Annotated in this window: 57 protein-coding genes, 1 tRNA gene and 5 pseudogenes (2 of these 63 only partly in view); 33 read left to right on the top strand and 30 right to left on the bottom strand. The window is 52.1% G+C overall.

The window, feature by feature from the left end; translation table 11 throughout:
* The 3 genes and pseudogenes from WH279_RS19030 to WH279_RS19020 form a co-directional block, all read left to right on the top strand.
* Nucleotides 1–450: the 3' end of an ABC transporter permease gene (locus tag WH279_RS19030; RefSeq protein WP_133841602.1), read on the top strand. It extends 522 nt beyond the left edge of the window; 450 of the gene's 972 nt are visible here — the last part of the coding sequence; its start codon lies beyond the left edge, outside the window; the stop codon is at nt 448–450.
* A pseudogene (locus tag WH279_RS19025) lies at nt 450–1,309 on the top strand (MurR/RpiR family transcriptional regulator). Before WH279_RS19030 ends, WH279_RS19025 begins: the two are co-directional and overlap by 1 nt.
* Nucleotide 1,310: 1 nt before the next feature.
* Nucleotides 1,311–2,177, top strand: a complete 867-nt coding sequence (locus tag WH279_RS19020; RefSeq protein ID WP_339458039.1) for a ribokinase — start codon at nt 1,311–1,313, stop codon at nt 2,175–2,177.
* A 60-nt stretch (nt 2,178–2,237) separates the two neighbouring features.
* Here the strand turns inward: WH279_RS19020 and WH279_RS19015 are convergent, their stop codons facing one another.
* Both WH279_RS19015 and WH279_RS19010 read right to left on the bottom strand, forming a co-directional pair.
* Nucleotides 2,238–2,846 (bottom strand): glutathione S-transferase, encoded by a 609-nt coding sequence (locus WH279_RS19015; RefSeq protein ID WP_200644121.1) that lies wholly within the window; start codon nt 2,844–2,846, stop codon nt 2,238–2,240.
* A 20-nt stretch (nt 2,847–2,866) separates the two neighbouring features.
* Nucleotides 2,867–4,372 (bottom strand): hypothetical protein, encoded by a 1,506-nt coding sequence (locus tag WH279_RS19010; protein ID WP_339458038.1) that lies wholly within the window; start codon nt 4,370–4,372, stop codon nt 2,867–2,869.
* Nucleotides 4,373–4,534: 162 nt separating this feature from the next.
* On the opposite strand from WH279_RS19010, the gene WH279_RS19005 reads away from it, so the two are divergent.
* Nucleotides 4,535–4,969, top strand: coding sequence for a putative T6SS immunity periplasmic lipoprotein (locus tag WH279_RS19005; protein WP_227534748.1), 435 nt, complete (start codon nt 4,535–4,537; stop codon nt 4,967–4,969).
* 258 nt (nt 4,970–5,227) lie between these two features.
* On the top strand, nt 5,228–5,743 hold the full coding sequence (locus WH279_RS19000; RefSeq protein ID WP_339458037.1) for a GNAT family N-acetyltransferase: 516 nt from the start codon (nt 5,228–5,230) through the stop codon (nt 5,741–5,743).
* 282 nt (nt 5,744–6,025) lie between these two features.
* Here the strand turns inward: WH279_RS19000 and WH279_RS18995 are convergent, their stop codons facing one another.
* Nucleotides 6,026–7,066 (bottom strand): NAD(P)/FAD-dependent oxidoreductase, encoded by a 1,041-nt coding sequence (locus WH279_RS18995; protein ID WP_339458787.1) that lies wholly within the window; start codon nt 7,064–7,066, stop codon nt 6,026–6,028.
* Between the two features lie 329 nt (nt 7,067–7,395).
* Nucleotides 7,396–7,860, bottom strand: coding sequence for a hypothetical protein (locus WH279_RS18990; RefSeq protein WP_339458036.1), 465 nt, complete (start codon nt 7,858–7,860; stop codon nt 7,396–7,398).
* A 150-nt stretch (nt 7,861–8,010) separates the two neighbouring features.
* Between WH279_RS18990 and WH279_RS18985 the strand changes: the two genes are divergently transcribed.
* Nucleotides 8,011–8,301 (top strand): hypothetical protein, encoded by a 291-nt coding sequence (locus WH279_RS18985; RefSeq protein ID WP_339458035.1) that lies wholly within the window; start codon nt 8,011–8,013, stop codon nt 8,299–8,301.
* A 200-nt stretch (nt 8,302–8,501) separates the two neighbouring features.
* Here the strand turns inward: WH279_RS18985 and WH279_RS18980 are convergent, their stop codons facing one another.
* The 3 genes from WH279_RS18980 to WH279_RS18970 all read right to left on the bottom strand — a co-directional run bounded on the left by WH279_RS18980 (nt 8,502) and on the right by WH279_RS18970 (nt 10,104).
* Nucleotides 8,502–8,849: a low molecular weight protein tyrosine phosphatase family protein gene (locus WH279_RS18980; RefSeq protein ID WP_339458034.1), complete on the bottom strand. Its 348-nt coding sequence runs from the start codon at nt 8,847–8,849 to the stop codon at nt 8,502–8,504.
* Nucleotides 8,821–9,072: a hypothetical protein gene (locus WH279_RS18975; RefSeq protein ID WP_339458033.1), complete on the bottom strand. Its 252-nt coding sequence runs from the start codon at nt 9,070–9,072 to the stop codon at nt 8,821–8,823. Before WH279_RS18975 ends, WH279_RS18980 begins: the two co-directional genes overlap by 29 nt.
* A gap of 435 nt (nt 9,073–9,507) precedes the next feature.
* Nucleotides 9,508–10,104, bottom strand: coding sequence for a helix-turn-helix domain-containing protein (locus tag WH279_RS18970; protein ID WP_339458032.1), 597 nt, complete (start codon nt 10,102–10,104; stop codon nt 9,508–9,510).
* A gap of 43 nt (nt 10,105–10,147) precedes the next feature.
* Between WH279_RS18970 and WH279_RS18965 the strand changes: the two genes are divergently transcribed.
* Nucleotides 10,148–10,840, top strand: coding sequence for a B3/B4 domain-containing protein (locus WH279_RS18965; protein ID WP_339458031.1), 693 nt, complete (start codon nt 10,148–10,150; stop codon nt 10,838–10,840).
* Nucleotides 10,841–10,970: 130 nt separating this feature from the next.
* Nucleotides 10,971–11,288 carry a hypothetical protein gene (locus tag WH279_RS18960; protein ID WP_339458030.1) on the top strand — a complete coding sequence of 106 codons (318 nt, stop codon included), beginning with the start codon at nt 10,971–10,973 and terminating at the stop codon, nt 11,286–11,288.
* A 444-nt stretch (nt 11,289–11,732) separates the two neighbouring features.
* Here the strand turns inward: WH279_RS18960 and WH279_RS18955 are convergent.
* The 4 genes and pseudogenes from WH279_RS18955 to WH279_RS18940 all read right to left on the bottom strand — a co-directional run bounded on the left by WH279_RS18955 (nt 11,733) and on the right by WH279_RS18940 (nt 14,177).
* Nucleotides 11,733–12,171: pseudogene (locus WH279_RS18955) on the bottom strand (VOC family protein).
* Between the two features lie 197 nt (nt 12,172–12,368).
* Nucleotides 12,369–12,842: an NUDIX hydrolase gene (locus WH279_RS18950; protein WP_339458029.1), complete on the bottom strand. Its 474-nt coding sequence runs from the start codon at nt 12,840–12,842 to the stop codon at nt 12,369–12,371.
* Nucleotides 12,843–13,114: 272 nt separating this feature from the next.
* Nucleotides 13,115–13,558 (bottom strand): MarR family winged helix-turn-helix transcriptional regulator, encoded by a 444-nt coding sequence (locus WH279_RS18945; RefSeq protein ID WP_339458028.1) that lies wholly within the window; start codon nt 13,556–13,558, stop codon nt 13,115–13,117.
* Nucleotides 13,551–14,177, bottom strand: coding sequence for a type 1 glutamine amidotransferase family protein (locus tag WH279_RS18940; protein WP_339458027.1), 627 nt, complete (start codon nt 14,175–14,177; stop codon nt 13,551–13,553). Before WH279_RS18940 ends, WH279_RS18945 begins: the two co-directional genes overlap by 8 nt.
* 225 nt (nt 14,178–14,402) lie before the next feature.
* On the opposite strand from WH279_RS18940, the gene WH279_RS18935 reads away from it, so the two are divergent.
* Entirely contained in the window at nt 14,403–14,888 is a 486-nt protein-coding gene (locus WH279_RS18935; RefSeq protein ID WP_339458026.1) for a GNAT family N-acetyltransferase, read from the top strand.
* Between the two features lie 361 nt (nt 14,889–15,249).
* Here WH279_RS18935 and WH279_RS18930 read toward each other — a convergent pair whose 3' ends face one another.
* From WH279_RS18930 to WH279_RS18915, 4 genes are all read right to left on the bottom strand, one after another.
* Entirely contained in the window at nt 15,250–15,579 is a 330-nt protein-coding gene (locus tag WH279_RS18930; protein ID WP_133841610.1) for an NIPSNAP family protein, read from the bottom strand.
* Nucleotides 15,580–15,776: 197 nt separating this feature from the next.
* The gene (locus WH279_RS18925; RefSeq protein ID WP_339458025.1) at nt 15,777–16,637 is read right to left on the bottom strand and encodes an SMP-30/gluconolactonase/LRE family protein; all 861 of its coding nucleotides are present in this window, start codon (nt 16,635–16,637) and stop codon (nt 15,777–15,779) included.
* A gap of 57 nt (nt 16,638–16,694) precedes the next feature.
* On the bottom strand, nt 16,695–17,168 hold the full coding sequence (locus tag WH279_RS18920; protein WP_339458024.1) for a DMT family transporter: 474 nt from the start codon (nt 17,166–17,168) through the stop codon (nt 16,695–16,697).
* 14 nt (nt 17,169–17,182) lie between these two features.
* A complete protein-coding gene (locus WH279_RS18915; protein ID WP_339458023.1) occupies nt 17,183–18,580 on the bottom strand; it encodes an amidohydrolase family protein in 1,398 nt (465 codons plus the stop codon).
* Nucleotides 18,581–18,710: 130 nt separating this feature from the next.
* On the opposite strand from WH279_RS18915, the gene WH279_RS18910 reads away from it, so the two are divergent.
* Nucleotides 18,711–19,628, top strand: a complete 918-nt coding sequence (locus tag WH279_RS18910; RefSeq protein ID WP_339458785.1) for a LysR family transcriptional regulator — start codon at nt 18,711–18,713, stop codon at nt 19,626–19,628.
* A gap of 94 nt (nt 19,629–19,722) precedes the next feature.
* Here the strand turns inward: WH279_RS18910 and WH279_RS18905 are convergent, their stop codons facing one another.
* Nucleotides 19,723–20,913 (bottom strand): MFS transporter, encoded by a 1,191-nt coding sequence (locus tag WH279_RS18905; RefSeq protein ID WP_339458022.1) that lies wholly within the window; start codon nt 20,911–20,913, stop codon nt 19,723–19,725.
* An 87-nt stretch (nt 20,914–21,000) separates the two neighbouring features.
* On the opposite strand from WH279_RS18905, the gene WH279_RS18900 reads away from it, so the two are divergent.
* The 3 genes from WH279_RS18900 to WH279_RS18890 all read left to right on the top strand — a co-directional run bounded on the left by WH279_RS18900 (nt 21,001) and on the right by WH279_RS18890 (nt 23,849).
* The gene (locus WH279_RS18900; protein ID WP_339458021.1) at nt 21,001–21,798 is read left to right on the top strand and encodes an AraC family transcriptional regulator; all 798 of its coding nucleotides are present in this window, start codon (nt 21,001–21,003) and stop codon (nt 21,796–21,798) included.
* Between the two features lie 337 nt (nt 21,799–22,135).
* Entirely contained in the window at nt 22,136–23,356 is a 1,221-nt protein-coding gene (locus tag WH279_RS18895; RefSeq protein WP_200643357.1) for an MFS transporter, read from the top strand.
* A 10-nt stretch (nt 23,357–23,366) separates the two neighbouring features.
* The gene (locus tag WH279_RS18890) at nt 23,367–23,849 is read left to right on the top strand and encodes a glutathione peroxidase (RefSeq protein WP_339458020.1); all 483 of its coding nucleotides are present in this window, start codon (nt 23,367–23,369) and stop codon (nt 23,847–23,849) included.
* Between the two features lie 82 nt (nt 23,850–23,931).
* Here WH279_RS18890 and WH279_RS18885 read toward each other — a convergent pair whose 3' ends face one another.
* Nucleotides 23,932–24,765, bottom strand: a complete 834-nt coding sequence (locus WH279_RS18885) for a hypothetical protein (RefSeq protein ID WP_133841614.1) — start codon at nt 24,763–24,765, stop codon at nt 23,932–23,934.
* Nucleotides 24,766–24,989: 224 nt separating this feature from the next.
* Between WH279_RS18885 and WH279_RS18880 the strand changes: the two genes are divergently transcribed.
* Nucleotides 24,990–25,460: a DUF1203 domain-containing protein gene (locus tag WH279_RS18880; protein WP_339458019.1), complete on the top strand. Its 471-nt coding sequence runs from the start codon at nt 24,990–24,992 to the stop codon at nt 25,458–25,460.
* A 57-nt stretch (nt 25,461–25,517) separates the two neighbouring features.
* On the opposite strand, the gene WH279_RS18875 is transcribed toward WH279_RS18880, so the two are convergent.
* Entirely contained in the window at nt 25,518–26,276 is a 759-nt protein-coding gene (locus tag WH279_RS18875) for an SDR family NAD(P)-dependent oxidoreductase (protein ID WP_339458018.1), read from the bottom strand.
* Between the two features lie 160 nt (nt 26,277–26,436).
* Between WH279_RS18875 and WH279_RS18870 the strand changes: the two genes are divergently transcribed.
* A complete protein-coding gene (locus WH279_RS18870; RefSeq protein ID WP_339458017.1) occupies nt 26,437–27,336 on the top strand; it encodes an AraC family transcriptional regulator in 900 nt (299 codons plus the stop codon).
* 215 nt (nt 27,337–27,551) lie between these two features.
* A pseudogene (locus tag WH279_RS18865) lies at nt 27,552–27,677 on the top strand (MmcQ/YjbR family DNA-binding protein); the annotation flags it as partial.
* A gap of 99 nt (nt 27,678–27,776) precedes the next feature.
* Here the strand turns inward: WH279_RS18865 and WH279_RS18860 are convergent.
* Nucleotides 27,777–28,643, bottom strand: a complete 867-nt coding sequence (locus tag WH279_RS18860; protein WP_339458016.1) for a LysR family transcriptional regulator — start codon at nt 28,641–28,643, stop codon at nt 27,777–27,779.
* Between the two features lie 108 nt (nt 28,644–28,751).
* Here WH279_RS18860 and WH279_RS18855 point away from each other — a divergent pair, with 108 nt between their 5' ends.
* Nucleotides 28,752–29,726 (top strand): quinone oxidoreductase family protein, encoded by a 975-nt coding sequence (locus WH279_RS18855; protein WP_339458015.1) that lies wholly within the window; start codon nt 28,752–28,754, stop codon nt 29,724–29,726.
* 149 nt (nt 29,727–29,875) lie between these two features.
* Here the strand turns inward: WH279_RS18855 and WH279_RS18850 are convergent, their stop codons facing one another.
* A complete protein-coding gene (locus WH279_RS18850; protein ID WP_339458014.1) occupies nt 29,876–31,111 on the bottom strand; it encodes an MFS transporter in 1,236 nt (411 codons plus the stop codon).
* A 107-nt stretch (nt 31,112–31,218) separates the two neighbouring features.
* Between WH279_RS18850 and WH279_RS18845 the strand changes: the two genes are divergently transcribed.
* On the top strand, nt 31,219–32,169 hold the full coding sequence (locus WH279_RS18845; protein ID WP_339458013.1) for an AraC family transcriptional regulator: 951 nt from the start codon (nt 31,219–31,221) through the stop codon (nt 32,167–32,169).
* A gap of 7 nt (nt 32,170–32,176) precedes the next feature.
* Here WH279_RS18845 and WH279_RS18840 read toward each other — a convergent pair whose 3' ends face one another.
* From WH279_RS18840 to WH279_RS18825, 4 genes and pseudogenes are all read right to left on the bottom strand, one after another.
* Nucleotides 32,177–32,614: a GNAT family N-acetyltransferase gene (locus WH279_RS18840; RefSeq protein ID WP_167863690.1), complete on the bottom strand. Its 438-nt coding sequence runs from the start codon at nt 32,612–32,614 to the stop codon at nt 32,177–32,179.
* Between the two features lie 92 nt (nt 32,615–32,706).
* Nucleotides 32,707–33,054, bottom strand: a complete 348-nt coding sequence (yajD, locus tag WH279_RS18835; RefSeq protein ID WP_339458012.1) for an HNH nuclease YajD — start codon at nt 33,052–33,054, stop codon at nt 32,707–32,709.
* Between the two features lie 185 nt (nt 33,055–33,239).
* A pseudogene (locus tag WH279_RS18830) lies at nt 33,240–34,271 on the bottom strand (methionine synthase).
* Nucleotides 34,272–34,295: 24 nt separating this feature from the next.
* Nucleotides 34,296–35,279: pseudogene (locus WH279_RS18825) on the bottom strand (DUF1852 domain-containing protein).
* Between the two features lie 421 nt (nt 35,280–35,700).
* Between WH279_RS18825 and WH279_RS18820 the strand changes: the two are divergent.
* Nucleotides 35,701–36,183, top strand: coding sequence for a cold-shock protein (locus tag WH279_RS18820; protein ID WP_339458011.1), 483 nt, complete (start codon nt 35,701–35,703; stop codon nt 36,181–36,183).
* Nucleotides 36,184–36,363: 180 nt separating this feature from the next.
* Here the strand turns inward: WH279_RS18820 and WH279_RS18815 are convergent.
* Nucleotides 36,364–36,439: transfer RNA gene (locus WH279_RS18815), tRNA-Asn, on the bottom strand.
* A gap of 306 nt (nt 36,440–36,745) precedes the next feature.
* Between WH279_RS18815 and WH279_RS18810 the strand changes: the two genes are divergently transcribed.
* Complete coding sequence (locus tag WH279_RS18810) at nt 36,746–37,867, top strand: Gfo/Idh/MocA family protein (protein WP_133841626.1); 1,122 nt, start codon at nt 36,746–36,748, stop codon at nt 37,865–37,867.
* Nucleotides 37,868–38,006: 139 nt separating this feature from the next.
* Nucleotides 38,007–39,056: a Fe2+-enterobactin ABC transporter substrate-binding protein gene (gene fepB, locus WH279_RS18805; protein ID WP_339484940.1), complete on the top strand. Its 1,050-nt coding sequence runs from the start codon at nt 38,007–38,009 to the stop codon at nt 39,054–39,056.
* A 247-nt stretch (nt 39,057–39,303) separates the two neighbouring features.
* On the opposite strand, the gene WH279_RS18800 is transcribed toward fepB, so the two are convergent.
* Entirely contained in the window at nt 39,304–39,759 is a 456-nt protein-coding gene (locus WH279_RS18800) for a putative T6SS immunity periplasmic lipoprotein (protein ID WP_339458009.1), read from the bottom strand.
* A gap of 35 nt (nt 39,760–39,794) precedes the next feature.
* Entirely contained in the window at nt 39,795–40,373 is a 579-nt protein-coding gene (locus WH279_RS18795; RefSeq protein WP_339458008.1) for a putative T6SS immunity periplasmic lipoprotein, read from the bottom strand.
* A 209-nt stretch (nt 40,374–40,582) separates the two neighbouring features.
* On the opposite strand from WH279_RS18795, the gene WH279_RS18790 reads away from it, so the two are divergent.
* The 3 genes from WH279_RS18790 to WH279_RS18780 all read left to right on the top strand — a co-directional run bounded on the left by WH279_RS18790 (nt 40,583) and on the right by WH279_RS18780 (nt 44,364).
* On the top strand, nt 40,583–41,794 hold the full coding sequence (locus tag WH279_RS18790; RefSeq protein WP_339458007.1) for a multidrug effflux MFS transporter: 1,212 nt from the start codon (nt 40,583–40,585) through the stop codon (nt 41,792–41,794).
* 118 nt (nt 41,795–41,912) lie between these two features.
* Complete coding sequence (locus WH279_RS18785; protein ID WP_339458006.1) at nt 41,913–43,523, top strand: FAD-NAD(P)-binding protein; 1,611 nt, start codon at nt 41,913–41,915, stop codon at nt 43,521–43,523.
* An 82-nt stretch (nt 43,524–43,605) separates the two neighbouring features.
* Nucleotides 43,606–44,364, top strand: coding sequence for a hypothetical protein (locus tag WH279_RS18780; protein WP_200643343.1), 759 nt, complete (start codon nt 43,606–43,608; stop codon nt 44,362–44,364).
* 90 nt (nt 44,365–44,454) lie between these two features.
* Here the strand turns inward: WH279_RS18780 and WH279_RS18775 are convergent, their stop codons facing one another.
* Complete coding sequence (locus tag WH279_RS18775) at nt 44,455–44,967, bottom strand: TIR domain-containing protein (RefSeq protein ID WP_200643342.1); 513 nt, start codon at nt 44,965–44,967, stop codon at nt 44,455–44,457.
* Nucleotides 44,968–44,999: 32 nt separating this feature from the next.
* On the bottom strand, nt 45,000–45,836 hold the full coding sequence (locus tag WH279_RS18770) for a macro domain-containing protein (RefSeq protein WP_339458005.1): 837 nt from the start codon (nt 45,834–45,836) through the stop codon (nt 45,000–45,002).
* A 400-nt stretch (nt 45,837–46,236) separates the two neighbouring features.
* Here WH279_RS18770 and WH279_RS18765 point away from each other — a divergent pair, with 400 nt between their 5' ends.
* A complete protein-coding gene (locus WH279_RS18765; protein ID WP_339458004.1) occupies nt 46,237–46,773 on the top strand; it encodes a DUF2058 domain-containing protein in 537 nt (178 codons plus the stop codon).
* A 1-nt stretch (nt 46,774) separates the two neighbouring features.
* Here the strand turns inward: WH279_RS18765 and WH279_RS18760 are convergent, their stop codons facing one another.
* Nucleotides 46,775–47,473, bottom strand: a complete 699-nt coding sequence (locus WH279_RS18760; RefSeq protein ID WP_339458003.1) for an RluA family pseudouridine synthase — start codon at nt 47,471–47,473, stop codon at nt 46,775–46,777.
* A 239-nt stretch (nt 47,474–47,712) separates the two neighbouring features.
* Here WH279_RS18760 and WH279_RS18755 point away from each other — a divergent pair, with 239 nt between their 5' ends.
* The 8 genes from WH279_RS18755 to WH279_RS18720 form a co-directional block, all read left to right on the top strand.
* Nucleotides 47,713–49,332, top strand: a complete 1,620-nt coding sequence (locus tag WH279_RS18755) for an ABC transporter substrate-binding protein (RefSeq protein WP_339458002.1) — start codon at nt 47,713–47,715, stop codon at nt 49,330–49,332.
* 72 nt (nt 49,333–49,404) lie between these two features.
* Nucleotides 49,405–50,370, top strand: coding sequence for an ABC transporter permease (locus tag WH279_RS18750; RefSeq protein ID WP_339458001.1), 966 nt, complete (start codon nt 49,405–49,407; stop codon nt 50,368–50,370).
* Nucleotides 50,367–51,293 carry an oligopeptide ABC transporter permease gene (gene opp4C, locus WH279_RS18745; RefSeq protein ID WP_339458000.1) on the top strand — a complete coding sequence of 309 codons (927 nt, stop codon included), beginning with the start codon at nt 50,367–50,369 and terminating at the stop codon, nt 51,291–51,293. The genes WH279_RS18750 and opp4C overlap by 4 nt, the downstream gene beginning before the upstream one ends.
* Nucleotides 51,290–52,831 carry a Sapep family Mn(2+)-dependent dipeptidase gene (locus WH279_RS18740; protein ID WP_339457999.1) on the top strand — a complete coding sequence of 514 codons (1,542 nt, stop codon included), beginning with the start codon at nt 51,290–51,292 and terminating at the stop codon, nt 52,829–52,831. Before opp4C ends, WH279_RS18740 begins: the two co-directional genes overlap by 4 nt.
* Nucleotides 52,821–54,485 (top strand): ABC transporter ATP-binding protein, encoded by a 1,665-nt coding sequence (locus WH279_RS18735; RefSeq protein ID WP_339457998.1) that lies wholly within the window; start codon nt 52,821–52,823, stop codon nt 54,483–54,485. Before WH279_RS18740 ends, WH279_RS18735 begins: the two co-directional genes overlap by 11 nt.
* Before the next feature lie 113 nt (nt 54,486–54,598).
* A complete protein-coding gene (locus WH279_RS18730) occupies nt 54,599–55,420 on the top strand; it encodes an RNase A-like domain-containing protein (protein ID WP_339457997.1) in 822 nt (273 codons plus the stop codon).
* Nucleotides 55,421–55,422: 2 nt separating this feature from the next.
* Nucleotides 55,423–55,749 (top strand): hypothetical protein, encoded by a 327-nt coding sequence (locus tag WH279_RS18725; RefSeq protein ID WP_200643335.1) that lies wholly within the window; start codon nt 55,423–55,425, stop codon nt 55,747–55,749.
* A gap of 201 nt (nt 55,750–55,950) precedes the next feature.
* Nucleotides 55,951–56,155 carry the 5' portion of an Hsp70 family protein gene (locus tag WH279_RS18720; protein WP_445235258.1) on the top strand. It continues 1,478 nt past the right edge of the window, so 205 of the gene's 1,683 nt are visible here — the first part of the coding sequence; its start codon is at nt 55,951–55,953; the stop codon falls past the right edge of the window.

Here is a 56,155-nt window from a genome sequence, read left to right as displayed (position 1 = left end):
CCGATTGTGGTGGTGGTGGTGATCGCCGTTTTCCTGTGGGTGGTGATGAACAAAACCCCGCTGGGTGAGTATATTCTGGCGGTGGGCGGCAATGAAGAAGCGGCGCGTGTGGCCGGGGTGCCCGTTAAACGCACCAAAGTGACTGTGTTTGTGATTTCTGGCGTGCTGGCCTCGCTGGCTGCACTGATCCTGATTGCCCGCCTGGGGGCCGCAGAACCGACTATCGGAAACCTGTGGGAACTGGATGCGATTGCCGCTGCGGCCATTGGCGGAGCGTCGCTGATGGGCGGAAAGGGCAGTATTATCGGTACGTTGATCGGGGCGGTCATCCTCGGTGCATTACGTAACGGTCTGACGCTTCTCAATATTCAGGCGTTTTATCAATTGCTTGCTACAGGCCTTATTATTATCATAGCCATGTTGATTGACAGAGCGACACGAGGCAAGTAATGAAGCAAGACCCGCGAGCCATAGGCGCTCAAATACGCATGCGTTTACCCAGCCTGACGCCACTGGAAAGGAAAGTCGTGGATTCTGTTACGTCGAAAACAGATTTAACTGAGCAAACATCAATTAAAGAAATTGCCCAGATAAATAATGTTTCCGAAGCCATGGTGGTGAAAATAGCCAAGAAATTAAACTTCTCGGGGTTCAGAGATTTCAGAAGTAGTCTGATTTATTATAACTATTCTGAAGTCGCCGGGATGCATGCGGAAATTGAAGCGGATGACTCGTCGGAGCAATTACTGGCAAAAGTTTTCAGAACCTCCATTCAGGCAATAGAAGAAACACGCTCTATTCTTGATGTTTCTGAATTCAACCGGGCGGCTGATATTATTTTTAAGGCGCGACATATCGATTTATATGCCGTGGGGGGGGCGGGCCGCCGGGGGCACGGGATTTATCCCATAAGATGTTGAAGATTGGGATTAAAACCACGGTGTACGATGATGCGCATATTATGCTGATGTCAGCGGCAGTGTTATCGGATGACGACGTAGTGATCGCCATCAGTCATTCCGGCGCCACGCGTGCGGTGAATGACCCGATAAAACTGGCAGCACGTAACGGAGCCAAAGTGATTGCGATTACGAACTATGCCGAGTCGCCCATTGCGCGCAGCGCGCATGTGGTGCTCAATTCAACCTCTCAGGGCTCGCATTTGTTGGGGGAAAACGCCGCGTCACGCATTGCCCAGTTAAATATTCTGGATGCACTGTTTGTGGCGATAGCGCAGAAGGATCTGAAGACGGCGGAGAAGAACCTGAAGAAAACCCAGCAGGCAGTCCAGGATCTCAGAGAATACTAATATGAGTCACATCTTAGTCATCGGCAGTCTCCATTACGACATTATGCTGGCGGCACACCATCGCCCGGAAAAAGGTGAAACGGTGATTGGCAGCAGTTGTGCCTATAAATTTGGCGGCAAAGGGGGTAATCAGGCCGTGTCGGCGGCGCTGGCAGGCGCGAAGGTGCGTTTTGCCGGGGCCGTGGGGGATGATGCGCAGGGGCAGTTTTTGCTGACGTATCTCCAGCAACATGGCGTGAACACGGCGGATGTGGCGGTGAAAGCGGGTGTGCCGTCCGGGATGAGCGTGGCGATTCAGGATGCAGAGGGCGACTACGGTGCGGTGGTGGTGTCCAACGCCAATAACCTGATTGCTCCCGATGCCCTCAGCGATGACCGTTTGTGGCAACAGGTGAGTATGTTGCTGCTGCAAAATGAAGTGCCGGAAGCTGTTAACCATCAGGCCGCTGCCGAAGCGAAGAAGCGCGGCATTCTGGTGTGCTATAACGCCGCCCCGGCGCGCGAGGTCAGCACACTGATGCTTGCAAGCGTTGATTTGCTGGTGGTGAACGCGGTTGAAGCGCGCGACCTGAGCCAGATTGCGGTGCCGGATCTGTCTGCGGCGTGCCTTGCTGCCGAAAGCCTGGGGCAGAGCTTCCCGGCCGTGGTGGTAACCGCTGGCGAACATGGCGTGGCGTTCTGTGAGAAAGGCAGTGCCAGCCAGTCCTTGCCGGCAGAGAAAGTGACGCTGGTCAGCACCCACGGTGCAGGAGACTGCTTTATGGGCATGCTGTGCACCACGTTATTACAGGGCAAGCCGCTGGCGACTGCCGTCAGCAACGCTAACCGTGCGGCGGCCGAGCACGTCTCACGCCCTGCGTTGTTGTAAAGGCAGTGCCCCGCAGAATGAGTGCTCGCTGTCGGTTTTAACACCACCACGACGGTGACATTATTTCTGCGGATATTCCCTAAACGCATCCAGCGCTTCCCACTTCTCTGCATGGGCGGCAATCGCCGTGAACGCATCTGCTTTCACCACATCAGGTATCATCAGCTGAATAAAGCTCCATACGACGGCGCTGGTGATCGCCACCTGGTCGGGTTTTTCCTGCGCTGTGGTGCGGATGCTCAGCGCGGCTTCCCACTTGCGACAGGCCGCCAGCAACTGCCCGGTAACACGATCGGTCCAGGGCTGATGTTGCTTCTCCGCCGGGCGCAGGTTGTGCTCATAGACGTGCTGCACGGCTTTCTCACTGGCAGCCAGAATCACACCCAGTAGCGCTAAATCGGTTGCCAGCGCGGCAGGTGCTGAGGGGAGTAGCTGATGTTGTGCGTCAGCCTGTGCCTCGAAATAGCTGAGGATCAGTGACGAATCCATCAACTGCGTGCCATCGTCGAGAATCAACGTGGGGGCTTTCACCACCGGATTAAGCTGGGCAAACGCGTCAAACGTGCTGAAAACCGACAGCTGCTGGTTTTCAAACACCACGCCGTAATACGCCAGTGAAACCGCTACACGCCGCACATACGGCGAATCCAGCATACCGATCAGCTTCATTTCAACTCCTCATCGTCAGGTTAAAAATCACGTAACTCATCGAACAGATCCATCATCCGGTCTTTATCGAATGGTTCTGATGCCCCTGCGGTTTGTTGCTCAATCAGGGATAACAGACCATAGAGCACCTCACCAATTTCTTCACGCTCTATCGTTTCAATGATGTTGCTGCGGCGATCCATGGCATTAAACGCCTCGGTGTAACCACGCACCATGGCTTCAGCGAGGGTGTTAACACTGGCCGCCTCGCTGGAGGCATCAATAGTGCGCAGCGAAGCCAGCATTTTTTTATACAGCGTGGCGGCTTTCCTGGCGTTGGCCGCACTGATATGTTCACGGCCATCCCAGTCCCGGAACGGGTTATTCAGGTTTTCTGCCAGCCATTCCGGTTTACGCGCCTGTTTGATCGCCAGATCCACACCCGTTAACGCAGCTTTCTTCCAGGCTTTTTTAATGGCACTCGCCGCGTCAGCAGGCAGACTATTCATCCACAGCAGCGATAAATGGGGCAACTGCGGCGGCGAGGGAAACGCCTCCGGGCCGAAGCCAAACAGATCAACGGTGGTGAACATTTGCAAATCCGCGAGGCGTGACAGGCTGGCCATATTGCTCACCATGCCCGGCTTACCCCACAGGCGCAGGGTGTTTAACGTCGGGTAACGATCGGCAATTATCGCGATATCGACGTCTGCCACCTCGGTTAAATGCAACCCGCCCAGCGCATCCAGCCCCTGGAGTTCAGCCAGCGTTTGCCTGTGTTGAATGGTCAGGTCCCGGCCAAGATAGCGGCTGTTGATCTGCAATTCCGCCGCGGGGGGACGGGTGAAAGATAGCAGCTTCAGGCCATCGCTGAGCGAAAGGGATACCAGCCCCGTAGGATCAAGGATCAGGCGTTGCAGCTGGCTGTCGCTGAGATCGAGCGTTGTCACGCTGGAGGATGCCCAGTGGAGTTCATAGATAAAGGCGTGTTGATTAACGTACTCCGCCAGCCTTGCGTTGCCCTCCGTTGTGTCGAGTGAGGTGAGGCAAGGAAGCCGGTCCAGTTCGGCATAATCCGTGATGCCCTGCAGAAAGGTATCGCCAATTTTATTGGTGTTTTCAGGCAGTACGCCTGCGGGCAGGGTCACCTGACGGTCGCGGGACGTGGCTTTAAAACGTGCGCGCTTTTCCGCGTCAATCCGATCCCAGCTGCGCTGCTGATACAGGCTGCTGCCAACATTCCAGCCGCCGCCGTAGCTGTTCACCTCTTCATTCACCAGAGGCGGAATATTCCCGACCCGAGTGTAATGGGATGGGACACTGTCGGAGAGAAAGGTGTGATCGTGGCGACCCCGCCAGAAAAAGAAATCACAGACCAGCGGCTGCATCGCGGCCAGCGCGCCCTCATCAGGTAAGGCATCGCCTGACCAGTCGAGATCCAGCACCGCGACCAGGTTGCCCTCTTTTAGCGCAGTGATCTGGCAGGCTACGTACTGCTGAAGCTTGGGATAAAAAACACAATAGATATCGCCTGGCGTGGGTTTCATTCCCAGTCTTTCCCTGAGGTTAGATGGCTGTTGCAGTGAAAGGGTGTGATTTCAGTATGCCGGGGAGGGGCGTGACAGACAATACGTTTTCCCATTACTATCCGCTGAGGATCAACGACACCAGCGGTCAGGATAAATAGGGATCATTCCCAGGGAGTTTTCATGATAATCAGAAAAATGCTGCTTTTGACTCTTTTTAGCTCACTTCTCACCAGTTGCGGATTGATGGGCGACTATATTCCCTCGGATGAAATGGCACCGGTTTCCAGGACTGATGATGGATTTTGTTTCCCGATTAAAAAATCTGGTGATTATTACGCTTATTACCTCTCGATCAGAGATCGTAATGCGCCCGAGAGGTCTGGATTCAACAAGTTGCACCCTGCGATAAAGATTGACCACAGCCAGTTCTGTATCCCTGAGACTTATTATTCATTCCCGGACTCCGGTGAGGTACGCGTTGATATTGCTTTACGTTCACCAACGCAAAAGATGAAACGCCGCGATATTGTGTCTGAATTCAGAATGGTGAAGGGCGTGCCGCAGCCCTTCACTGCGGATGAGTATTCAGTGCCGACTTACGATTCTGAGGATTAGCGATCGGGATAAGAGGGGGGTTGACGTTGATGCTGAAACCACTCAGGTTTCTTCACGATAGCCAGCTCTATCGTAGCTGACTGAAATCATCCAGGAGAGAGTTTTCGTTGTGAGGCGAGGCTTTGCTTCTGGTTGTCAGGGGCATCCGCTTAGACGGTTTGCTTTATGTCAGAAGCGCACATTACTTACATCGTGCTATGTTGATTTATGTGGAGAAATTCACCGAAAGTCATACCTTCTAGTAAATAGGATTGTCAGATGAATGTAGAAACTGCGCGTTTAAGGCTTGAACCCTATCATGACTCACACTACGAAGGCTTAAGGGTGATGGATAACGATTCCGGCGTGATGCGGTATATCAGCAAGGGGATTGTTAAAACACCAGAAGAGACCTGGGAAAGTATCAGGCGTGTTCAGGCCCGATGGCAGAAATACGGATTTTCGTGGTGGGCTATCAAAGAGAAGGCTTCCGGGGCCATCGTTGGCGCAGCATGTCTCCAGTACCTGGCAAACGTTGAGGGTGCACCCTTAGAGATTGGCTGGCGGCTCGTCCCAGAACAGAATGGCAAAGGCTATGCAACAGAAGCGGCGAAAGCGATTATTGATTTCGCGGCAGAGCAGATAGGCGCAACGTATTTAGTGGCTGTTGCCGATCCTGAAAATACGCCCTCTCAGCGCGTGATGCAGCGATTAGGCATGACTTACAAAGCAATAGAACAGCATTACGATGTGCCCTGCGTAGTCTATGAACTGAGCATTCAGCGCGCTGAATAGTAATAGGGATGTGACAACGTCCGCTTTATGCCCAACAGCGGACGTTATTAACAACGTTGAGTCAATGCGTGGGGAGCAAGGTCAAGATAGCTAAGACCAGGACTAATAATTCATTTTGCCTGAATGGCGGGAACGGGAGAAACGGGGCCTCAATGGGTGGCAACGGCGGTCCTGGTGGACCAGGGGGACAGGGGGGAGTGGAGGTAGTCATGGAGGACACGACGGATCTCCAGGAATGAGCGGCGCTGCGGCGTCCAGATAGGTATCAAGTTATTAATTTTGCTATAAAGGCTTATTTCTGAAGCGAGAGAGACGGTAACTCTCCGGGATCTCATCGTTCTTACCGTTGCGTAATTCTTCAGAAACCAGCCTCCCGATCGCAGCTGCACAAGTAACAGCTGGGTGCATAACTGCGACATAGACGCCCTCGCTCTCATCAGTAAAGCCAAGAACTGGATACCCATCCTGCGGAACAGGGCGTTCTCCTATTGAGTATTGGGTGAGAGAAACCAACTCTGCGCCCCTGAGCCTGCTTCTTATTGAGGCCTGAGCAGCGATAACAGTTTCTCTGACGCTGCCGTTTGCCGGATAATCCTCTGCTGCTAGTAAATCCCCGTTACGGGCATGTCGAACCTCTATATCATCACCTGCGATGAGCGTTTTGACTACGCACTGGAGTGCTGCAAAACGTAGCAATACAGCAGGTGATGCCAGAACCGGAACAGGGGTACCCATCAGCTTAGTCAGAGCGGGAATACCCGTTCCACAGGCCAGCACAACGCAATCCGCCTCCAGTTGCCCCTGAGAAGTCAGGACGCCTGTCACCTTGCCTTTGGTCATGCAAAAACCCTCAACGGTCGTTTGGTTTTGCACTACCACCCCCTTTCCGCAGGCCTTATCCAGTAATATACGTGTCGCTTCTATGGCATCGATGGCCCCATCGTTTGCAGCATAGCGGGCTTCTGAGGGAGGAAGTACCAACGCAGGCTCAAGACTGGCTATTTCGGCTGTGTCGAGGAGGCGTTCTTCAGGTAGGCAGGCCTGAGACGTTGCGCCGTATTTTAATGAACCACCCCAGTTAATCTTAAGCTCCGGAATTTGTTCTTCAAGCCTGTGCCAGTCCGCAAGTGCGGCGCGCCGGAGAAGCACATCAGGCGCATCATCACACACCACGCCGGTCAGCCAGCCGAACGCGCTGCCGGTCGCCCCTGATGCAGGCATATTTTGCTCAATAATAGTGACGTTAAATTCAAGGTGGGCAAGATGCCATGCGATTGAAGCACCAGTGATTCCGGCACCCACGATGACGATCCTTTTTTTCATACTCACCACTGTAATATTCTCCTGCGTGGGAAACATCTCCATGCCATGATGCAAAGGTTATTTGTTACGGTCAACCTGCCAGAATTGCAAAACGCGTGGCCACAACTCTTCAAGACTGCAGCGGTATATGCTTTGTTTAGAAGTCCGCTCTTCGCTCAAAACTGCCTGTCAAAGTGGTTAAGCTCTACAACAGCTCAGAGGTACAAAAAATCACCTTAACGTACAATAATTTTCGATATCCAAACTGATCCCTTCCATACCGCTGGGGGCTATCAGTCAAGCAGGTCAACACAGAGTTTTGGCTTGGGTCTATCGTATTCATCCATCCCCTAAAACGGCAACCGAAACCATATGGCCCATAGGATATAAACGCCACCCGCGAGAAATAACAGGCGATAGACCCAGACAATGGCGTTTTCCTGCCGCAGGTAAAATTTCAGCGGGTTACGGTGCAGGTTGGCCGCATTGTGAGTTTTATGAAAATGCTTCATCTGTTGCGCGCCTCTGCTGGCTAGTGCAATCATAAAACTGGTCATCATGATCATCACTAATACCATATAGCTTTTCACCAGAAGCCCCAGGCTCAGGCGCAGCCATGGACTGTCGCCCTTGTGCAAGACGACGACGCCATGTTTTTTAAGCGCAATCGCAGCAAAGCTAAGCGTAAGGTGCACGACCAGCAGGATAACAAAATGCTTCGCATTGGTGCGGAAAGGATTCTTCAGTGTGATACCAAAGATCCAGGCGAAAAACAGCAGTGTTGATGCCAGCCACATCATTGAGTTTAGAATCATTCCAGGCCTGCTCAGTAAATTACTCAGTGGCATATTTTTGCCGAATGACGGTAAGAGCGCCAGGATGATTTTTGCTGCTAAATCGTAACTGACAATATTTCACGAATACTCTAGTTCTTTTGACTGACGGTTTTGTGCCAGGAGCGGATTTTGCTAACATCGCAATATCTTAATTTATGGGGAGCAGTTCATGGAAGCAAAATTATGAAGCATGAGCTATGGACAAACGAAGGTGGTTTAGATTTGTTTTGTCTTGCCGGTCCACGGGGAGACTCTGCTCGTAAAATGCTGGATCAGGACTACAGATTAGTGTGGACATGTGACGCTGATTCCCACTTTGAAGCGATGAAAAGATATTACGCGTTCCGTAACTGGGGAGAATATCAAACTGATTTTCCTGCACAGGATAGTAAGACTTACAAAGAAATGGGATGGGAGTAAAAAGCACAACATCCATATCATAGTCGCTTGGCATTCTAATGTCTGCGCGACGTCCGCTCCTCGCTCAAAGCAGTCGCCAGGACACCACAAATCCCGGACGAGATGTTCATCCGGTGCCTGTGGATATGTGGTTGTGTCTGCTGGCGCAGTAAAAATCTATCTGACAGCACGGGCATCGACTCTAAACAGAATATAACCGATCACTTTCCTGCCATCCCTTCAATTACCAACCCCAGCTTTTCTGGCACGGTGTGTAAAAATATTGTTACCAGGTCGGGGTCCATAAAGAGGTAATCATCGGGGATATCGAGGACATGTAGGGATTTATATTCGATGACTCGGCCATATTCAGCCACTAAACGATTCTTGTGCTTCTGTTCCATCACACAGATAACGTCGGCCCAGTGAAGTAAATCGTGCGACACCTTTTTCTTAGCATTCCGGCTTGTGCCAGCAGACCGAACAACAAGCGAAGGATAACGGCGGAACACCTGTTCCGCCGTAGGGCTTCGCCATTGATTACGACTGCATATAAAAAGTACGTTCATCGGCAATCAGATACTCTTCAAGACCGCGCATGCCCAGCTGTTGCCTGGTAATACGTGGATACTCAATCCCCAGCTTTGCGGCACGCAGTAATTTGTCTGAGCGCGTGTAAAGCATTTTCCAGTTTTTTTCGCCACGGAAAGTTAACAAGGCGTTATTGGTATCGCGAGACTTATTGCGTTGCTTTTGCGCAATACGCCAGTTCCGGTTTCGGGATGTTTCCATCTTTTTTCTCTCTCTCAGATTGATCGGGTTTAGCAGCCGCGATAATACGGAGAGAACGAACGGGATGATTTTAACGTGTTAGAGGCAATTTGCAAAATGCATCTATGATCACTTCTGTGTTTAAACTCGCCTAACATCTCGGAATGATTAAACACGGTTAATTTGATTGGGATAAATTGCTTACGGCGATGCGGCAACTGGCTTTGTACGAGCATCTCAAAGGCGTGGAGGCCAAGGTCCGCTCTTCGCAGACAGCAGACCAAGTCCTGCTTCTGGCTGCTTTGTGCCAAAAGCGGATGCTGAATGAAAGCCCAAGTCGGCAATTACATCTGGCGGACTATTACTCATCGGGTTGGAAATGACCGCTTTACAAGTCCCATTTCCGATAATGATTCTCTAATCCAGTACCCGTTACTCAGACAAACCGCTGAATTCTCAGCGGCCTTTCTCATTCACCGTCATGATAAACACGGTCACGCCAGCGTCATTGTTCATATAGGCATGTGGCGCATCCGTTCTCGCAACGGCTGCACTTCCCTGGTTGATTATGTAAGTCGTATCGCTGACGACGAGTGTCAGAGTCCCTTTTGAAACATGGAGCAGTTCGCTGGTGCCCTCGGGATGACCGGGAGATTCATAGGTTTCTCCTGGGTAAAGCATCCACTCCCACAGTTCGACCATGTCCGGCCCGCTGGTGCCGGCCAGCAGACGCGCGCTGCCACCCTTTTCTCCTTTCCAGAGCACCGGGATGTCACCAGAGTCGATGAGATGGACGGCGGGCTTACCGGCGACATTAACAAAATCGGCCACCGATACGTTCATAGCAGACGCAAGTCGGCAGAGTAGTGCAATGCTGGGATTGGCCCTGCATCCTTCTATCTCTACCAGCATTCCTTTACTAACGCCTGAACGGCGGGAAAGCTCATCAAGCGACATTTTTTTCTGGCTGCGGTAAAGCTTTACGTGCGCGGAAACGGCCTCGTTTACCCTGGCTGCATCGGCGTCGGTCGTTATGTTGACTTTTTTGGTCATCGGTCATTATCATGTAATAAATCAGTCATTGCAGGATTATCGTATGCCAACCGTGTCACCGTCAATCAGCCCTGAAATTTACCGCATCGCACCAGGATTTCGTGCACTGAGTATCAGCGTGGAAGCGACACCCGTTGCTGATGAACGGATTGGAGAAGTCGCGCTGCGGGAAGCCTGCGAGGCAGTTCTGGCAGGACATCCTGCCTGGGCAGAGGCGCACCTGAACGCATGGGCGGAGGTATTTCGCGCCTTTGGGGCAAAACCTAAACGAACACCCTGTTCAGCGGAAGCTTTGCGCAAGCGGGTTCTTAAAGATGGCACAATGGCCTCTCTCGATCCGGTGGTCGATCTGTATAACGCCGTTAGCATCCGATATGCCGTTCCGGTTGGCGGAGAAAACGTTGCGGCTTACACAGGAAGGCCACGACTGATTCTGGCAGACGGTACCGAAATCTTTGACACGATGAAGGACGGCCAGCCTGGAAGCGAGTCACCGGAGGTGGGTGAAGTTATCTGGCGCGATGATACCGGCGTAACCTGCCGCCGGTGGAACTGGCGACAGGGCATCCGGACCCGGCTGAGCGTGGCAGATAGCAGAATGTGGTTTATCCTTGAGAGCCTGCCTCAAATGCCGCTGGAAGAGCTACATTCTGCCGGGAAAATGCTGACAGACGGCCTGGAAAAAATGATGCCGGGTGCGCGCTGTCATACTGTTCTCATCAGCGAGCAGCTTTGAAATCGTCAGAACTGATTCGGATAAAACACAACGAGAGAGTACTTTCCATGTTTCTTAAGTTGTACCAGGTTGACGCCTTTTCTGACCGCGTCTTTGGCGGAAATCCCGCGGCCGTTTTGGTGCTTGATAAATGGTTATCGGGCAACTGAATGTTGAGGTAAAAGAGGACGGCTACCTACTCGATCTGCCCTGCATTCCCCCTGAAGAGATGACACGGCTTCCGGAGATAATCCAGCCTGTTTTCAGCGGTAAGGTACAGCACTGGTTCAGAAATTTCGAAAATATTTTTGTGGTTCTGAACGGCGAAGACGCGGTCAGATCATACCAGCCAGATTTGCACCTGCTTGCCAGACTCGGACCGGTTGGCGTGGTAATAACAGGCCAGAGTTCGGGAAGCCAGTACGATTTCGTTTCACGTTATTTTGCTCCGGGCGCGGGAATTCCGTAAGACCCTGTCACCGGTTCCATTCATGCAACTCTGGTGCCCTATTGGGCTGAAAGGCTGGGGAAAAAAACGTGTCTGCATTGCAGGCGTCCCTGCGAGGTGGACATCTGATGTGTGAGTTAAAAGAAAACAGAGTCATCATTGAAGGTAAGGCGGTGACGTTCATGAAGGCGGAGATTTGCGTACCTGACTGGTTTATGAAGTCTGACTCGGCAAGTCAGGAATAGAGTTCAATTAGTTAATGAGTAACAGGAGAGCGCTGAGGCGCTCCGTTCCTTTTTTCACGCTCTAACTTTATTTACCATTTATGATTACAGGCCACAACGTCCGCTCCTCGCCCATGGCAGACAGCAGACCAAGTCCCACTTCTGGCCGCTGTGTGCCAAAAGCGGACTTTGCAAACATCTCTGTTTTAATTAGAGGATAACAGGTCATGATATGTGGGCCTCATTGACTGCGTTCCATCAATTCAAGCGTCTGACCATCAGGGCTTTGTAAATATATTACTCTGGTTCCCTGCATGGGGCCTGACAATACTGTCTGAGGTTTACCCGGCGTCTTCCAGCCGTAGTCCGATACTTTGCCCAAGAGCGTATCAAGATCCTCTACATTAAAAGCAAGGTGAGCGTAGCCTGGGATATAGGGCGCTGAAGGTTCTTCTGGCTGCTCAATGTTATTGTATTGTAGTAATTCAATTCGAATATCAGCCAGTTCAAGCAAAGCCATTCGTACATCAGCTCCCCTTGCACCTGTTACCTCATCGATTATAGGTCCGGACATTTTTCCTTCACGTAATAATTTACCTCCAAGAATCTGAGTCCAAAAAAAATAATGAGTCTTCAATGTTTTTAACTGAAAAACCAACGTGATTAACACTTAAGATCATGCAATTACCTGCTGATATTTGAAAAGTTCATCATCCAACTATATAGAAAGCCTGCTTTATTTCTACAAGATAAATGCGCGACCGTTTTACAAGCCTGCATCTTTTATCGATAAATTGCGAATGTCCGCTTTCGCTCTCAGCGGACCTTCAGCTTCACGTGCTTGTCTGCTGAGTGCCAGAAGCGAACGTTCAGGATATCATGATGCAGTTAACATCGAAGATCCGGCTGACTTGCTTTCAAGGATGTTAATGATTAAGTCGCGTGGAAAAATTGTCTCATTGGTGTGTATGATTTCTTCTATTGTCCACCAATGATGATCGCGAATGACTTCCTTTTCATTGCGACTCCACCCTGAGCGGTCGATATCGACTGTATTTGCATTAATCATAAAGAAACGTTCTTCAGCAAGTACCGTCTCCCCACTTGGTAGCATCATTGTGAAGGTTCGGGACGCTATTTGTGGTCCGGTTAATGTTCTTGTCAAACCCGTTTCTTCAAATAATTCGCGTATAGCGGCCTGCTCGAAAGATTCATTTTTTTCAAGCCCTCCGCCCGGCGTTGCCCAGTATGTTTTTCCTCTCAGAGCGCCATCTTTATGACAGAACCTAAAGAGCAGGACGTGATTTTCAGGCGAAAGAATGATCAATCGAGATGATGGTCGAATGCGCACGTACCCTCCTTAAAAAAGCTTAAATACTCATTCTCGATATTTATCTAAACATAAATTGCAGCCTGAGTCGGCCTATAGGTCTGCATTTTTTTACAGCTTTAATCTCACTCAACGTCCGTTCCTCGCCCATGGCAGACAACAGACCGGGTCCCGCTTCTGGCTGCTTTATGTCAGAAGCGGGCAGAAACTATGAGCTTGATGAGATCATCGTTTTCACGCTAAGCCATCAGGGTTGTGTTCCAGAAAGGGGAAATGGGCAAGCCCACATGCTTTTAAGATCGTACAATTTCTTCGAGCGTATTTCGCAGTCCGGTCATAGCATCAATAATTTCTGCCATCTTGTCTTTCCCTATTCTATCTTCTAGATGCTTTGCAAACGCAGCGTGTTGCGGACTGATTTTATTGACAACCGCGTACCCCTTTTCTGTCGGATGGAGCAGCATAGCTTTGCGGCTTGATGGGTTTGAAGTGAAATATAGCATTCCCTCAGCAACGAGTTGGAGGCTTGTTCTACGTACGCTCTGCCGTGTTATTCCCATCCTGCGTGCAATTTCTGACTGAGTTAAGGGTTCTTTCAGAACCGCGCCAATGACCTGCCAGCGGGTTGCCGTAATCCCTACCGGCGCAGTAAGCTGTTCAGCAACAGTAAGAAACAGCCCATTCAGTGCGAAGGTCGTCAACGCTAATGTACTCAGCTTTTCCTGTGTTTCACTCATCGCTATGTTCCGCCATAAGTTCGTAAAAGCCTTCAGGATTGTGGTCTTTATATAACTTGCTCCAGGCACGCAATGTCGTGTCGGAGTAAACATCAAGTTTACGGAAAATTTCGATCGCAAATTCAATTGGAGCAATTCCGCTCGCAGTGATCAAGTTTCCAGAAGTTACAACCAGTTGGTCCTGGTAGTGGGCTCCACCTTTATAACCCACCATTTCAAGAAAAATTTTTGCATTACTGGTGTGTGGTAATTCATCCAAGAGTCCACCTTTAGCAAGTGCAGCGGTTGCCCCACAAATGGCAGCGACTGGGGTTCCGGCACTTAAGAACTGAGAGGCTGTTTTGACAAAGCTATCAATCCCTCCTTTTAGGGCAATATCCGCACCAGGTAATATCAGCATCTGGCTTTTTTGCGGTTCCAATGTGTCCAGACTGAGGTCGGGAACAATCTTTAGCCCACCTTTACTGGTAATCGGCGCTAGCGAGTTGCCAACTGTTTTTACCTCAAACATCCCTGGTTTTTTATGGAATTCAGGTGAGTTTAAATGTGCGATTACATAACCCACCTCCCAATCAGCCATGGTGTCGTAAATCGCGAGATGAACTGTTTTTTTATTCATTCCTGTCATTCCCTGTTTAAATTTGACAGCAGAGTGCCAGGATGACAGCTTGCTGTCATCCTGGCAAATGAATAGTGTGTACACCTTACGGTCTTGTCTGGTTGAGTGATATCGGGTATTCGGGCATCATCAGGTGCCATAGGCGTGGAGCAACGTGACGTCATTATTGATGCCAGCGTGAGCTGGGGAGTGACATTATCTGCAATCTGTTCTATGAGGCGTTAAATGGATATCTTACTTGAAGATTTCACAGAAATGTGTTTTCCCGATTATTTCAGACTTGTCAGTAGCGTAGAAGTTATGGCTATGATCACAGAGCGTGCGATTCCCTATGATGAGGCATGCCATGATTTTGAAAAGATGCTTAATGACAATGCACGGAATGCAGAATTAGGCTGTTTCAGGATTGTAGATGCTAATAAAGGTAATTTTATCGGCCTCGCTAAACTGGTGCAGATTAGTGAAAAACCTCAGACCGCCGAGCTTGGTTACATGCTATTACCTGAATTCTGGGGGCGCGGTATCGCCAGCCGTGTCACCAGATTACTGATTGAGAAAGCCAGTAAAAATCATGAAATATCCACACTCATCGCCATTATCGATCCTGCAAATGCGGCTTCGAGAAAAATTCTGACGAACCATGATTTCGTTTCCGTTGAGTTCAGGGATTTTGATGGTTTGCCAGGTGAAATTCTACAGCGAGCAATATAGTCAATAATTTTTATCAATTTTTGTTACCCGATTTATTACTGTCCAGGATCAGTCTTTAATGAGATTTATTTCTATGGTTGTGATTGGGGTTTTTTATAATTTTACATTCTGATTTACGTTAAATATAGGGACATGTATGCCTTGATACATGTCCGCTTGTCGCTCAAAACTGCCTGTCATGCCTGCCTAAGAAATAGGGTTAGCGTAGGATGTTTCCATTTTTCCATCGGAAAGTCGGCCCCGGATTGTCGACTCTGATCATCCATACGGACGTCAATCAGACTTCCTTTCGCCACGCAAACAATGTGACGACAGTTCCATCCTTTATAGCGGTGATGGGCAGTCAGCCCACGCTGAACAATCAGCTGGATCGCAAATTCTCAATGGCATTGTTGCTAAGCATGAGCACGGATTTAACGCTGACGCTGATTCTGTCGACAATGGCCTGCCGCGGGCCAAGACGCCACTCTTCGCTGTTATAAAAAGATTCCTGAGAGGATTTCAGCTGGGAGAGGCTGTCATAAGCTCTGATCAAATAGTAAGCATCGTCGTCATGGGCTGATATACCAAAAGAAATGATATCCATACCCGCTAAACGATGAAGTGGAGCACTCTCCTCCGTCATTATCCTGTGGAAGTCTTTCCCGGTGCCGGGTTTTAGGGTGTACAGCAAAAATTCGACTGTTTTCATCTTCGATATCCTGTTCATTTTTATCATCATAGCGAATTATTGCGCCGTGGAACCATGAGGCTTGCCAGAACTGGCGTTGCGTCCTGATTGATATTAGCTCTTTCCTCGCCATGCTGGGCCTGAGCGGCTTCTGAGTGCCAGAAGCGGACATTTTCTCTCAGCCTGAAGCACATACAGTGCTGCTAGTATCCAAATCGTTACACTGTATTTGCTGCAAACCGACTTTCTGATAAGCCGGCATTCACTGCGGACTCAGTCTTCAGCAAGGCACCATCATAAATTGATGGCGCAGAAAGACCCACAGAAGCCGTGGTGCAATAGAGGCGGGTGAAACCCTCACCGGCCAGTGTCGGGCAGGTGCTCTGAATTCCATTGGATGACAGGATAGCGTCTGTGGTTCCATCCGGACGGTAACGGACAACACGACTCCCTCCCCATTCAGCATTCCATAGATAGCCCATGCCATCCACGCAGGAGCCGTCGGGCGCCCCGTTGCCTTCGATTTCGGTGAACACGCGCCGGTTTTGCAGTGAGGGGTAATCGCAGCAGAAGATTTTGCCCTGCATTGAGTCGCTGTAGTAGATCGTGCCACTATCGGGGCTGAAACACAGGCTGTTCGGGATAGCGACATCGGGTAGTGCAAGCGTCTCAACAGTCAGTGTTGCCGCATTAAGTCGATGAAATTTTCCGATAACTTTTACGGGATAACCGTCATCCATTGTCCCAAAGACAAAATTACCGGCACGGTCGCACCGTCCATCACCTATGCGGGTGCCTGATTCTCCCGGTGAGGTAGCCACCTGGGTAAGTAACCCGGTATTGAGATCATAAAAAGCCAGCCTTGACGCGAATCCCATCAGCAGAATGTGACTTTGTTCAGTCAGTGCAAAGGAGCCAAGGCGTTCTGGCAGCGACCAGCGCATCACCGCGTCATTGTCTTCTTCTAAGGCGAGCAGCTCACTGCCTTCGATGTCAGTCCAGTAGAGCCTGCGGGTTATTTCACACCATAACGGGCACTCTCCCAGTGTATTCCTGACCTCAGCTGCAATTGAAAACATGATAATCCTCCGGATATAAAAGGTCGTAATGCACGATGGCAAAAGTGGATAACGCCGTTACTGCAGAAAACGAGCAGAGAGCCGATCGCCAAAAAGCATGACGGCAAGTCCGATCAGCATGACAACCATTCCCCCCAGCCGAAGTAACGAAACCGGCCGTCGCACGGTACCCAGCAAGCCAAAATGGTCAATCATCTGAGACGAGAGTAGCTGTCCGACAATCGCCAGCCCGAGCAGGGCTGAAAACCCGATTTTAGGCGCGAGCACCACATAGCTGAACAGGGCACATGCGCCGATGATACCACCCGCCAGACTCCAGGCGGGTTGGGATGGTATTGCCGCCAGCGATGTCATCAATCCACCCCGCAACAGTGAGTAAATCGCCAGGCTGAACGCACCCGCCGTAAAGGAAAACAGGGCAGCGGTGACCGGGGCGCCGCCCAGTCCGCGTGCCAGCTGGCTGTTCAGTGTCGTCTGCAGGGTGATCCCAAGACCTGCGGCAAAAGCGATTACGTAATAGATCATGCCCATGCTTTTCATCCTGGTCAGTCCGCCTGCATCAGCGGCAGGAAGGTGTCAGCAAAAATGTCAGGCTGGTAGCCAGAGGCTGCAAAAAGGTGCTCACGCGACTCATCAATCGCCGCACGTAGTCGCGCGCTGTCTACGCCCAGCACTTTACCGTTCTGTTTAACGATGCGTCCGCCGATCATGACGGTGTCGATGTTGCTGCGCTCGGCGGCATGAACCACCGTGCCAAAGGCATTTCCCGATGGGTAAAGATTGAGATCACTGGCATTAATCAGCACCAGGTCTGCCTGTTTGCCCGGCGTCAGGCTGCCGACTTTATCCTGCAGCCCTGCACAGGCAGCGCCATCAAGGGTCGCTGCTTTAAGGAGCTGCGCCGCCGGAAGCGTTTTCAGCGCATGTTCAGAGTCGCAGCACTGCTGCTGATGCATACCCATCACGCGCTGCAGGTAAAAGGCCACGCGCATCTCCATAAACATGTCAGTGCTGTATGACGTTTCATTATCAACGCTCAGGCCAGGGTTGATGCCATGACGCTGCGCGGCCTCTATGGCGAACATTCCGCTTTCGATGCCATAGTGCGAATCTGAGCGCGGGCAGACGTTCACCCGGACACCGGCTTCCCGCAGAATTTCCCATCCCCGGTCAGGCAGCGCCGTACAGTGATTGAAAATATTGTCCGGACCCAGCAGCCCCTGCTGATGCAGCGACTCAAGTTCGGCCCCCATCTCAGCGCCAAAGAACTCAGTGACAATCGACAGTCCCAGCCTGCGGGCCTCGGCCCACAACTCTGGCTCCAGCTGGGCCATGACCGCGAGAGAGACCAGGCTTTCAGGATTGTCGGTGAAATACTTATCCTGCAGACGCTGCCAGTTTCCCGGCCAGTGCGCCTTATCCCATTCGCCGGCTACCGGTGCGCCGGAAGCATGAATAGCGCGAATGCCGGTATCAAGCAGGGCCTCGACGGCGGCATCGGAATGCGCTGCGGTTCGGCTGTTGTGCGAGTTATCGATCATCGTAGTGATACCTGCTTCAATAGCGCCCAACGCCGTCAGCAGGTTACCGACATAGATATCGGCAGGCCGGTAATATTTAGCGAACGAGAAGTGCGTGGCGTTGCTGTAGTCGTCCAGGCAGGTGGCGTTAGGGTTAATGCGGCGTAGCTGTCCTTCCCATGCATGGCGATGAGAATCGACCATTCCCGGCATGGCGATCATGTTGCTGGCATCAATGACATGTGCACCCGGCAAATCAAGGTTCTGGCCGACGGCGGTAATCGTTGAGCCGTTGATGAGAATATCGCCGCGCTCAATGTTACCGACGTTCTCGTCCATGCTCAGTATCGTTGCGCCACGAATCAACGTAGCCCGTGAAGTGACATTCTGATTGTTAACAATATTTCGGATGTAGTCGGTCATTAAACCTGCCTCTTTCCTGATTAATGAGGAAACGATACTCCACGCCATTATCCTGAAAAAGATGCTTAAACCGTTTTCATAATTCATAATTCGCGAATAATTAGACTCACTTTTACCCAGGAGCAGGATGATGGATCGGATTCAGGCTATGCAGGTTTTTATAAGGGTTGCTGAAGCTGGAAGCTTTGTGCGCGCGGCAGAGACGCTGTCACTGCCAGCTTCCACCGTCACCAGCACGATTAAAAATCTGGAGAAATACCTGCAGGTGCGTCTGCTTAACCGGACGACGAGGCGGGTCAGACTCACTCCTGAAGGCCTGCAGTATCTTGCGCAGTGCCGGGAAATCCTTTCACTGATTGAACACACGGAATCCAGCCTGACCGATTCCGTCAGGCGGCCCCAGGGGCGACTGCGGATAGATATGCCCGGTGGGATCGCCCATTTTATCGTCATGCCGAATCTGAAAGATTTTTACCGGCTCTATCCGGATATTTATCTGATGATTGGCGTCAGCGACCGGCAGGTTGATCTTGTTCAGGAAGGTGTGGATTGCGTCATCAGAACCGGGGAATTAACCGACTCCACGCTGGTTGCTCGTCCCCTTGGCCGGTTTCGCTGGGTGACCTGTGCCTCGCCGGACTATCTCAGGGAGTACGGTATCCCTGAGACGCCGGAAGCGTTGTCGCAGCATCGGGCAATCCATTACTTTTCCGGTTCGGGAAGACGGACCAATGAACTGCGTTTTACGCGTGGCACTGAGATGCTTTCCGTTCCGGTAGAAGGAGATGCAGCCGTTAACGAAACGGGACTCTATATCAGACTGTGTCTTGAGGGTTTTGGGCTGGCGCAGCTTGCTGAGAATGTGATTTCGGAGAATCTGCAGCAAGGCAAGCTGGTCGAGGTTCTGGCAGGCTGGCAGCCACCTTCAGTGCCGGTGACGATGCTCTATCCGCATCAGCGTTTTCTCTCTCCCGCAGTGCGTGCTTTTGCTGACTGGGTCGCCGGGCTTTTCAACGATGGCACAGGTCAAAAACGGTCTTCTCTGTAAAAGGTCAGCTTAAGTAGCAGGGATATTTATCGGAACGATAATGGAGAGTATCCGCAGCAGGAGAACAGAGCGCTCTCCTGTTGTATCGGCAAATTCAGCCCGGCTGCTGTACCGGTTCCAGGTGTGCATTTCGTCCGGCAGCCATTCCTGTGCAGGCACCAGCGACCGCGATTGCTGCGGTCATCAGTAATGGCAATGTCCAGCCTCCGGACAACTCCTGTACTTTGCCCAGCAGCAGCGGACCCATCGCCGCCATCAGATAACCGACGCTCTGCGCCATGCCTGACAGCGCTGCGGCGTCACCGGCATTTTTGGTACGTAGCCCGATGAAGGTCAGGCCCAGCATCATACTGGCACCCGAGCCGAAGCCAAGAAGAGCAGCCCACAGCATCGCCAGATTCGGCAGGTAGAGGATGCCGATAAAGGACGCAGCGGTTAACAGGCTGACGCCGGCAGCGGCTGCTTTCTGATCGTTGAGGCGACGTAGCGTGGCCGCCAGAATCAGGCCGGGAATGGCGGTGGTCAGCTGAAGAATGCCGTGTACTTCACCGGCCTGGGCTGAGGAGAGTCCATTGTCCGTCAGAATGGCTGGCAGCCAGCCGACAGCAACATAAAACGGCATCGCATTCAGGCCCATAAATAAGGTGACCTGCCATGCCAGAGGCGAGCGCCAGACCGCGACGGGCGCCGCTTTTTTCTCACCCGATGCTGGCAGCTGATGCTTTTTCTTTAACTGGGGCAGCCATAAAAGCAGCGCAAGTAGAGGCGAAATTACGAGCATCGCCAGTGCGATGTTCCAGCCCCAGCTCAGTGCAAGAGGAATGACAATGACAGAGCCAACTGCGCCAGCGGCGCCCATCGTGATGGAATACGCCCCCGTCACGGAGGCCATATTGCCGGAAAAATCACGTTTGATAAGGCCAGGCAGCAGGACATTGCCCAAGGCAATCCCGATACCGATGAAAATTGTTCCGCCATAAAGCGCCCAGATACTGCCTGTGGAGCGAAGCAGGATGCCTGCAGAAATCACTGCCAGGGCACCAAAAAGGGTGCGTTCCATACCGAACTTCCGGGAGATAGATGCGCTCAGAGGAGAAAAGGCGGCAAAGGCCAGTAAGGGCAGCGAGTTAAGCAACCCAACGGCAGTCATACTCAGCCCAAAATCATGGCGAATGTGTTCTAAAACGGGAGCGATAGCGGTAAAGGGAACGCGCAGGTTAATGGCAATAAAAAGGATACCGGTTACAAGTATGATTGAAGGCCACTTGTTCGAAGTGTGGGGCATAAATTTGACTTTCTCTGGAAAAAAGAAAGACTTTAAAGTACGCATGAGTTACAGAATATAGATAACCTGACAACATATAGCTAAATCATGCCACTTAATAAGAAAAAACCGGTGACTTCACCTGAAGATTTTGATGCTGATGCTTTCAGTCAGGCTGCTATCGCCCTCCATGTATCATCATCAGGCGAGTATGCCGGGCAGAGTCCGCATGCTCACCGTAAGGGACAACTTATTATCTCTTTACGTGGTGCAGTGAGTTGTGAGGTTCAGGATGCGCTGTGGCTTGTTCCACCGGGACATGCTGTCTGGGTTCCGGGTGAAACCCCACACAACTGCCGGGTCACGAAGAATGCAGATACCTGCTTTCTGTTTATCGAACCCGGCGCGGCAGCGATGCCGGAAATCTGCTGTACCCTGGCGATTACTTCTCTGGTCCGCGAGCTTGTTCTGTATCTGGCCGGGCAGGAACATGATTATTCTCCTGACAGTAAAACGGCCAGGCTCGCAGCGGTGCTGCTGGAGCATATTCCGGATGTGCCGGTTGAAGCGCTCCATCTTCCCGTATCCGATCATCCTAAAATCCGGAATATGGCGGAGGCACTTTTTAATGAGCCTGATGATCGGCGAACGTTAAAGCAGTGGGCTGCACATCTGGTCACCAGCGAAAGATCGCTGGCCAGGCTGATAAAAGAGGCGACAGGAATGAGCTTTGGGCGCTGGCGTCAGCAACTGCATTTGATGATTGCCCTGAGCCATCTGGCTGAAGGTCAGTCCGTGCAGCGCGTAGCCGGGACTCTGGGGTATGATTCGGTCAGCGCGTTTATTACGATGTTCAGAAAAGCGCTGGGTAAATCACCGACGCAATATTTTTCGTCTCTAAACTAGTGCAAAACAACACAAACTGGATTTTTACAAAGAACGCCAAGGTCCGCTCTTCACTCAAAGCTGGCCTTTAGTTCTCCTCTCCATCGGCGAAATGCGCCTTGTTCCGATGACATTCCCCATGCCCCCTTGACCCTTAACGCCATTTCCCCCATCTTCTCCTCGTCCCATGGTGGCAATGACGTTGACGGGGCAGGAGATGAGCACTATTTTTGAGCCGGGTTTACGCGTATAAAAAGCAAGGCTCTTCAAGTACTGAACAATCAAAAGCCAGGCAAATTAACCCGGGCCATCGTGCCGGGTTTTTTCGTGATGACGATTCTTTCTGGGGCGAATGTTGATGAGATTACGTTCACTGCAAGTTCTCTGTTTGCTCAACTTTTTTATCGCGGATGTCCGCGATGGGCTGGGGCCGTTTTTAGGTATATTTCTGGTGTCCCATCACTGGCGGGCAGAAGAAATTGGTCTGGTGATGACGGTGGGGGGGCTGGCCGGATTGTTAGCCACGTTCCCCTCAGGGATGATTGTCGATGCCACACGTTACAAACGTCTGTTAATTATCACTTCATCCCTGCTCATCACATTGAGCGCGCTTGCCCTCTGGTATTTTCCGACTTCCGTCGTGGTGATTTTATCGCAAATCATTACCGGTATCGCGGCCGCTATCGTCGCGCCAGCCATTGCCGGCATCACCTTAGGCATCGCCGGTCAGAAAGGTTTTTTGTCGCAGATGGGCCGAAATGAAGCCTTCAACCATAGCGGTAATATGGCGGTGGCGGTGCTGGCAGCGATAACCTGCTGGGTGTGGGGCACGGGTTCCGTGTTTTTACTGATGACCACGATGGCGGTATGCGCCGTGATGTGTACATTAGCGATTAATAAAAACGATATTGACCATGATGTCGCGAGAGGGGTGGAAAAACACGAAGGTCCGACGGTTTCTGTCTCTGTTCTGGCGTTACTAAAGCGACCTGAACTGGCGGTAACGGGGGTGACACTGCTCCTCTTCCACCTGGCCAATGCGGCACAACTGCCGATGTTAAGCATGCAGGTCGCCTCCTCTCCCTCGGGTTCCCTGTTTACGCCTGGCACCTATGCTGCCCTGACGGTCGCGATTTCTCAGGCGGTGATGATCCCCGTTGCATTGCTCACGGCAAGATATGCCGCACAGTATGGCTATGCCAGGCTTATCGTCATTGCGTTGATCGTATTACCTGTTCGTGCCGCGATTGCGTCTTTCTGGGGCAATGAATTTGTTATCTTTCCAGTCCAGGCGTTAGACGGTGTCGGTGCGGGAATTTTGGGCGTGGCCGTACCCGGACTTATCGCCTCATTGTTTAATGGATCAGGACATATCAACGCAGCGCTTGGGCTGGTTATGTTGCTCCAGGGGCTGGGTGCCTCATTCAGTCCGGCGTTGGCTGGCGTCATCGTAAGCCATACGTCATGGAGCTTCGCCTATATGATTTTGGCAGGCATTGCGCTCTGTGCTCTTTTCATCTGGCTGATATTTAGCCGGCACGTTTTTAATTCACGTCAGCCTGAACAAGAGACGATCTGAGGATCCCGATATGACCGCCTTTCACCAACTTACCGCCACCAGTCTGGGTGGCGAGCTCATCCCGATGGCCGACTACGCTGGCAAGCTGGTGGTGGTGGTGAATACCGCCAGCCATTGCGGCTTCACGCCACAATACGCAGGCCTTGAGGCGCTCTACAAGAAGTATGCTGCACAGGGGCTGGTGGTGCTGGGTTTCCCCTGCAACCAGTTCGGTAAGCAGGAACCCGGCGGTGCCGACGATATCGCGCAGACCTGTCACATCAACTACGGCGTGAGCTTCCCGATGTTCGGGAAAGTGGAGGTCAACGGAAACGCTACGCACCCGGTGTTTCGTTACCTGAAAGACGCCTTGCCCGGCGTGCTGGGTGGGCGGATCAAATGGAACTTCACTAAGTTCCTGATCGGACGCGACGGCAAACCGCTGAAGCGTTTTGCCCCGTTCACCCCCCCCGAGAAAATGGAAGCCGCTATCCGGGCTGCACTTGAAAGCTAAGGGCTCCTGTTATCTGCTGGTCGTCTAAAACGCAGACGACCCCGATTTTCATCGTTCATCCGTTAACGCGACAGAGCCTGAATCAGCGATACAACCATTCCCCAAAGTAGAGGCGAACAGCCTCCCTGTCATATTTGTCCTCGCCACGCCATGCTGCGGCCGCCGCTGACCAGTCGCTCTTGCCGTGAATCGGGCGTTCAAAGGATGCTGGCCTGAGCACGTCCAGGTGGGCAAGGATGTCGATGATTGTTCGTCGCTCGTCCTTCGACGATTTAACGGCGGCAGCCAGTCGCTTTTCTAGCGCACCGGCATGGTCGGTTGGTTGGCTTGATTCGATGGTCGAGAGGATGCTCTGGAGGATCACGATGTCCTCCTCCGTCGGCTCTGGAATATCGGCGCGTTCCAACTCTTGCAGATCAAACCACGTATAGATCAGCTGACCGTGACGGACGCCGCCCCACTTAATGCGTTCGAAATTAAGGACGTTGAGATCCTCATTCTCATAGCGCTCAGCGCCAATCGTGAGGCCGGGTACGACATCCCGGCAAACGCTGCAGGTATGGCTCGTGCTCTCTATGGAACCGTCCGGCCGAAAACTTTGCCCGCTGATAACCGGCGCGTATTGATGTGGAACCATTTGACGGGCGAGGTTGTATGAGGCGATGCCTGACCGCCAGTCGAGTCTTTTTGCCGACAGACTGGCCAGAAAGGCGTGTGCCGCTTTGGTTGGCGACATCCGTTTCGCCATCGCCAGGACCTTCTCCAGACATTCGTCGTGGGTCACGTTGACCGGATCGAACATCATCCCCTGGGATTTGGCATAAGCGAAGTCGTCGGGGGCGGTCTTTTGTTCAGAGAGCCAGCCGCTGCTGCTCCAATATGTTTTGAACAGTATGTTCTTTGCTTTCTTGTCCATGATGGCTTCCGAAAAGTCTGTCGTTGGGCCTGTGCCAGTCGCTCACAATGATGTCACCCAAAAATTTGAGTGACATCATTGATGAGTGAAAGCGTAGGGCAGGGACGGTAAGAAGGGGATGTCCGCGCCTCGGTTAAAGCTAAGTGATAATTTCCCTGACCGATAACAGCGAGTTCCTCCTGCCAATACCCGCTAATGTCATGCTGAAAACCACAGGAGGCATGATGAAATACCGAATTTCTGGCCTGAGAGCCGAGCAGTTTACCCATCTTTTTGGACAGAGCGATACCTATCTAAAAAGATACGGTGCCATCAGACAAACGGTAGTGAGCTATCCCGGCTATCCCGACAGAATCTCGTTGCGTGATATCCCTGCTGGCGAAACCGCGCTTCTGATCAACCACATCTATCAGCCTGCAGAGACACCTTATTTCGGCACTCATGCCATCTATATATGGGAGGGATGTAACCAACAAGGCATTTACCTCAATGAATTACCTGAAGTGATGAAAACCAGAGTGCTGTCATTGCGGGCCTATGATGAAAATCACTTTTTAAGACGGGCAGATATCTGTGAGGGACAATTTTCTGAAAATCTTATCGGCCTTTTTTTTGCCGATCCACTGATTAGTTATATCCAGATACACAATGCAAAACAGGGATGCTATGCCTGTTGCGCTGAGCGTTCTGAATGAACCTTCAGAACGCTCAGCAAGATGCTCTCCGGAGGGATGAAATGAATGCGTTTGGGTTTACAGCAGCTGGCCGCCAGAAATGTCAAAAGTCGTCCCGTTAGCCCATGCCATGTCATCAGACAGGATAGCGGCTACCGCTCCACCCACATCGTCCGGTAAACCGACACGGCCCAGCGTGATCCCCTGAGCAACCCAGGCGTTTACCTCCTCATTGTCGCGGACCGCACCACCGCCAAAATCGGTCGCGATGGCCCCAGGGGCAATGGCATTTACCCGAATTTGGCGAGCACCAAGCTCGACGGCCATGTAACGGGTCAGAACCTCTACTGCGGCCTTCACCGCCGCATAAATACTGTATCCCGGCAAAGTAAAGCGGACGAAGCCGGACGAAACGTTCAGGATGCGACCGCCGTTTTCTACCAGCGGTAACAGTTTCTGAGTCAGAAAAATTGGCCCCTGAAGGTGCGTGTTGACCAGTGAAGTAAACTGGTCCTCGGTCGCATCCACAAAGTTCGCAAAGAGGCCGTTACCGGCATTGTTAACGAGAAAATCGAAGCGTTCGCGACCGAAGTCAGCCCTGAGCGTCTCCGTCACGACGTTTGAAAAAGCCTGATAACTGGAGGTATCGGTGATGTCCAGCGGCAGCATAGCGGCTTTGTCACCCAGTGCTTCTATCTCTTGTTTCAGCGCCTGGGCTTCTGCAGCGCCGCTACGATAGGTGCCGATGATGTGGACGCCGCGCTTAGCGAGGTGAAGAGCCATGTTGCGGCCGAGGCCACGGCTGGCACCCGTGATCATTGCAATTTTGTTATTCATGGGCTGTCTCATGTAGGTGATTAGGCGCACCCTTCGATGCGTGCTTGACCTGCCCATGTTAGGCAATGAACGACGTGTAACCCACGCCTGATAAGCTCAATATCTTGCCTGATTGTATCAATCGCTTTGCGCGCTTTTGGATCATGGGTATAGTCAATCCATGAATGACTCTCTTGCACCCCATCTTGATATCGCCCTGAGGCATGCGCCACCGGGATTGACTATCACACGGATCCCCCGTGTAGACATCTGTGTAGGACAAGGTTCGACAGACAAGACACCCTGCCTTTATCGCTCGATGATCTGCTTCATTCTGCAAGGCTCGAAGCACGTTGCAATTAACGACAATCTTCTGAGCTACGACAGCGAAAAATATCTTATCAGTGCCCTTGATCTGCCTTTGATCGGACAAATTTTTGATGATGAAGGGGGGCAACCCTACGTTGCGATTTCGCTGGTGCTGGATCCGGCCATACTGGCGGAATTAGCGGCGGCGATACCGCCGGTTCGCGAGCGTGAACAAAAGGGGGGCGGCATTATGATAAACCCGATGACTGCCTCGCTCCGCGATACGTTACTCCGCTTGCTGTCATTGCTCGACACCCCTGATGATATTCCGGTTCTTGGGCCTATGCTCGAACGGGAATTGCTTTATCGTCTCCTGCAGGGCCCCCAGGGGCGACTGCTACGTCAGATTGCCCAACCCGAAGGTGCGCTGAGTAGTATCCGGCGAGCCGTCGCCTGGATCCGGGATAATTACAATACCCGGCTTCGCATCGAAGCGTTGTGCGATGTCAGCGGCATGAGTCGGGCGAGCCTGCATCGTCATTTTTTGTCGATGACTGGCCTCAGTCCCATCCAGTATCAGAAACAGCTTAGATTGCAGGAAGCTCGCCAGCTTTTGCTTGCCGGCGAGCATCGCGCCTCTGATGTGGCGTTTGCCGTCGGTTATGAAAGTGCTTCACAGTTTAGCCGTGAATACCTGCGGCAATTCGGCGCACCGCCTGTGCGCAACGTGCGTGAGATACGACAGGCGATCGGGACTTCAGTAAAGGAGTAAACGCTGGCTGTTTTATTCATTTCCGGCAGATTCCATGCCGCGCATACTGTTATGCAAAAGGTGCCGGACACCTCTGTGCCCCCCATCTCGAAAGGGGATCCGCTCCCGTGCTTTCGGATTAGCCTTAAATAGAATGCGGGGGGCTAAAATAAGCACGAGCGCGGTATTATATTTATCAGCGTAAAATATAAACCAGATAATGATAGGTATTGATGATGAAACGAGATGCATTATTCAATTACGCGCGGGAACATTTTTAGTCTGAGCCAGAATATCTCTGGAGTAATCTGCCGGGCTATGCAGTACTTCGGCATCACGACGGAAAGAAATGGTTCGGTCTCTGCCCACGAAATACACGAGCTGCTTGCCGATAGCCATGAGCTGACTGCCTGATAAAAAGATATCAGGGCGGGTTTAATGAAAAGACAGGCTCACCCTTTTCAGGGCGTTCTGTCAGGCGGACAGGCCTTGCCAATAACATCAGCCAGAAATTCCATGACCATCACCGCGAAGGGATCGCGTCTGTACTCTGGATAGGCAACCAGCCACATGCTCCTGCCTGGTGGGCGCGAACTGACAGGCAGTTTTATCAGCGAGCTGTCATTGTCCCCCATAAAGCAGGGTAACGTCACCACGCCCAGCCCACTCCTTGCAGCCTGCTGCTGTGCCATCAGGTCGCTGGCCCTGAATATAATCCGCCTTCCCTCCAGCAGGGATTCCAGCCATTGCTGCTGCGTCACATGATCCAGCGAGTTCTCGTAGGCAATGAATACCCAACTGTCGGGCGGCTTATCCAGCCAGCAAGGTGAAGCATACAGACCGAAACGCATCGTCCCGATCCGGCGCGTCAGCAAATCGGGATCATCCGGCCTTGTCAGACGGACCGCGATATCAGCCTCGCCTTTGTTCAGTTGAACATGATGGGATACGCCTGATAATGAGAGTGAGATAGTCGGGTGACGCAGCGTAAACTCAGCCACGGCCGGTGCAATCAACTGTGCAGCCACCGCCGGGGATGCGCTGATCCTGACAGCCGCCGCTGGCGCAGCGGACAGCGACTTCGCCTGTATACCCACCCGGTCGGCAATCCTGTTCATTTCATCAGCCAAAGAGGCGATGACTTTGCCTTGTTCCGTCAGCGCGGTACGCCGGGGCAACCGCTCAGTAAGACGAAGGCCGAGCGACGTTTCGAGGGCGGCGATGCGGCGGCTTACGGTGGCATGGTCAACGTGAAGCTCTTTTGCCGCAGCGGACATGGAACCCCAGCGGGCCAGAGCAAGAAAGTAATGTAAATCCTGCCAGTCCATTCACTCTTTCCTTGTGCATTTTTACACATACATGGTTCTTTTATACCCGTATTTTTCCTGACATAAACGACTTTATAATTTTTCTCACGTAAACAGTGAGGACAGCATATGTCAGTAGCCATCGTTATCAGTCAGCCGGGCGGTCCCGACGTCCTTAAAGCCATTGAAATGACGCTGAATGAACCGGGCCCCGATGAAGTTCAGATTCAGCATGAGGTGATCGGCGTCAACTTTGTGGATATTTACTTCCGTTCAGGGCTTTACCCTTTGTCCTCTTCCCCGACAGTGCCCGGGTTTGAAGGGGGCGGGGTGGTAACGGCCGTGGGGCATAACGTTCGCGCATTTACCCCCGGCGACCGCGTTGCTTATACCGGGAACCCGATGGGAGCCTATACAGCACTCAGGAATATTCCTGCCAGTCGGCTCATTAAAATACCCGATGGGGTAACGATTCGGACCGCCGGAAGCTCGATGCTGAGGGGGCTTACCGCACATATGTTGCTTCACAAGGTAAGGGAGGTTAAAGCGGGTGACTGGCTGCTGGTTCATTCTGCCGCGGGCGGTCTGGGCCAGATTGTCACCCGCTGGGCAACCATGAAAGGTGCCAGGGTGATTGGGACAACGGGGTCCGCTGCTAAAGTGAACATTGTGCAGGATGCAGGGGCTGCTGAAGTGCTGCTTCACACCGATGCGGCATGGGCGGAAACCGTGCGCGAAATGACGGAGGGTCGCGGAGTGCATCTTGCCATTGATGGGATTGGAGGAAACATGCTTGCTGCAACGCTCGGCGTGGTGCGTCCTTTTGGCATCGTCGCAAGCCTGGGTCAGCCTGCCGGGCCTATTCCACCGGTGCGTGTAGAGGATCTTGGCTTCGCCCGCTCAATCGCACTGATGCGGCCAAGTTCCATTGCCTATGCTGACGACGCCGATCTCTACAGACAGGGGGCCAGCGACCTCATGGCGGCCCTGCAGAATGGACTGGAAAATCCCGTCGGAGCGGAATATTCCCTGACGCAGGCGGCGAAAGCACACGCTGACCTCGAAGCCGGACGCACAACAGGAAGTGTGATACTGACCGTATAGATTCCGTTGTTACAAGGGTAAAAGCAGAACCCGCCTCTTCTGCTTTTACCCATTACATTAAAAGATGTCTGTGATTTTCCGCATTGATAACGGCTTGTGGGCTGCTCCGCTAGCTGAACGGAGGCGATGTCCCCGGCGTGGTTAACGTGTCAGTGAAATGTCCTGCTTTGTGTTTCTGTCGGTGATGAAGAGACTCTGACCCGGAAGGCAATAATCAGCGCGGCACTGAACATGATGCATGCCGCCGTGATAAATACCCCCGTCACGCCGTTGATGCCATATATCAGGCCACCGATGGCCGCACCGGCAGCAATGGAGGATTGAACGGCGGCGACCACCATACCTCCCGCACTCTCTGCTTCATCTGGAAGCGTCCGTGCGACCCAGTTTGACCACGCCACCGGTACGCCGCCAAATGCCAGGCCCCACAGCATCACCAGCATCGTGAGACCCACTATCGATAGTGGCATGATGATCATGCCCAGTGCGGCTGCACCCACCAGAGCGGGCATCATGATGAGCGTCAAACGCAAGCTGCGTTCCATCAGCCATCCCGCCGACAGCGTCCCGCAAAAGTTAGCCAGTCCAAATCCGAGCAACAGTAACGCCAGCCCTTCGGCATTCACCTGTGCGAGACCTTCCAGCGCAGGCCGTATATAGGTAAATAGCGCGTACTGGCCGGTGTGTGCCAGCACGCACCCCATCATACCCACGCTAACACCAGGCCGTCGCAGCAGGGAACATACCGATGCCGTTTTACTCCGAATCAGCGGTGGCATTCCGGGCAGCGTGAAATACTGGAAAAGCAAAGTGACGACACCCACTGCGGCAGCGGCAATAAAGGCGCTACGCCAGCCCCAAATCCCCCCCAGATAGCTTCCCAGCGGCACGGCAACCACCGTACCTACCGCGATACCACTAAAAATGATCGACAGGGCGCGCGGCACCAGCCTTTCTGGCACCAGGCGCATCGCTACCGCCGCGGCCATGCTCCAGAATCCACCCAGTGCGATACCCAGCAAGACGCGCATTGCCAGCAGCATGACAATGCCTGAAGAGAGCGCCACGAGCAGGTTTGAAAAGACCATCAACGCAGTGAAGCTCAACAGTACGGCGCGCTTGTCAAACGCACGCGTAAATCGCGGGACCAGTAATCCGGCAAATAACGCAATGACCGCCGTCGCCGTGACGGCCTGTCCGGCAAGAGATTCGGACACACCAAAATCCTGAGCCATCGGGGTTAATAAACTGGCCGGCAGGTATTCAGCGGTGAGTAGGCCAAAAACACCCATGGTTAACGAAAACACCGCCCGCCAGGCAGGCCGGATTGGCTCATCGGTGGTTAATACGGCTTTGTGCTGCCTGATAGAGACTTCATTGGTCATGACTGAGTTTCCAGGTAAAGGGGTTAAAGGATGAAGTCTATTCAGGTGTGGCTGGATGAGCTATGCTCTAAAAACCTCCTTTATTACCCGAAAACCCGAATATGGTCATGACTTCACCTTTTGCCCTCTCATCTGAACTCATCAGTGAACTGCTTTCTGGTCTGCGACTTAACGGTGTGCGGTATCAGCGTATTCAAACGGGCAATACGTTTGGATTGAATTTCGCCAGCCGCCCCGGCCATGCTTACCTGCACTATGTCGCGGTGGGGGATGCGGTGCTTCAGACTGCAAACGGCGATTGTTTCTCGCTTTCAGCCGGGGAAGCCCTGTTTATTCCTCACGGCGGAGAGCACCAGCTCATGTCGGCAACAGCCGCTGACGTGATGGATATCGATGATTTTGAAACGGTACCCCTGGATGAAAACGTGAGTGGCATTGATACCTGTCCCAGCACCCAGGAAACGCCAGGTGCCGTGCTGTTCTTTGGCTGCATGGAAATTGATTTGGGAAGCATGCAACGACTGGCAGGCGTGATGCCTGAGGTTATGCGTGCTGATGCGAAGGGGGCTAACTGGCCGGGACTGATGCATATCCTGGATGCGATGAAGCGTGAGATATGTTCCGGGCGCGTGGGCTATGCCGGCATTCTCGCCCGGCTGGCCGATGTGGTTGCGGCGATGTTTATCAGAGGGTGGGTGGAAGGCGGTTGCGGCACCAGCCAGGGGCTCGCTGCAGCACTGCGCGATCCGCGTCTGGCTCGGGCCATCCTGGCGATTCACCGCGAACCGGGCCGCGACTGGAGCGTGGCAGAACTCGCCGCTGAATCGCATATATCCCGCTCCGCCTTCGCCGAAAGGTTTCAGACCACCATCGGTATTCCACCGTTGCGGTATGCCACGGAAGTACGGATGCACCTCGCTGTCCGCTGGTTATCGTCAGAAAAAATCACCGTCGACCTGGTATCCCAGCGGCTGGGCTACTCCTCACAGGCCGCTTTCAGCCGGGCTTTTAAGCGTGTAACAGGCAAGTCTCCCGGCGCAATGCGTATCCTTAACTGACAGAGCGTTATCCTCTGGCCTTTTCTAAACGGATATCAGTGTCATTAATATCCGTTTTATTGCCCCAGCCGAGATGCAGGTAAACGTTCGCAGCACGGCTGTTCTTATCGGTTTCCAGCCAGGCGATATCATGGTGTTTAAATAATTCCTGCTCAGCGGCCATCACCAGTCTGCGTCCCGCTCCCTTGCCTTCATATTCCGGGAGAACAAATGCCGCAAACAGGCAGCCTTCATCCGGCAAAATCATAGAGAAACCGATGATTTTTTCGCTTTCAACCGCAACCCAGGCGCAAGGGCTGTTCTGAATCATATCGGCCACCAGGCTTTCAGTGATCCCCATCTGGCGCATTTCTTCACGACTCAGATGGTTTTCAATAACCGAGGTTCTGACGTCGAAAATACGCTCTACATCAGAAACTCGCGCTGATCGGATAGTGATATTCATTATCATTTTTCATCCGGTGAAATGATCGGGCTGCCCGTTCACATTGAATATGCTGGCAGTCCGTAGAGTTCCAAAAGCTAACCGGTCTGCTGTTATTTCTTGTTCTTCAGCATCGACTGTAAATCCGCAAAAGGATTGTAGGTGGCGGCACCCACGTCTTTTTGCGCATCTTCTCCTGCCACAACGGTGGTACCGTACTGGTCAGCTTCGGTGTACTTCGAGTGTTCGTGGTCATGGCAATACAGGCACAACAACTCCCAGTTACTGCCATCTTCCGGGTTATTGGTGTGATCGTGATCCATATGGTGAACCGTTAATTCGCGCAGGTTGGAATAAACGAACTCGCGCGCGCAGCGGCCACAGACCCACGGATAGATTTTGAGTGCTTTCTCACGGTAGCCGCTTTCCAGCCGCGCATAGTTTTTAGGGATCAGAGCCATTGCCGATATTACCTGTTCTAAAGGGAGCATTTAACGAGAGTGCCTTCAATATATCCCATAATCGAACAGAAGGAGAAATCAAACAGGGAAGTGCAGGGAGGCGCTGGGGGGGAGAGCACAGTCCGGATTGTTCAGATTGCTCAATCCGGACTGCGTTGTTTCAAATGATCGACGGCCTGACGCCGTTATTTCGCCAGCAGTTCTTTACGCACGATTTCTGCGCCTGCACTTAATGCATCCAGCTTGCCGCGTGCAACGCCACGCGGTAACGGGATCATGCCGCAGTTGGTGCAAGGATAGAGCTTGTCGGCATCAACATACTGCAGGGCTTTGCGCAGCGTCGCGGCAACTTCTTCTGGCGTCTCAATGTTATTGGTTGCCACATCAATGGCACCAACCATCACTTTCTTACCGCGAATGAGTTCCATCAGCTCCATAGGAACATGCGAGTTCATACATTCGAGTGAGATAATATCGATATTAGATTTTTGCAGTTTCGGGAAAATCTGTTCGTATTGTCGCCACTCGGTGCCCAGCGTCTTTTTCCAGTCGGTATTGGCTTTGATGCCGTAGCCGTAGCAAATATGGACAGCGGTTTCACATTTAAGCCCTTCGATAGCGCGTTCCAGGGTGGCAATACCCCAGTCATTCACTTCATCGAAGAAAACATTAAATGCCGGCTCATCAAACTGGATAATATCAACGCCGACAGCCTCTAACTCTTTGGCTTCTTCGTTGAGAATTTTGGCAAATTCCCAGGCGAGTTTTTCGCGGCTTTTATAGTGGTTATCATACAGCGTATCGATCATGGTCATCGGGCCAGGTAAGGCCCATTTGATCGGCTTATCGGTTTGCTGACGTAAAAACTTAGCGTCTTCCACAAACACCGACTTCTTGCGGCTGACAGGGCCGACAACGGTGGGCACACTTGCATCATAGCGATCGCGAATTTTAACGATCTCACGTTTCTCAAAATCAACACCCTCAAGGTGCTCAATAAACGTGGTAACAAAATGCTGGCGTGTTTGCTCACCGTCGCTGACGATATCAATACCGGCCTGCTGTTGATCGTCCAGGCACAAACGCAGCGCATCTTTTTTGCCGTCGGCTAATTACTGATCCTGCAATTTCCACGGGGACCAGAGTTGCTCAGGTTGTGCAATCCATGAAGGCTTAGGTAAGCTGCCAGCCGTGGACGTGGGCAATAACTTTTTCATAATAGAAACCTTGTATTTGTTTAATCAAAGAACGGGATCAGCAGACCATTGTTCAAGAAGAGTTTGATATGGTTTGATGAACTTCTCTTCAGTGAACTTTCCTTGTTCAACAGCCAGCTGGCTACGTTCTTCGCGATCGTAAGTAATGAGCGTTAATGAATGGTCCCGCTGCGTCAGGTTGGGTTGATAATGCTTTCCTGCTGCAGAATTGGCATTGTAAATCTCTGGTCGGTAGATCTTCTGGAACGTCTCCATCGTACTGATGGTGGCGATAAGCTCCAGATCGGTGTAATCATTCACCAGATCCCCTACGAAATAAAAAGCTAACGGCGCAACACTGTTTGCCGGCATGAAATAGCGCGCCTGTAAGCCCATTTTATTGAAATAGTGATCGGTCAGGGACAGTTCATTCTGCTGGTATTCGATGCCCAAAGCAGGATGCTGATAACCCGTCTGATGATAGGTGTTCTTGCTTGAGACGCTCAGGCAAATCACCGGCGCTTTGGAGAAGTTTTATTTGTAGATATCTGAATCCACAAAGCGTTTAAAGATATTGCCATGCAGGTCGCCAAAGTTAGCGGGGATGCTAAATTCGGGTTGGTTTTTATTATGGGCTGGCAATACCACACTGAAATCATAATCGCGTACGTAAGAGGAAAAGTTATTTCCTACGATACCTTCAATGCGTTCATCTGTTTTCTTATCAATAATATTGGTTTTTAAAATCTCAATCACCGGGAAGCTATCGTTATTGCCTTCGACAGCAATATTCATCTCAACGGAGATGATTTCCAGTTCGACAGCGTAACGATCCCCTTTGGGATTATCCCCATGCGCCAGGGAATTAAAGCGATTGTTCATCATCACTAAGGCGTTGCGCAGGTTTTCCTGGCGTTTTGAACCTCTGGCCAGATTAGCAAAGTTGGTTGTGATACGCGTATTTTCGGATGGATTATAATTCTCATCGAAACAGATTTTTTTTATGGTAAACGCAAAGTTATTATTCATCGTAATCTGGTATCCTAATTTCCGCTACAAACCTGAGCTTACTTTTTGCACTTTTCATGAAGCTGCAATTTTCTTTCAGGTTCCAACATTCAGCCGCCTGCACACATTCTATAGTGCATATTTTATGCCAGAGTCACTGGGTGAGGGGAAGTGATATAATTTCACAGCAACATGAGCGATTTTCATGATCGCGGGGAGAAGAAGGAAAGAGGTGAGCGGAAGTTCATCATACTCTCCAACCGCTCCGGGTTCACTCACATTCCACGTCCCACTTTGCCTCTTATCCGCCGTCACCTGCCTGCCGTTCCTCGCGTACCCGCAATTTATCGTCCAGACTTACCGCAAAGGCATAGTCTGCGCAGGCATTGTGTTTTACACTGCGCGCTGAAAATTGAGTAGATTAACGATTAAGTAGGCGACAATGGCGATGAACGGCACGATCACAACCTGGTTTAAAGATAAAGGCTTTGGATTTATCAAAGATCAAAACGGCGATAACCGTTATGTCCATGTGATTAAAATCGCCAATCCTGAGCTGATTAAGAAAGATGCGGCGGTGACTTTCGAGCCCACCACCAACAGCAAAGGGCTGTCAGCGTATGATGTGAAAGTGATCCCAGAAAGCGCCTACATCTATATCGCGGGGGAGCGCCTGAAGCTCACCTCGATCAAGTCTTACCTGGTGTACAGCGAAGAAGTCCCTGCGGAAACCCGCATTGATAAAGAAAATACGGTGTTGTCTGTGGGCATACTGATGAACAGCATCCGGCCAAAATCAGCCACTCAGCCGGGTGAAATGCGCACGGTGAAAAAACTGGCGATCACCACTTTCCAGGGAACAACCCTGATCTTCTCGGAAGATGAGATCGACATCGACAGTACGGTGAAGCTGCTTAAGGTCTGACACCATTCGGACTGATCCCTGTGCCGAAATCCTGCGCCATTGAACGGAAGGATTTCGGCATCGCTGACGGCCTTTGAGAACGTTCCCTTCACACATTTCCCCACTGCCTGTCATCCGGCGGCACTAAACCATTAAAAACAAAACGCCCGCTCAGGTTCCCCTGAGCGGGCTTCTTAAATTTGGCTCCTCTGACTGGACTCGAACCAGTGACATACGGATTAACAGTCCGCCGTTCTACCGACTGAACTACAGAGGAATTGTTGGAACGGGGCGCATGATATCCAGCAGGGCAGGGGATGTCAAAGGCTGTTTTCACGCTTTGGGTTCAACTGCTGAATAAAGCAGCATACTGAAGGGAGGTGTGTGATTTTTACCTCAAAAATCGTGCTTTTGCGTATTGCGTTGCAGGATGCGGTGGGACTTGCAGCGGCGTTACATTCATTTTCGCCAGGGCGATCACGTTTGTTTCATTTTGACGTTGAATCACAGTGTTGCGAAATATACATTTCATCAATATTGAATTTTTGTTCCATTTTCTGTTGCCTACATCTAAGGATTTATCATGAAAAAAGTCAGAATTGGCCTGATCGGTACCGGTTATATCGGACGCTGCCACGCGATTGCCTACTCTCAGGCGCCGACCGTGTTCAACCTGAAAGGGGAATTGGTTCGTGAGATGCTGGCGGAAGTGAACCCGGAACTGGCCAGCGCGCAGGCAGCCACGCTCGGCTTCAATCGTTCAACCGGAGACTGGCGTGAACTGGTCGCGGATGAAAATATCGACGTTGTTGATATCTGTGCCCCTAATTTCCTGCATAAAGAGATGGCGCTGGAAGCCATTCGCCACGGCAAACACGTCTACTCCGAAAAACCCCTTGCGCTGGATGTCGCCGATGCTGAAGAGATGGTGCGTGCAGCCGAAAAAGCCGGGGTTAAAACGCTGGTGGGCTTCAACTATATGAAAAACCCGACCAGCCAGCTGGCGAAAGAGATTATTGCCCGTGGCGAAATCGGCGAGGTGGTGCACTTCTACGGCACGCACAATGAAGATTACCTGGCGAATCCGAACACCCCGCTGGACTGGCATTGTCAGAAAGCACTGGCGGGCCTCGGTGCACTGGGCGACCTGGCCGCGCATATTGTCAACATGGCGCACTATCTGGTGGGCAACATTGATGAGGTTAGCGGCGATATGATGACGGTCATCAAGCAGCGCCCGGACCCGAAAAATCTGTCCCAGCTGCGCGATGTGGAAAACGAAGATCAGGCCAGCGCATTGCTGCGTTTTGCTAACGGCGCGCACGGCGTGATTGAAACCTCGCGTATCGCCTGCGGCAGCAAAATGGGCCTGACCTACGTGGTGACCGGCACCAAAGGCAGTATCCGTTATACCCAGGAGCGCATGGCGGAGCTGGAGCTGTATATCCATGATGACCCGGCCGGTCGCCAGGGCTTTAAAACCATTCTGACTGGCCCGGCGCACCCGGATTATGCGGCGTTCTGTATTTCTGCCGGGCACGGTATTGGCTTTAACGATCAGAAAACGGTGGAAGTGCGCGATCTGATTAACGGGATTGCCGCCGATGACCGTATGTGGCCAGACTTTGCTGAAGGCTTGCAGGTATCGAAAGTGCTGGAGGCGATCGCCCTCTCTGCCGCCGAAGGGCGTTGGATGAAAGTGTAAATTTTTACTCAGGCCGGGCTTGCCCGGCCTTTTTAGCGTAAGCCATTTTTTCCCGCCTCTTCTCCATTGTCATAAGCGATTTAAATTCCCCGCCATTAAATGTATGATAATAAGACTCATTTTCAATGAAATGGCTAAGATGAAAAAACTGTTCTCCTTCCCGGTGCTGTGTGCACTGCTGGTGGCTGCCGCACTGATCTTTGTTGTATCCGTCCGCAGCTGTTCAACTCAGTATTCAGAGTCGCAACCCGCCTCCTCGCCACCGGCTGCGGCCGCAGCTGTTGCGCCAACAGGCGCACAGCAGGGCTGGCCGCGTACGCTGCAAACCCCTAAAGGGCCACTGACTCTGACTAAGGCCCCGGAACGTATTGTCTCCACCAGCGTGACCATTACCGGAACGCTGCTGGCAATCAATGCGCCGCTGGTCGGTTCCGGCGGCACCAGTCGTAACAGCACGGTGTCGGATGACCAGGGTTTTTTTAAACAATGGAGTGCAGTGGCGAAGCAGGCCCATCTGAAACCCCTCTACATTTCTGAACCGAACGCCGAGGCGATTGCCGCTGCGGCGCCGGACCTGATTGTGATTGCCGCCACGGGCGGTGATTCAGCGTTAAAGCTCTACGATCAGCTGTCGGCTATCGCCCCGACGCTGGTGATCGACTACGGTGATAAAAGCTGGCAACAGCTGGCTGTGCAGTTAGGGGAGATCACCGGGCATGAGAAAGACGCCAGCACTGTGATTGACCGTTTTGAGCAACGGGTTCAGGCGGTGAAGCAGGCGATCACGCTGCCACCCCAGCCGGTTTCCGCGCTGGTTTATTATGAAGATGGCCGCGGTGTGAATTTGTGGACCCTGGCATCAGCGCAGGGCAAGCTGCTGTCTGAACTGGGCTTTACGCTGGCGATGCCACCCGCGGACGTGCAGGGCGGCACCAGCATGGGTAAGCGTAACGATATTATTCAGCTGTCAGGTGAGAATATGGCGGCCGGTCTCACCGGGAAGAGTATGTTGCTGTTCTCAGCAGATGACGAGACGGTGGGGCGCGTACGGGCCAATCCCTTCCTTGAGCATCTGGAGCCGGTAACGGCTGAGCGGGTCTATGCGATGGGCCCGGATACGTTCCGTCTGGATTATTACAGTGCCAGCAATATGCTGGACAGTATTGAGCGGCATTTTACGTCCCACTAAGGTGAGATGTCCTCACCCAAATACACCGCAGAGATCGCCATGTTGTGGCAGTTTTAAAACTAACAGCGAGCAACGGTGCTGCGGGGATGGGGCCAGTTTGAGGTAAGCCGGACGTCACGCGACAGGACGTCGCGTGCCGAGGCCCGCATGGATGCGGCAGTTGCCGATCCGGCGTGCTCAAACTGGCCTCAGACCTGAAGCCGAATGATCAGCCACTCATTTTTGTGGGGATTCATCAGGGGCCTGGTCAGCCGTCGTTGTTTTCACTCTCCCGGATATAGTCAACCGTTAGCACGGAATAATCCCGCGGTGCGAAGGGATGCGGTACACCTTTTATCATCCTGAATTCAGAAACAATAATACGCCGCATCATCCTTCTTTCGGTGGGTGAACGTAAAGAGATCTCCACGTTTATCTCACCGGACTCCGGGAATTGATAGTAAGTCTCAGGGATGCATAGCTGATTGTGTGCGATAGCCAGGGCAGGGAAGTCCCTGTTAAAACCAGACCTCGGCGGTGCATGTCTGTCTCTGATGGAAAGATAATGTACGTAATAGTCGCCGGCATTGTTAATCTGGAAACAGAATCCGGCGTCCGTTCTGGAAACCTGTCCGACTTCATACGGCGGGAAGTGATCCCCCAACCAGCAGCCAGTCAGTAACAAAGAGAGAAGAGTGGGCAGGATGGGATTATTGATTTTCATATGGCATACATATCCCTGAGTTTATCCATAAGTCATCACTGATGACCGACCGTAACGGCAGGTCGGCCACTACGGTCGGTGGCCGGGTACCAGGATACGTTGCAGGGTTCGATCTTCTGTTCCTGAGAAAACGGGCCAACGGCTTGCAGAACGGTGTGGTCAGCCGCCGTTTTTTCCCTCTCCCGGATATAGTCAACCGTTAGCACGGAATAATCCCTCGGTGCGAAGGGATGCGGTACACCCTTTATCATCCTGAACTCAGATATAATGATGCGGCGTATCATTCTTCTTTCGGTGGGAGACCGTAATGATATATCCACGTTAATTTCACCGTAGTCCGGAAATTGATAGTAAGTGTCTGGGATGCATAGCTGATTATTAGCAACTTTTAAAGCAGGTAACTTGCGGTTGAAACCCGACCTTTCAGGTGCATGTCTGTCTCTGATGGAAAGATAATGTACGTAATAGTCGCCGGCATTGTTAATCTGGAAACAGAATCCGGCGTCCGTTCTGGAAACCTGTCCGACTTCATACGGCGGGAAGTGATCCCCCAACCAGCAGCCAGTCAGTAATAAAGAGAGAAGAGTGGGCAGGAGGGGATTATTGATTTTCATATGGCCTACATATCCCTGAGTTTATCCATAAGTCATCACTGATGCTCAAGCATAACAACGGCGTATTTTATTGGAAATTCGTTGATGTGCGATTTTCCGCCATCGCCATTTATGAATTCAGCTCATAACGACGACCTGATTACCTGACATTATCTTCTGATGGCAAACCGCTACTCTACCGTTCTCCCTTTCTGTCCCGATGGATTGTCATGACTGACTCTCAGGCGCATACGCCGTTAGCCACCCCAAAAACCACCGGCTTTACCTTTGTACTGATCCTCAGTGCACTAATGGCTATTACCTCGTTATCGACCGATATTTATCTGCCCGCCATGCCCGTGATGGCGAAGGATTTACAGGGCGATGCGGAGCTGACCATCACCGGCTTCTTAATCGGGTTTTGTATAGCTCAACTGATCTGGGGACCGATCAGCGATCACTTCGGTCGGCGTTTGCCGATGTGCATCGGTATGGTGCTGTTTGTGATGGGGTCGGTGGGCTGTGCCTTATCCACTGATATCGTGCATATCGTCTTCTGGCGGGTATTTCAGGCGCTGGGTGCCTGTACCGGGCCGATGCTGGCCAGGGCGATGATCCGCGATCTCTACAGCCGCACCCGTGCGGCGCAGATGATGTCCACGCTGATGATCGTCATGGCTATTGCCCCGATAGCCGGGCCGCTGCTGGGGGGACAGATGATTCACATCGCCTCCTGGCATGCCATTTTCTGGCTGCTGGCGATAATCGGTGCCGTGATGCTGCTGGCAATCGGCTGGCTGCCTGAAACTCTGCCTGAATCAAAACGGGTGAAAGCCTCCCTGTTCGGTGCCTTTCGCAATTATTACTGCTTACTGACGCATGCCAACTTTATGCGCTTCACGCTCTGCGTGACGTTTTATTATGTTGCGGCCTATGCGTTTATTACCGGCTCACCCTTTGTTTACATCTCGTATTTTGGTGTTGAACCCGCGTATTACGGCTGGCTGTTTGCCGTGAATATTGTCGGATTAATGGCGGTCAGCATGGTGAACCGACGGCTGGTACATCGCTATCCGCTGGAAACCCTGCTCAAGTGTGCCGCCTCCGTTGCCGCACTTGCCGCACTGCTATTAGCGGTGGCGACCGGGTCTGGCATGGGCGGGATAGGCCTGATTATCGCGGCGGTATTCGTTTTCTTCTCCATGAACGGCATTATCGCGGCAACATCGACCGCTGCTGCGCTGGATGCTGCGCCGGAGATGGCGGGTTCGGCATCGGCACTGGTGGGATCGTTACAGTACGGCAGCGGCATTATCTCCTCGCTGCTACTGGCGCTGTTTAGCGATGGCACGCCCTGGACCATGGGCTGGATTATCGCACTCTTTACCCTGGCCAGTGCCGTAATGGCACTGACCACGCGCACAACGAAAATAGTCATATAGACTTGATCTACCGGCTGATGAGCGTTGTTCAGGAAAGGGGGGGAATGGCGTTCATTCAGAAAAGAGGTATTCCCGGAAAATAGCTGGATTTAACAACAATAATAAGGCGGGAGCGGCAATGAAAAAGATAGCCATCATCGGGGCGGGGCCAACAGGCATTTATACGTTTTATGCACTGCTGGGCAATCCGCAACCGCTGTCTGTCTCTGTCTATGAACAGGCGGTTGAGGCGGGCGTCGGCATGCCCTACAGCGATGAAGATAACTCGCGGATGATGCTGGCCAATATCGCCAGTATTGAAATTCCGCCTGTTTTTATCACCTATATTGCGTGGCTGCGCACCCTGAGTGACAGCCATCTGGCCCGTTATGGCGTCGAGGCTTCTTCCCTGCATGTGCGGCAGTTCCTGCCGCGGATCCTGCTGGGTGAATATTTCCGCCACCAGTTTCTGGAAATCGTCGCTCAGGCTAAACGCCAGGGTTTTGAAGTCGATATCCACGAAGCGTGCCAGGTGACCGATCTGGAAGCCACCTCCCAGGGCGTGCATATCTGGGCGCAGGGTGAACGCATCCCGGTGCTGTTTGATCTCGCGGTGATTGCCACAGGGCATGTCTGGCCTGATGACAGCAAGGCGACCCGTACCTTTTTCCCCAGCCCCTGGTCCGGGCTCATGGATGCCCGTATTCCCCCCTGTGAAGTCGGCATTATGGGCACGTCGCTGAGTGGCATTGATGCGGCAATGGCAGTGGTGGCTCAGCATGGGACATTTAAAGAAGGCGATGACGAACAGATAACCTTCAGACTGAATAAGGGAAGTGAGCGGCTAAACATCACGCTGATGTCGCGTACAGGCATCCTGCCGGAGGCCGATTTTTATTGCCCGATCCCTTATGAACCGTTGAGCATCGTCACGCCAGAGGCCATCGAAAACGCCATTGCGGAGGGAGCGGACGGCCTGCTTGACCGGGTGTTCGGGCTGATGGTTGAGGAGATGGCACAAAGTGATCCGGCCTGGAGCCAACATATCTCGCTGCGGACGCTGGACATCGACGGTTTTTCCGCAGCCTGGTTCGCCGATCGGAATCAGCATGACCCCTTTCACTGGGCCTGCGCCAATCTTAATGAGGTCGAGCGCAATAAGCGCGAAAAACACACGGTGGCCTGGCGTTATACCGTGCTGCGCTTACACGAAGCCGTTGAAGAAATCGTCCCTTTTCTCAATGACAAAGACGCGAAAAGATTCAACGGTGGTCTGGCCCGTGTGTTTATCGATAATTATGCCGCCATTCCATCACAATCGATCCGTCGACTGCTGGCGCTGCGCGAGGCCGGGATCATCAGCATCCAGGCCCTCGGGCAGGATTATCATCTGCACGAAGATGACAACCAGACCGTGATTTCCGCTAAAGGGCAAACGCGGGTGTTTGATGTCTTTATTGATGCCCGCGGGCAAAAACCGCTGAAGACCCGTGACCTGCCATTTCCGACGTTGCGCGCCCAGTTGCAGTCCTGTGGGGATGATATTCCTGACGTCGGCAACGATTACACGTTGCTGTCGCCGGAGAGTGCACGGGGGCGCATTGCGTTTGGTGCCTTGCCTTATTTAATGCACGATCGGCCTTTTGTACAGGGCATTACCGTCAGTGCGGACATTGGTGCGGCAATAGCGAAGGCGGCCCTGGAGCCGCCCTCACGCACGCGCAGGCGACTGCGTTATATCGACATCTGACGTGCCTGCGTTGATTACTGCTTTGCATCGCCTGGCGTATTCTTCATAATCCCTTGATACGCCATCATTATTTGAGAGCACTATGATCAGGTTTTGGGTTCCGTTTCTGGCCGTGGCATCGGCATCCCTTCTGGCGGCTGAGGAGCCACCTTCCATCAGGCCGCTGGCATTGACGGCGGTGAAAAGCGGCAGCGATCAGTACAACAGTTTGTGTGCCGCTTTAAAAGATCGCTGTAACGCCGGGAAAGAAACCACCTTATGGAAGAGCAAGGCCGATGCGAACACCGTCTATTTAATCAATTCCTCCCCCGAGTTGATGAAGATTGAGAAAACGGGCAGCACCTGGCGCGTGAAAGGAACGTGGGATTTTAGCCCGTATCATCACAGTCACAGTGATAAGAACGAGGGTGATGATGAGCTGTCTGCAAACGGTGTCACACTCTATCCCGCGTTATATCCCCTGAGTAAAAGCCAGCAGGCGGTGGCCCTGGTGTCGCAATGGTCGACGGGATATTCGGGCGGCGGGCGTGAAGAAAATTACGCCGACTTTATGCAGTTGAATGATGACGGGAGTTACAAAGCCGCCTTCAAAGATATTCTGTTTTCCTCCCGTGAAATGATCCGGGCCTGTTTCTCTGAACAGGATTATGCCCGCAAGTCCCATTGTCACGATGAGAGCTGGCGTGTTTTGCAGTTGAAAATACGGGACCAGGGGAAGGCATACTACGCCTGGGAGTTCATCACCAAATCTTCCGACTGGCCGTCGTTTACCGATAAGTCTGAGATAACGACCACCGTCAGTCGGGAAGTGAAAGTGCCGTTTGCAGAGAGTGCGCAGTAGCAGGGAATATAGCGGAACGAATACGTATGTAAGGTGTTACGTATTCGTTCCGTTTGTATGAAGAAGGATGGGAAGATAAAATGGATGTAATTAACTTAAGGCTGCTTTTACCGCCGGGTAATCCCAGCGGTAGGCTCCATTTACGATGTCACGCATGGCGACATGCTTACCGATACCTGTCAATGAATCAGGACACTTAGATTTTCTAATGTAAGCTGCATTGTATAAAACGACGATATTCAGTTTGTCCTCTACTGCTTTCTCACATTCATACTCGATGTAACTACGGTGATCAACGGAATGCCCCCTGGCACAACTCTGAGTCGAACTCTTATAACTGTCACAATATCGACATCCACCACTTCTGGCATCTTTAGTATTGTTTCCGACAATAAGAACGAAGGTTTTTGAATGATCTAATCGTGTTGCCAGGGAGGATTTTATGCTGCAATTTAAACTGCTGTCTCTGGCCTGGGTTAAATCATGTGCATCAGTGAACGATAAATTCAAATGTTCACTGTCATTCCAGCTATGCAATTGCTTGATAGCATCTTGATCCCCATCCCATTCACCCGCAATGTATGTTTTCGTTCGGTAGGCCATGTTATCACTCCTTTGGTTTGTGGTTTCCTGTATTACAGCCCATTTCTTGCGGACTGAATTTCAAAAAGATTTATCTTATCAATTTTGTCTTTATGAATGATGATGGTTAATTTTGCAGGATAAGCAAAACGCATTTCACTGATTCTGAAGGTCCATAGCATGATTTTTAATAAATCTTCAGCAGTGATATTTTTATGCTCCTTTATTCTGACGATACCCGAACCAAAAATGGGAACGGTGACACTTTTTTGTGCGTACACGCGGTTAACTCTGTCCCAGAAGTTAATCAGAAACATCAGGTACTCAGGCATGGTTAAACGAGCTTCATTATGGTTATCAAATTTAGAAAAAGCGGTTAGCAGAAAATCCTCCCAAACGCATATCGTTCCCAATCCATATTTTTGCTTTTTACCCTGGGGTCTTTTTTTATTAATGCTGGAGATTTCATCTCTTGAAAATGGGTATTGAGAAATATGTTCGTCCAGTTGCTCAACTGAACAGGTGAAATTTCGCTGAATGAACATTCCATTAAGCGTTGCTGCGGCAATGATTTTTTCATCTACTTGAGTGTCGAAATACTCATTGAAGGCGATCACCTTAAATCCTGACTCAGCGAAGATATCTCCAGTCTTGATGGTGACTGTACTGCCTTCAACGGAAAGGTTGATAGATTTAATTCTGTTGGAATAGACCCATATAGCAATGTAAATTGCCATTAAAACGACTGGGCAGATATACCTACATGGGTTTTTAACGTTTTCAGGAATGTCCCAAAATAAAACAACTCCGGAAATGGTTCCGGTAATTCCTGATACATACTTATAAAAAGAAGATCTAACCTTTTGATCAAAAAAACCAACCTTAAACATGTCTTTTTCCCTTTTTAAAGACTTGCTTGCTCAGTGAAACAAAAAATAATACATAACGATATTGTATGGAGTTAAATTGCATTAAGTCCATACATAAAGCATGGTTGTTTTTATGAAAAATAATCTGGCAGTCAATAAATGCTGTTACATTATTTATTTCCCATTCTTTGAAAAAACAGCCTGAAAAAAAGAAGATTTAGGAGGCTTCGCTAGCGTAATGCATGGCAATCGGCGACTCGACGTGGAGATAAACGGTGTTTTTCGTCCCCTGAACGGGTCACGTCAGCCCCGAAAAACCCCTGTAGCTCAGATGACACCGCGATCAGACTCGGCAACCTGGTACAGCTCTAAAAATTAAAGGTATAATCCCCCGCATTATTCACCTGATTTAGAAGCGAACATGACAAAACTCACCTTACAAGAGCAGATGCTGAAAGCGGGATTAGTCAGCAGCAAAAAAATGGCCAAAGTTCAGAGAACGGTCAAAAAATCTAAGGCTCAGGCCCGTGAGGCCAGAGAAGCGGTAGAAGAGAATAAAAAAGCGCAGATTGAGCGGGATAAGTTGCTCAGTGAACAGCAGAAGCAGGCGGCGTTATCGAAAGAGTATAAAGCGCAGGTGAAGCAGTTGATTGAGATGAACAAAGTCGACATTGCCAAAGGCAACATTGATTTTAATTTCACCGATAACAACCTGATTAAGAAAATCGCCGTCGATAAGGCCACGCAAGCTCAGCTTATCAGCGGTCGCCTTGCCATTGCACGTTTGCTGGGGAGCAGCGGCGAAAGCGAATACGTCATTATTCCCGCCGTGGTCGCCGATAAGATTGCGCAGCGCGATGCAGGCAGCATTGTGTTAAATAGCGCGCTGAGCCTGGAAGAGCAAAACGAAGACGATCCGTATGCTGATTTCAAAGTGCCTGATGATTTGATGTGGTAAATCAGAACGGCGAGGCATTGCAGGCGTTGATCGGCGCTTCGCTGATCGGATGAACAAAATGTAATTCACTGGCGTGCAGCATCATCCGCGGCGTCAGTTCGGTGCCTGGCAACAGGCGACCGCCATACAGATCGCAGCCCAGAATCGGGTGGCCCAGCTGCTGGCAGTGAATGCGTAGCTGGTGGGTGCGCCCGGTCTCCGGGGTGAGCTGTACCCGCGTCACAGGCAGTAACGTCCCGTCTTCCTGTTCCCGAACAACGCGCTCAACAACCCGATAGCGGGAGCGGGCGGGTTTACCGTGGATGGCACAAATCGACATCAGCGGGAACAGCGCCGGATCGCGGGCAATCGCTGCATCAATGATCCCTTCATCATTATCCAGATGCCCGCACAACAGTGCGCTGTACACCTTGGTCACCGTGCGCTGACTGAACTGCTGGCAAAGGGCGGCATTGATTGCCTTATTGCGCGCAATCACCATCAGCCCGGAAGTGCCGAAATCAAGCCGGTGGATCAGGGTGCAGCCGGGGAAAATCTGTACCAGCCGGTGATGCACTGAATCGAGATTGAGCGGATTTTTCCCCGAGAGGCTGAGCAGCCCGGCGGGTTTATTGATCAGCACCAGGTGATCGTCCTGATACAGGACTTCAATCTTGTCATGGCAGGGTGGGGCAATAAAGGTATCGAAAATCACAGACATCAGGCTGCCCCGGTAGCGAGTGGGAGCGGATAATAACGAATTTTCAGCCAGCTGGCGAATCTGGCCGTGCGCCCGTGGGCGTCAGCGTGCCGTCACCTCACTTGCAACATAATCAGATAACCATTACCAATCATTCTATTTGCTTGTGTTTGTTTCAAACAGTAACGTTGTTAAAAATAGCGTATTAACGATGGGCTTATTATTAATTTACCTCTGGAAGTAAAATGACGGGGTGAATTATGACAACTTTATCTGGGGTGGGAATGAAGGTATTTTCAAAAGCCATTGCTTTTACGGCAATGAGCCTGGCGGCGTTTAACGTTGCAGCGGCAGAGAATAACAACAGTAATAATATTATTCGCTACGCAATATGGAGCAATCCCAGCGGTAACTTTCATCCTACGCTTTATTTTACTGACTACGATCGCGCGGTTATATTCACCCTGTTTGGCCGCTTGTTTACCCTTGATGAACAGCAAAACCCAAAACCGTCTCTCGCTGAAAAATATGACTACTCGGCTGACGGAAAAACGCTGACGCTGCATTTAAAACCGGGCGTAAAATGGCATGATGGCACCGCGTTTACCGCAGAAGATGTCTATTTTACCTATGCCACCGAAGCCGATGCGGGCTTCCCGAAAGACACCCCTGGCTTTGTCAAACATCTGGTGGGTTACGAGGATTACCATACGGGTAAAACGGAACGTTTAGCGGGCATCAAGGTGATTGACGCACAAACCCTGAGCTTCACCTTTGTCGCCCCGTATGCTGCGGCTTTCTCTCACTTTGCCGACCGTCCGGTGCTGGCCAAACACATCTGGAGCAAAGTCCCGGTTAAAGAGTGGAACAAAGCGACTGACCTGCTGCGCAACCCGGTCGGCACCGGCCCTTACAAGTTTGTCGAGTTTCTCCCGGATCAGTACGTCAAGCTGGAACGCAACGACGACTATTACGGCGGAAAACCGAAAACAAAAACGCTGATATTTAAAGTCTCTAACGCGCAGACGGTACAGAATGAGCTGATCAATGGCGACGTTGATATTGCTGAACTCTCATCATGGAATGGCCGCGATTTACAGACGTATAAAAATGCCGGTATTCAGATTATTGAGCAGCCCGGGGTGGGTGCTCAGTATTTATCACTGGATACGCGCAATAAAAATCTGACCGATCGGCGGGTCAGACAGGCGCTGGTGTATGGCATTGACCGACAGGCGATTGTCGATAAATTACTCTACGGTCACGCTCAGATATTCAATACCAAAGATAATCCGCACAGCCCTTACTACCCTAAAGCGTTAGATAATTATGCCTATAACCCTGAAAAGGCGAAGGCGTTATTAAAAGAAGCCGGCTGGGCAGACACCAACGGTGATGGCATTGTGGATAAAGACGGCAAAGATTTCACCCTGACCATTAACTACCCGACAGGGAACCGCACCCGCGAACTCACCGCACCCATTATTCAGCAAAACCTGAAAAAAATCGGTATCAACGTGGTGCTTAACGTCGCCGACTTCAACGCCACGCTCTCCATTTTGCAGGACAAAGCGAAAGTCTACGATGGCGTATTGATGGGCGGGACTTTCAGGCCTGGCGAATATGATAACAACTTCTGGTGGGAACGATTTTCCACCCCACAGCTGGACGCTTTCGCCAGTCAGTTTAATGCCACCATCGACCGTGACGCCCTCAAGACCAGCGTTGGTGGGTGGTTAACCGGGATTAATGAAGAAGTGCCGCACGTCTGGCTCTACATTCCCAATATCGGCTACGCCCTGAGTAAGCGGGTGACACACTACCACTCATACCCTTATGAACCTTTCGCCGATGTCGCTGGCTGGAGCGTAAAACAGTAACGCATTGCACGGTAGAGGGTTTTACAGAGCACCACTTCTGTAAAACCCGTTCACTTCAGTACGGGATTTTTTATGTTCAGGGTTATTTTTCACAGGTTACTGATCGCTGTTCCGGTGCTTTTCGGCATCTCGCTGCTGGTCTTCTTCCTCATACAATTACAGCCCGGCGATCCGCTGGTCGGCATGATCTCGCCCGAAACAACGCCAGAGCAGAAACAGGATATGCTGCGTCAGGCCGGCTACCTCGACCCGATATGGGTGCAATATTTGCGCTGGGCCTCGCGAGCGATGGTGGGTGACTTCGGTTACTCCCTGCAGAGTGGGGCACCGGTACTCACGCTTATCGGTGAACGGGTCTTCAATACGCTGCTGCTGGCGGGGAGTTCGCTGTTGATCACCTTAATCGTGGCGCTGCCGCTGGGGATTTATCTCGGTCTGCGTCGTGGTACTACGGTGGATATCGCGGTCTCGCTGTTGTCTTTTGTCATCCTCTCCATTCCGGTATTTTTTATTGCCATTTTACTGGTGAAAGTCTTTGCCATGAACCTGCGCTGGTTTCCCGTTTCGGGCGTCTCTACGCTGGGCAGTCACCTTACCGGTTTTGATCATATTGTCGATGTGGCTAAACACCTTGTTTTGCCCGCAGTCACGCTGGCGTTAGGCAACATCGCTATTTTTAGCCGTTACCTGCGTTCCAGCATCAGCGAGTTAATTAACCAGAACTTTATCAAGGCGCTGTTCGCCAGGGGAATGAGGCGATCGGGCGTGATCTATCCGCATCTGCTGAAAAATGCCGCCAAACCGCTGATTACCGTGGTGGGGATGGAGATCCCGGCGCTGCTCTCGGCAACGCTGCTGACCGAAATTATCTTTAACTGGCCGGGCATCGGACGTCTGAGTTTTGATGCTATCCAGTCACGCGATTTTCCCCTGTTGATGGGCATTGTGCTCTTTCTGGCGGTGATCACCTTAGCCATCAATATCCTCGCGGATATTCTCTATGCACTCGCCGACCCGCGCGTAAGGCTGACCCGATGATGCTGAACCATGATGACGTCGCTCTGCGGCCGCGAACCCGGCTTCATCCGCTGCTGAAGGATCACTATTTCGTCAGTGGATTGATTTTACTGACGCTGCTTGCTGCTTTTTCCCTCTTCGCGCCCTGGCTGACGCCCTACAATCCCGATGATATGGACCTCTACAATATTGAGGCACCGCCCGGCAGCGAACACTGGCTGGGTACCGATGAGATTGGCCGCGATGTCTTCTCGCGGCTTCTCTACGGCGGCCGCGTATCCATCATGGTCGCGCTGGCCGCGGTGCTCTTTCAGGCGGCGATCGGCATCGTACTCGGCAGCATCGCGGGCTACAAAAGCGGTGTGGCCGATATGATCATTATGCGCATCACCGACATCGTCATGTGTTTTCCCTTTTACGCGATGGCGATAACTCTCGCCGCCCTGCTGGGTGCCAGCGTCTGGAACGTGATTCTGATCATCGGCGTGCTTCACTGGACGGGCATCGCCCGGCTGGTGCGCGCTGAACTGCTGTCGCTGCGCGAAAGCGGCTATGTTCAGGCCGCAAAATCCATGGGCGTGAGCAGCTTCACGATTGTCTGGCGGCATTTGCTGAGGAATGCCTGCGCGCCCATCGTCGTAAATCTTACCCTCGCGGTGGCGAATGCGATTCTTGCCGAAGCCGCGCTGAGCTTTATCGGGCTGGGCGTCAAACAGCCGCAGCCGTCATGGGGCAACATGCTGTCGGCGGCGCAAAGTATCAGAGTCATTGATGACGAATGGTGGCTGTGGATCCCGCCCGGCTTAACCATTGTGTTGATGGTATTGGCGATCAACTTTATCGGCGAGGGGCTTGCCCGGGTGTTAAATCCACGGCCTGCGGTCCCGGTGAAAGATATCCACCTTCACTCGCTGAAACACTCCCAAAAAAGGAAAAGCGCATGAGTCAGTCACTGCAGGAAAAAGGCTTTACCGGAAATCTCTCCGCAGAGGAGATCGCTTTTTTGGAAAAAATTGAACAGTGGTTTGAGCAACACCGTGAAGAATTCATTCAGGATCTGCTGCAATGGGTGGCTTATCCGAGCATTGCCGATGAGAAATTAGCGCAGGACGGCAAGCCCTATGGCAGCGAGGTGGAAGCGATTTTCCAGCACGTTAAAGCGCAGGCGGAGAAGCTGGGCTTTGCCACCGAAGCGCATCAGGGGCACGCGCTGTCTGTGCTGGCGGATAACCGCAACGCGACGCAGGATTTGGGGCTGATCTCGCATCTTGATGTTGTGCCACCCGGCGATAACTGGACCTTTGCGCCGTTCGAACCGTTCCACAAACAGGGTTTCGTTATTGGCCGCGGGGCATCGGATAACAAAGGCCCGGCGCTGCTGGACCTCTACCTGCTGCGTGCCTTCCGCGATCTCGGCGTCTCCCTGCATCACAAGCTGCGCGTGATCTACGGGGGCGCAGAAGAAATTGGTATGGGCGACATGAAATACTTCGCGAAAAACGGGCCGGTTCCGCGCTTTTCCGTGATCACCGATGGCGCATTCCCCGTCAACTATGCGCAAAAAGGCGGTCTGAACCTGATTTTACAGATCCCGACCGGCCCGGTGTTATCCCGTCTGTCGGCGGGCGTGGCGGAAAATGCCGTTCCGGCCAGTGCGACACTGCGTTTGACCGCGACGGACATTGCCACCGTTGACAGCGCGCTTGCCCGATTACCTGCCGGGCTGCGCGAATCGCTGTCGATTACGCCTGACGGCAGCGATGTGCTGCTGGTATCGCATGGCAAATCCGGGCACGCCGCCTTTCCTGAAAACACGCAAAATGCCATCCCGCTGCTGCTGAATGCCGCCGTGGGGGCAGGGCTGCTGGCTGATGCAGACCTCAATGCGGCAACGCTGATTGCGCAGCTGCTGGCCGATCCCTGGGGGCACGGAGCGGGTATTGCCTTTGAAGATGAGCAGACCGGTAAGCTGACGCTGAACGGGGGATTAGCGATCCCGAATGCGCACGGTGTGGCGATCTATCTGGATATCCGCTATCCGATTTTGACGGATAAAGACGGTTTGCTGGCGACGCTGAAACAGGCCATTGCCCCGCTGAACGGCAGCTTAACGATCCTGCGTGACGACGTGCCGATGCATGTGGATAAAGAGAGCCTGCTGGTGCAGCGCTTGCAGCAAACCTATGACGCGATAGCGGACGCCAAAACCGACCCTTACACCATGGGCGGCGGCACCCATGCGCGCGTATTGCCGAACGCCATCACCTTTGGCCCGGGATTTGGCCGGGGTGCATCGGCGTTGTTTAACGGTGAAAACGTCAGCGAGCGCCCTGACTTTATCCCTGACGGACACGGCTCTCCGCATGGCCCTGACGAGTTTGTGTCGATTGAAAACCTGAAGCGGGCGTTTAAAGTCTATGCGATCGCCATTCCGCGGTTAGACAGCTGGCTGGCGCAGGGATTAATCGACAATGCCGGATAACACGCCTTTACTTCGCATTGAAGGGCTGTCCGTGTGCTATCCGGGGCAGGGCGCAGACGTGACCGCAGTGGATCAGGTCAGCCTGAGCCTCGCTGCCGGAGAAATACTGGCCGTCATCGGCGAGTCGGGGGCTGGAAAATCGGCGATTGCGCAGGCGATCCCGGGGTTATTACCGGCAAATGCCATCGTTTCCGGCAAGATCCTGTTTCAGGGTATCGATCTGCTGAGGTTAAATCGCACTGAACTTTCCGCCCTCAGAGGGCGGGAGATCGCGATGATATTTCAGGACCCGACGTCATCGCTCGACCCGGTTTTCTCCGTCGGAGCCCAGCTGGATGAGTCGATTGCCTTGTGCGATCCGTCACTCAAGGCAGCACAGCGTAAGGCGCGTGCCATTGAGCTGCTGTCGCAGGTGGGCATTCCGCAGGCGGATAAACGCTTGAAGAACTACCCTCATCAATTCTCAGGTGGCCAGATCCAGCGCATCATGATCGCGATGGCGCTGGCCGGGCGCCCGAAGATGCTGATTGCCGATGAGCCGACCACTGCGCTGGACGTGACCACTCAGCAGGAAATACTCGACCTGCTGTTCAGCCTGAACCAGCAGTCCGGTATGGCGCTGCTGCTGATCACACACGACATGGGTGTGGTCGCCGATATTGCGCAGCGGGTGATTGTAATGCGGCACGGGAAAATAGAGGAAAACAGCGCGGCAAAAACCCTGTTCCGCACGCCTGAAAGTGCCTATACCCGCCAGCTGCTGGCGGCGATCCCATCATCCACATCAACACCGGTCGCCGTTGAGAAAACGTTTGAGGCACTGGTGCAGGTGGATGACGTGCACATCAGTTATCCGGCAGGGTTTGGCAAGCGCCATAACATTGTTAATGGCGTCTCTTTTAACATCGGCAAAGGCGAGTTTCTCGGCCTGCTGGGGGAGTCCGGATCGGGGAAGACCACCCTGGGTCGCAGCCTGCTGGGCATCATTAAACCGCACCAGGGAACGCTGACGCTGGCGGGCGAGGCGATTTATCATCCCAGCCGCACGCGCAGCAAAGCGATGAAATCGCAGGTTGGGGCTATTTTCCAGAACCCGCTTAGCTCGCTGAATCCCCGCATGACGCTCGGCCAGTCGATTGCTGAACCCTTACGCACGCACACCACGTTAAAAGAGGCGGCGATCCTCAAGCGGGTGACGTCATTAATCACGGAGGTTGGGCTTCCCGCCGAATGGCAGCAGAAATATCCGTATGAGATTTCAGGCGGGCAGTGCCAGCGCATTGCGATTGCCCGCGCGCTGGCGCTGAACCCGCAGCTATTAATTGCTGACGAACCCACCTCGGCACTGGATGTCTCTATCCAGGAAAGCATCCTCACACTGCTGCGCAAGCTGCAAAAGGAGTATCAGTTTGCCTGCCTGTTTATCAGCCACGACCTGGCGGTGGTGCGCAGCCTTTGCCAGTCGGCGCTGGTATTGAAAGACGGTCATGTGGTTGAGCAGGGGCGGGTCAGTGAGTTGTTCTCCCGGCCTGCCAGTGACTATACGCGATCGCTGATCGACAGCATTCCTTTTGCCGATCCGCAGCATCAGGAAAATAAACGCCGCCAGCGAGCGCCGTGGCTTTTTGCTCGCCCCTGGGAACGTGTGACCTGACAGTGCCGGGTCAGTGTTTTTATGAAAAAGAGGATGTCGCACAGGATAATATTTACCGCGCCATCCCACTTATTTACCCTCAGCCCTGGATTGTTTAATAACAGGGAAATGTGATGGAAAACGGTTTTAGTATTGCCATGACCCCGGTGCAACTGGCCGCAGTCATGGAGAATGAATCGGTAATGACTGAGCGCATCTGGGGCAGCATCGGATTTCTCGGCAGCGTGCTGGAACTGGCCAGTGCCACCGCACTTTGCCTGGTGCCTGAGCCTACCGGGGTAACAAAAGCGGGGTGCATCATTGTGGGTGCGCACAGTCTGGACGGGATGAGTGCTTCCGCCTATCAGGTATATTCGGGCAAACCGACGGCCTCGATGACTGCTCGTGCCACGGCAGGTATCGCAAGAGAACTGGGCGCGGATCAGTCTACCGCTGACCAGGTTGGCATCGCCGTGGATGTGGTGATTCCGTTCTCTGTTGCCGGAGCGGCACGCGTGGCCTCCGTCAGAATGGGGCAGGTTAATCTGATGAGGCACGAAGCTGTTAAAGGTTTTGTGGGGGGCGGGCATACTTTGCGAAAGCATGTGGGGAAATCTGAGAATGAATTACTGGAAAAGGTCAAGAGGGGTATACAGTCAGGTTCATTCAAAGCAGAAAACGCTGCCAGTTCATTTTTATCTATGGAAATTGCAGAAAAAGCCGTGAGTCAGGCGATTAAAGCCAACAGAAGAAAAATACGGCAGTGGGCAAAGAACAATGGCGCGGATAGTAATAATTATCTGACTTTTAAATTTAAAACAGGGACCCATGTTGGCATTGTTGTTAAATATCAAGCCACCAGTGCAGTACGCGCCACAAGGATTGAAGTGGTCATGAAGAAACAACGATATAATGATAAACCCTATTACATAGCAACAGCTTACCCGGTGCTTTAAAAATGAAAAAATTCACAACTATCAGTACCTTTTTTATCGTTTTTTTTGGACAGGATAGCGATGAATATGGCGAAACTTATCAAGAGATTGTCGATTCTGCTTTTAAGATTTATGTTGAAGATGGTGGTCATTATCTCGATAACCTGATTACCAATATTGACGACTTCCGCCAATGTTACCCGGATAATGAGTCCGCAGTTGTTGCCCTGAATGAACTTACCGACGGCTCTGTGGGGGATACGAGATATCACACACCAACACTTCTTGGCTTCCTGGAATGGCTTTCCTCTACTCTGAAACAAAAGCGTGATGAGCATAACGCCAGATAAACCCCCGGGTCCACGTTCTTGTGGGCCACTGTCACTCTGTTACCTCCCTGAACCTAACATCAGATGGCTAGCGAGCGCCGGTAATCTCACTCGGCTTGATACAGTATGGTGACTCTGCTGTGTGACAAAGGCTTCTATTATTCAATATGATTGAATAAAATCGATGGAACACATCATTGATGAGAAAGAATCATGACGGAACTGAAGATGGCTGTCCCGGCGATCGGTATTGATTTAGGCACCACCAACAGTTTGATCAGCGTCTGGCAGGACGGCCAGGCACGGCTGATCCCCAATGCGCTGAATGAATATTTAACACCGTCGGTGGTGAGCCTGGATGACGATGGACAAATGCTGATTGGCCGCCCGGCACTGTCGCGTCTGACCACCCATCCGCAGCGCTCAG

Source organism: Erwinia sp. MYb375, from assembly GCF_037479175.1.
In the GTDB taxonomy this organism is placed as follows: domain Bacteria; phylum Pseudomonadota; class Gammaproteobacteria; order Enterobacterales; family Enterobacteriaceae; genus Erwinia; species Erwinia rhapontici.
The sequence above is the reverse complement of the archived record's forward strand: the minus strand, read 5'-3'. Positions and strand labels throughout refer to the sequence as shown.

Bases quoted from the DNA above. Each gene is read 5' to 3' on its own strand.
- WH279_RS19020 (WP_339458039.1), top strand. From the start codon at position 1,311: ATGAGTCACATCTTAGTCATCGGCAGTCTCCATTACGACATTATGCTG.
- WH279_RS19015 (WP_200644121.1), bottom strand. From the start codon at position 2,846: ATGAAGCTGATCGGTATGCTGGATTCGCCGTATGTGCGGCGTGTAGCG.
- WH279_RS19010 (WP_339458038.1), bottom strand. From the start codon at position 4,372: ATGAAACCCACGCCAGGCGATATCTATTGTGTTTTTTATCCCAAGCTT.
- WH279_RS19005 (WP_227534748.1), top strand. From the start codon at position 4,535: ATGATAATCAGAAAAATGCTGCTTTTGACTCTTTTTAGCTCACTTCTC.
- WH279_RS19000 (WP_339458037.1), top strand. From the start codon at position 5,228: ATGAATGTAGAAACTGCGCGTTTAAGGCTTGAACCCTATCATGACTCA.
- WH279_RS18995 (WP_339458787.1), bottom strand. From the start codon at position 7,066: ATGAAAAAAAGGATCGTCATCGTGGGTGCCGGAATCACTGGTGCTTCA.
- WH279_RS18990 (WP_339458036.1), bottom strand. From the start codon at position 7,860: ATGATTCTAAACTCAATGATGTGGCTGGCATCAACACTGCTGTTTTTC.
- WH279_RS18980 (WP_339458034.1), bottom strand. From the start codon at position 8,849: ATGAACGTACTTTTTATATGCAGTCGTAATCAATGGCGAAGCCCTACG.
- WH279_RS18975 (WP_339458033.1), bottom strand. From the start codon at position 9,072: ATGGAAACATCCCGAAACCGGAACTGGCGTATTGCGCAAAAGCAACGC.
- WH279_RS18970 (WP_339458032.1), bottom strand. From the start codon at position 10,104: ATGACCAAAAAAGTCAACATAACGACCGACGCCGATGCAGCCAGGGTA.
- WH279_RS18965 (WP_339458031.1), top strand. From the start codon at position 10,148: ATGCCAACCGTGTCACCGTCAATCAGCCCTGAAATTTACCGCATCGCA.
- WH279_RS18960 (WP_339458030.1), top strand. From the start codon at position 10,971: ATGGTTATCGGGCAACTGAATGTTGAGGTAAAAGAGGACGGCTACCTA.
- WH279_RS18945 (WP_339458028.1), bottom strand. From the start codon at position 13,558: ATGAGTGAAACACAGGAAAAGCTGAGTACATTAGCGTTGACGACCTTC.
- WH279_RS18940 (WP_339458027.1), bottom strand. From the start codon at position 14,177: ATGAATAAAAAAACAGTTCATCTCGCGATTTACGACACCATGGCTGAT.
- WH279_RS18935 (WP_339458026.1), top strand. From the start codon at position 14,403: ATGGATATCTTACTTGAAGATTTCACAGAAATGTGTTTTCCCGATTAT.
- WH279_RS18930 (WP_133841610.1), bottom strand. From the start codon at position 15,579: ATGAAAACAGTCGAATTTTTGCTGTACACCCTAAAACCCGGCACCGGG.
- WH279_RS18925 (WP_339458025.1), bottom strand. From the start codon at position 16,637: ATGTTTTCAATTGCAGCTGAGGTCAGGAATACACTGGGAGAGTGCCCG.
- WH279_RS18920 (WP_339458024.1), bottom strand. From the start codon at position 17,168: ATGGGCATGATCTATTACGTAATCGCTTTTGCCGCAGGTCTTGGGATC.
- WH279_RS18915 (WP_339458023.1), bottom strand. From the start codon at position 18,580: ATGACCGACTACATCCGAAATATTGTTAACAATCAGAATGTCACTTCA.
- WH279_RS18910 (WP_339458785.1), top strand. From the start codon at position 18,711: ATGGATCGGATTCAGGCTATGCAGGTTTTTATAAGGGTTGCTGAAGCT.
- WH279_RS18905 (WP_339458022.1), bottom strand. From the start codon at position 20,913: ATGCCCCACACTTCGAACAAGTGGCCTTCAATCATACTTGTAACCGGT.
- WH279_RS18900 (WP_339458021.1), top strand. From the start codon at position 21,001: ATGCCACTTAATAAGAAAAAACCGGTGACTTCACCTGAAGATTTTGAT.
- WH279_RS18895 (WP_200643357.1), top strand. From the start codon at position 22,136: ATGAGATTACGTTCACTGCAAGTTCTCTGTTTGCTCAACTTTTTTATC.
- WH279_RS18890 (WP_339458020.1), top strand. From the start codon at position 23,367: ATGACCGCCTTTCACCAACTTACCGCCACCAGTCTGGGTGGCGAGCTC.
- WH279_RS18885 (WP_133841614.1), bottom strand. From the start codon at position 24,765: ATGGACAAGAAAGCAAAGAACATACTGTTCAAAACATATTGGAGCAGC.
- WH279_RS18880 (WP_339458019.1), top strand. From the start codon at position 24,990: ATGAAATACCGAATTTCTGGCCTGAGAGCCGAGCAGTTTACCCATCTT.
- WH279_RS18875 (WP_339458018.1), bottom strand. From the start codon at position 26,276: ATGAATAACAAAATTGCAATGATCACGGGTGCCAGCCGTGGCCTCGGC.
- WH279_RS18870 (WP_339458017.1), top strand. From the start codon at position 26,437: ATGAATGACTCTCTTGCACCCCATCTTGATATCGCCCTGAGGCATGCG.
- WH279_RS18860 (WP_339458016.1), bottom strand. From the start codon at position 28,643: ATGGACTGGCAGGATTTACATTACTTTCTTGCTCTGGCCCGCTGGGGT.
- WH279_RS18855 (WP_339458015.1), top strand. From the start codon at position 28,752: ATGTCAGTAGCCATCGTTATCAGTCAGCCGGGCGGTCCCGACGTCCTT.
- WH279_RS18850 (WP_339458014.1), bottom strand. From the start codon at position 31,111: ATGACCAATGAAGTCTCTATCAGGCAGCACAAAGCCGTATTAACCACC.
- WH279_RS18845 (WP_339458013.1), top strand. From the start codon at position 31,219: ATGACTTCACCTTTTGCCCTCTCATCTGAACTCATCAGTGAACTGCTT.
- WH279_RS18840 (WP_167863690.1), bottom strand. From the start codon at position 32,614: ATGAATATCACTATCCGATCAGCGCGAGTTTCTGATGTAGAGCGTATT.
- yajD (WP_339458012.1), bottom strand. From the start codon at position 33,054: ATGGCTCTGATCCCTAAAAACTATGCGCGGCTGGAAAGCGGCTACCGT.
- WH279_RS18820 (WP_339458011.1), top strand. From the start codon at position 35,701: ATGGCGATGAACGGCACGATCACAACCTGGTTTAAAGATAAAGGCTTT.
- WH279_RS18810 (WP_133841626.1), top strand. From the start codon at position 36,746: ATGAAAAAAGTCAGAATTGGCCTGATCGGTACCGGTTATATCGGACGC.
- fepB (WP_339484940.1), top strand. From the start codon at position 38,007: ATGAAAAAACTGTTCTCCTTCCCGGTGCTGTGTGCACTGCTGGTGGCT.
- WH279_RS18800 (WP_339458009.1), bottom strand. From the start codon at position 39,759: ATGAAAATCAATAATCCCATCCTGCCCACTCTTCTCTCTTTGTTACTG.
- WH279_RS18795 (WP_339458008.1), bottom strand. From the start codon at position 40,373: ATGAAAATCAATAATCCCCTCCTGCCCACTCTTCTCTCTTTATTACTG.
- WH279_RS18790 (WP_339458007.1), top strand. From the start codon at position 40,583: ATGACTGACTCTCAGGCGCATACGCCGTTAGCCACCCCAAAAACCACC.
- WH279_RS18785 (WP_339458006.1), top strand. From the start codon at position 41,913: ATGAAAAAGATAGCCATCATCGGGGCGGGGCCAACAGGCATTTATACG.
- WH279_RS18780 (WP_200643343.1), top strand. From the start codon at position 43,606: ATGATCAGGTTTTGGGTTCCGTTTCTGGCCGTGGCATCGGCATCCCTT.
- WH279_RS18775 (WP_200643342.1), bottom strand. From the start codon at position 44,967: ATGGCCTACCGAACGAAAACATACATTGCGGGTGAATGGGATGGGGAT.
- WH279_RS18770 (WP_339458005.1), bottom strand. From the start codon at position 45,836: ATGTTTAAGGTTGGTTTTTTTGATCAAAAGGTTAGATCTTCTTTTTAT.
- WH279_RS18765 (WP_339458004.1), top strand. From the start codon at position 46,237: ATGACAAAACTCACCTTACAAGAGCAGATGCTGAAAGCGGGATTAGTC.
- WH279_RS18760 (WP_339458003.1), bottom strand. From the start codon at position 47,473: ATGTCTGTGATTTTCGATACCTTTATTGCCCCACCCTGCCATGACAAG.
- WH279_RS18755 (WP_339458002.1), top strand. From the start codon at position 47,713: ATGACAACTTTATCTGGGGTGGGAATGAAGGTATTTTCAAAAGCCATT.
- WH279_RS18750 (WP_339458001.1), top strand. From the start codon at position 49,405: ATGTTCAGGGTTATTTTTCACAGGTTACTGATCGCTGTTCCGGTGCTT.
- opp4C (WP_339458000.1), top strand. From the start codon at position 50,367: ATGATGCTGAACCATGATGACGTCGCTCTGCGGCCGCGAACCCGGCTT.
- WH279_RS18740 (WP_339457999.1), top strand. From the start codon at position 51,290: ATGAGTCAGTCACTGCAGGAAAAAGGCTTTACCGGAAATCTCTCCGCA.
- WH279_RS18735 (WP_339457998.1), top strand. From the start codon at position 52,821: ATGCCGGATAACACGCCTTTACTTCGCATTGAAGGGCTGTCCGTGTGC.
- WH279_RS18730 (WP_339457997.1), top strand. From the start codon at position 54,599: ATGGAAAACGGTTTTAGTATTGCCATGACCCCGGTGCAACTGGCCGCA.
- WH279_RS18725 (WP_200643335.1), top strand. From the start codon at position 55,423: ATGAAAAAATTCACAACTATCAGTACCTTTTTTATCGTTTTTTTTGGA.